The 56985-nt window shown below is 64.4% G+C and carries 43 protein-coding genes and 2 rRNA genes; 27 read left to right on the forward strand and 18 right to left on the reverse strand.

Annotated elements, in window-relative coordinates; all coding sequences use genetic code 11:
• Positions 1-293: 293 nt before the first annotated feature.
• The 3 genes from QMX78_RS02200 to QMX78_RS02210 form a co-directional block, all read right to left on the reverse strand.
• A complete protein-coding gene (locus QMX78_RS02200; protein WP_282266122.1) occupies positions 294-917 on the reverse strand; it encodes a hypothetical protein in 624 nt (207 codons plus the stop codon).
• A gap of 194 nt (positions 918-1111) precedes the next feature.
• Positions 1112-1378, reverse strand: coding sequence for a hypothetical protein (locus QMX78_RS02205; protein ID WP_282266124.1), 267 nt, complete (start codon positions 1376-1378; stop codon positions 1112-1114).
• Between the two features lie 558 nt (positions 1379-1936).
• Positions 1937-2890, reverse strand: a complete 954-nt coding sequence (locus QMX78_RS02210; protein ID WP_282266126.1) for an AraC family transcriptional regulator — start codon at positions 2888-2890, stop codon at positions 1937-1939.
• A 136-nt stretch (positions 2891-3026) separates the two neighbouring features.
• Here QMX78_RS02210 and QMX78_RS02215 point away from each other — a divergent pair, with 136 nt between their 5' ends.
• The 3 genes from QMX78_RS02215 to QMX78_RS02225 are packed head-to-tail and all read left to right on the forward strand — an operon-like array spanning position 3027 to position 6893.
• Positions 3027-3413, forward strand: a complete 387-nt coding sequence (locus QMX78_RS02215) for a hypothetical protein (RefSeq protein WP_282266128.1) — start codon at positions 3027-3029, stop codon at positions 3411-3413.
• Positions 3403-4623 (forward strand): MFS transporter, encoded by a 1221-nt coding sequence (locus tag QMX78_RS02220; protein WP_282266130.1) that lies wholly within the window; start codon positions 3403-3405, stop codon positions 4621-4623. Before QMX78_RS02215 ends, QMX78_RS02220 begins: the two co-directional genes overlap by 11 nt.
• 17 nt (positions 4624-4640) lie before the next feature.
• Entirely contained in the window at positions 4641-6893 is a 2253-nt protein-coding gene (locus QMX78_RS02225; protein ID WP_282266133.1) for a TonB-dependent receptor, read from the forward strand.
• Between the two features lie 177 nt (positions 6894-7070).
• Here QMX78_RS02225 and QMX78_RS02230 read toward each other — a convergent pair whose 3' ends face one another.
• Positions 7071-8972 (reverse strand): peptidase M61, encoded by a 1902-nt coding sequence (locus QMX78_RS02230; protein ID WP_282266135.1) that lies wholly within the window; start codon positions 8970-8972, stop codon positions 7071-7073.
• Between the two features lie 48 nt (positions 8973-9020).
• Positions 9021-9656: a DUF938 domain-containing protein gene (locus QMX78_RS02235; protein ID WP_282266137.1), complete on the reverse strand. Its 636-nt coding sequence runs from the start codon at positions 9654-9656 to the stop codon at positions 9021-9023.
• Positions 9657-9811: 155 nt separating this feature from the next.
• On the opposite strand from QMX78_RS02235, the gene QMX78_RS02240 reads away from it, so the two are divergent.
• The gene (locus tag QMX78_RS02240; RefSeq protein ID WP_282266139.1) at positions 9812-11440 is read left to right on the forward strand and encodes a TldD/PmbA family protein; all 1629 of its coding nucleotides are present in this window, start codon (positions 9812-9814) and stop codon (positions 11438-11440) included.
• A gap of 161 nt (positions 11441-11601) precedes the next feature.
• Here QMX78_RS02240 and QMX78_RS02245 read toward each other — a convergent pair whose 3' ends face one another.
• Positions 11602-12375 (reverse strand): SDR family oxidoreductase, encoded by a 774-nt coding sequence (locus QMX78_RS02245; RefSeq protein ID WP_282266141.1) that lies wholly within the window; start codon positions 12373-12375, stop codon positions 11602-11604.
• Between the two features lie 107 nt (positions 12376-12482).
• Between QMX78_RS02245 and QMX78_RS02250 the strand changes: the two genes are divergently transcribed.
• The 3 genes from QMX78_RS02250 (at position 12483) to QMX78_RS02260 (ending at position 16655) form a co-directional block, all read left to right on the forward strand.
• Positions 12483-13382, forward strand: coding sequence for a LysR family transcriptional regulator (locus QMX78_RS02250; RefSeq protein WP_282266143.1), 900 nt, complete (start codon positions 12483-12485; stop codon positions 13380-13382).
• Positions 13383-13664: 282 nt separating this feature from the next.
• Positions 13665-15299 (forward strand): TldD/PmbA family protein, encoded by a 1635-nt coding sequence (locus QMX78_RS02255; protein WP_282266145.1) that lies wholly within the window; start codon positions 13665-13667, stop codon positions 15297-15299.
• A gap of 21 nt (positions 15300-15320) precedes the next feature.
• Entirely contained in the window at positions 15321-16655 is a 1335-nt protein-coding gene (locus QMX78_RS02260; protein ID WP_282266147.1) for a TldD/PmbA family protein, read from the forward strand.
• Between the two features lie 45 nt (positions 16656-16700).
• On the opposite strand, the gene QMX78_RS02265 is transcribed toward QMX78_RS02260, so the two are convergent.
• On the reverse strand, positions 16701-16826 hold the full coding sequence (locus QMX78_RS02265; protein ID WP_282266150.1) for a hypothetical protein: 126 nt from the start codon (positions 16824-16826) through the stop codon (positions 16701-16703).
• 164 nt (positions 16827-16990) lie between these two features.
• On the opposite strand from QMX78_RS02265, the gene QMX78_RS02270 reads away from it, so the two are divergent.
• The 8 genes from QMX78_RS02270 to QMX78_RS02305 all read left to right on the forward strand — a co-directional run bounded on the left by QMX78_RS02270 (position 16991) and on the right by QMX78_RS02305 (position 26975).
• A complete protein-coding gene (locus tag QMX78_RS02270; protein WP_282266203.1) occupies positions 16991-17692 on the forward strand; it encodes a DUF4159 domain-containing protein in 702 nt (233 codons plus the stop codon).
• A 16-nt stretch (positions 17693-17708) separates the two neighbouring features.
• A complete protein-coding gene (locus tag QMX78_RS02275) occupies positions 17709-18704 on the forward strand; it encodes a MoxR family ATPase (RefSeq protein ID WP_282266152.1) in 996 nt (331 codons plus the stop codon).
• A 19-nt stretch (positions 18705-18723) separates the two neighbouring features.
• Entirely contained in the window at positions 18724-19626 is a 903-nt protein-coding gene (locus QMX78_RS02280) for a DUF58 domain-containing protein (protein WP_282266154.1), read from the forward strand.
• A complete protein-coding gene (locus tag QMX78_RS02285; RefSeq protein ID WP_282266156.1) occupies positions 19623-20771 on the forward strand; it encodes a BatA domain-containing protein in 1149 nt (382 codons plus the stop codon). Before QMX78_RS02280 ends, QMX78_RS02285 begins: the two co-directional genes overlap by 4 nt.
• Positions 20768-22918 carry a hypothetical protein gene (locus tag QMX78_RS02290; protein WP_282266158.1) on the forward strand — a complete coding sequence of 717 codons (2151 nt, stop codon included), beginning with the start codon at positions 20768-20770 and terminating at the stop codon, positions 22916-22918. The genes QMX78_RS02285 and QMX78_RS02290 overlap by 4 nt, the downstream gene beginning before the upstream one ends.
• Positions 22915-24645 carry a carboxypeptidase regulatory-like domain-containing protein gene (locus QMX78_RS02295; RefSeq protein ID WP_282266160.1) on the forward strand — a complete coding sequence of 577 codons (1731 nt, stop codon included), beginning with the start codon at positions 22915-22917 and terminating at the stop codon, positions 24643-24645. The genes QMX78_RS02290 and QMX78_RS02295 overlap by 4 nt, the downstream gene beginning before the upstream one ends.
• Positions 24646-25032: 387 nt before the next feature.
• On the forward strand, positions 25033-25986 hold the full coding sequence (locus QMX78_RS02300; protein WP_282266162.1) for a hypothetical protein: 954 nt from the start codon (positions 25033-25035) through the stop codon (positions 25984-25986).
• Positions 25983-26975 carry a peptidoglycan recognition family protein gene (locus QMX78_RS02305; RefSeq protein WP_282266164.1) on the forward strand — a complete coding sequence of 331 codons (993 nt, stop codon included), beginning with the start codon at positions 25983-25985 and terminating at the stop codon, positions 26973-26975. Before QMX78_RS02300 ends, QMX78_RS02305 begins: the two co-directional genes overlap by 4 nt.
• Positions 26976-27467: 492 nt before the next feature.
• Here QMX78_RS02305 and QMX78_RS02310 read toward each other — a convergent pair whose 3' ends face one another.
• The 3 genes from QMX78_RS02310 to QMX78_RS02320 form a co-directional block, all read right to left on the reverse strand.
• Entirely contained in the window at positions 27468-29387 is a 1920-nt protein-coding gene (locus QMX78_RS02310; protein WP_282266166.1) for a peptidase M61, read from the reverse strand.
• Positions 29388-29684: 297 nt separating this feature from the next.
• Positions 29685-30869, reverse strand: coding sequence for an OmpA family protein (locus QMX78_RS02315; RefSeq protein ID WP_282266168.1), 1185 nt, complete (start codon positions 30867-30869; stop codon positions 29685-29687).
• Between the two features lie 86 nt (positions 30870-30955).
• The gene (locus QMX78_RS02320) at positions 30956-31861 is read right to left on the reverse strand and encodes a LysR family transcriptional regulator (protein ID WP_282266170.1); all 906 of its coding nucleotides are present in this window, start codon (positions 31859-31861) and stop codon (positions 30956-30958) included.
• A gap of 124 nt (positions 31862-31985) precedes the next feature.
• Between QMX78_RS02320 and QMX78_RS02325 the strand changes: the two genes are divergently transcribed.
• The 5 genes from QMX78_RS02325 to QMX78_RS02345 all read left to right on the forward strand — a co-directional run bounded on the left by QMX78_RS02325 (position 31986) and on the right by QMX78_RS02345 (position 37354).
• Positions 31986-32852: a pirin family protein gene (locus QMX78_RS02325; protein WP_282266171.1), complete on the forward strand. Its 867-nt coding sequence runs from the start codon at positions 31986-31988 to the stop codon at positions 32850-32852.
• 196 nt (positions 32853-33048) lie between these two features.
• Positions 33049-33675 (forward strand): isochorismate family cysteine hydrolase YcaC, encoded by a 627-nt coding sequence (ycaC, locus tag QMX78_RS02330; protein ID WP_282266172.1) that lies wholly within the window; start codon positions 33049-33051, stop codon positions 33673-33675.
• Between the two features lie 142 nt (positions 33676-33817).
• Complete coding sequence (locus tag QMX78_RS02335; RefSeq protein WP_282266173.1) at positions 33818-35239, forward strand: TIGR00366 family protein; 1422 nt, start codon at positions 33818-33820, stop codon at positions 35237-35239.
• A gap of 306 nt (positions 35240-35545) precedes the next feature.
• On the forward strand, positions 35546-35995 hold the full coding sequence (locus tag QMX78_RS02340) for a nuclear transport factor 2 family protein (RefSeq protein WP_282266175.1): 450 nt from the start codon (positions 35546-35548) through the stop codon (positions 35993-35995).
• Positions 35996-36172: 177 nt separating this feature from the next.
• A complete protein-coding gene (locus QMX78_RS02345) occupies positions 36173-37354 on the forward strand; it encodes a DUF3667 domain-containing protein (RefSeq protein ID WP_282266176.1) in 1182 nt (393 codons plus the stop codon).
• Between the two features lie 164 nt (positions 37355-37518).
• Here QMX78_RS02345 and rlmF read toward each other — a convergent pair whose 3' ends face one another.
• The 3 genes from rlmF to QMX78_RS02360 form a co-directional block, all read right to left on the reverse strand.
• On the reverse strand, positions 37519-38505 hold the full coding sequence (gene rlmF / locus QMX78_RS02350; protein WP_282266177.1) for a 23S rRNA (adenine(1618)-N(6))-methyltransferase RlmF: 987 nt from the start codon (positions 38503-38505) through the stop codon (positions 37519-37521).
• A gap of 181 nt (positions 38506-38686) precedes the next feature.
• Complete coding sequence (gene tmk, locus QMX78_RS02355) at positions 38687-39349, reverse strand: dTMP kinase (protein WP_282266178.1); 663 nt, start codon at positions 39347-39349, stop codon at positions 38687-38689.
• A 76-nt stretch (positions 39350-39425) separates the two neighbouring features.
• Positions 39426-39914 carry a hypothetical protein gene (locus QMX78_RS02360; protein ID WP_282266205.1) on the reverse strand — a complete coding sequence of 163 codons (489 nt, stop codon included), beginning with the start codon at positions 39912-39914 and terminating at the stop codon, positions 39426-39428.
• 202 nt (positions 39915-40116) lie between these two features.
• Between QMX78_RS02360 and QMX78_RS02365 the strand changes: the two genes are divergently transcribed.
• A complete protein-coding gene (locus tag QMX78_RS02365) occupies positions 40117-42600 on the forward strand; it encodes a DEAD/DEAH box helicase (protein WP_282266179.1) in 2484 nt (827 codons plus the stop codon).
• Positions 42597-43676: a ribonuclease H-like domain-containing protein gene (locus tag QMX78_RS02370; RefSeq protein ID WP_282266181.1), complete on the forward strand. Its 1080-nt coding sequence runs from the start codon at positions 42597-42599 to the stop codon at positions 43674-43676. Before QMX78_RS02365 ends, QMX78_RS02370 begins: the two co-directional genes overlap by 4 nt.
• Before the next feature lie 182 nt (positions 43677-43858).
• On the opposite strand, the gene QMX78_RS02375 is transcribed toward QMX78_RS02370, so the two are convergent.
• The 3 genes from QMX78_RS02375 to QMX78_RS02385 all read right to left on the reverse strand — a co-directional run bounded on the left by QMX78_RS02375 (position 43859) and on the right by QMX78_RS02385 (position 47282).
• Complete coding sequence (locus QMX78_RS02375) at positions 43859-45679, reverse strand: M56 family metallopeptidase (RefSeq protein WP_282266183.1); 1821 nt, start codon at positions 45677-45679, stop codon at positions 43859-43861.
• A gap of 3 nt (positions 45680-45682) precedes the next feature.
• Positions 45683-46069, reverse strand: a complete 387-nt coding sequence (locus QMX78_RS02380; RefSeq protein WP_282266187.1) for a BlaI/MecI/CopY family transcriptional regulator — start codon at positions 46067-46069, stop codon at positions 45683-45685.
• A 97-nt stretch (positions 46070-46166) separates the two neighbouring features.
• Entirely contained in the window at positions 46167-47282 is a 1116-nt protein-coding gene (locus QMX78_RS02385; protein WP_282266190.1) for a saccharopine dehydrogenase NADP-binding domain-containing protein, read from the reverse strand.
• Between the two features lie 526 nt (positions 47283-47808).
• Here QMX78_RS02385 and QMX78_RS02390 point away from each other — a divergent pair.
• The 5 genes from QMX78_RS02390 (at position 47809) to QMX78_RS02410 (ending at position 56270) form a co-directional block, all read left to right on the forward strand.
• Positions 47809-48138: a hypothetical protein gene (locus tag QMX78_RS02390; RefSeq protein WP_282266193.1), complete on the forward strand. Its 330-nt coding sequence runs from the start codon at positions 47809-47811 to the stop codon at positions 48136-48138.
• A gap of 202 nt (positions 48139-48340) precedes the next feature.
• Positions 48341-48727 (forward strand): I78 family peptidase inhibitor, encoded by a 387-nt coding sequence (locus QMX78_RS02395; protein WP_282266196.1) that lies wholly within the window; start codon positions 48341-48343, stop codon positions 48725-48727.
• A gap of 307 nt (positions 48728-49034) precedes the next feature.
• Positions 49035-53489: a glutamate synthase large subunit gene (gene gltB, locus QMX78_RS02400; protein WP_282266197.1), complete on the forward strand. Its 4455-nt coding sequence runs from the start codon at positions 49035-49037 to the stop codon at positions 53487-53489.
• A gap of 134 nt (positions 53490-53623) precedes the next feature.
• Entirely contained in the window at positions 53624-55069 is a 1446-nt protein-coding gene (locus QMX78_RS02405; protein ID WP_282266199.1) for an FAD-dependent oxidoreductase, read from the forward strand.
• Between the two features lie 328 nt (positions 55070-55397).
• A complete protein-coding gene (locus QMX78_RS02410) occupies positions 55398-56270 on the forward strand; it encodes a methylglyoxal synthase (RefSeq protein ID WP_282266201.1) in 873 nt (290 codons plus the stop codon).
• A 367-nt stretch (positions 56271-56637) separates the two neighbouring features.
• Here the strand turns inward: QMX78_RS02410 and rrf (QMX78_RS02415) are convergent.
• A 5S ribosomal RNA gene (gene rrf / locus QMX78_RS02415) occupies positions 56638-56752 on the reverse strand.
• A 131-nt stretch (positions 56753-56883) separates the two neighbouring features.
• Positions 56884-56985 (reverse strand): 5S ribosomal RNA (gene rrf / locus QMX78_RS02420); the annotation flags it as partial.

The following is a 56985-nucleotide window of genomic DNA, read 5'->3' on the forward strand; positions in this document are numbered from 1 at the left end:
AGGAACGACCGAAGAAGATCTTGGGCGGCCTGACACCGGCCGCCTATGCCCAACAGTTGGCGGCCAAAGCCGCTACGATTAAATCTGGACTCTAAAGGGCCCCGCTACTGAAAGCGGGGGGACGTCGGTGTTGCCTTATACGCGTGGGTTCGTTGACAGGACTGTGGATTGATTCGGTTGCATTGGAAGCTCTGCAGGGGGTGCTTGCTTCGCGGCTTACGCCGCTCCTTCCTACAAAAGAAGGAGCCTCTCGCTGCTGATGCGGATGCGGATGCGCAGGCAGGGCACCTTCTTCAGCGCCCTGCGTGTTTGCCTTCGCGGTCTGTCCCGGCGGCGCGACTCTTTGCGAACTCCGGGAAGGTCGCTTCCAGGCTGTCCTTGTCCGGCAGGATGTAGAACAGGCCGCCGCGCTCGAATGTCGGGCTGACGATCTGTTCGTAGAAGTCCGGCGCGATGTTGATGCAGCCGTGGGTGACACGGTTGTCGTCCGGTGTTGGCGATGCGAGGCGCTCTGCACGCCGCTCGGCGGGCACGCCGGTAGCGGTGGGATGGATGGAGACTGCGGAATCGTAGTCCACCCACAGCACGCGGCCCGCATCAAGCGAGGGGCCGAAGCCGCCGATGAAACGACCCGCGGGTGTGGTGCGGTCGCGGCCCGGAATCTCGCGCAGCGCGAGTCCGGCTACGCCAGGAGCTACGTGATCGCCGGTTGCCGAGCCAAACAGTCCGGGCGTGGCGCCGCGCAGTCGGCCGTCGCCACTGAACACAAGGATCTGTGCCGCGGCCTTGTCCATGATCGCGAACGGATAGCCCTGGTTGTCCTTGCTTGCGACAACCCAACCGGCAAGTTCAATCACCGTGTCGGACACCTTTTGATCTGGCGGGAGCTGATCGACGGCGCCTGCCGTTTGTTGCACGGTGGCGTCTCGGGCGCTGGCTACGTTGACGCTTGCGAACGCCAGCACGCCAAAAGCGGCGAGGATTGCAGGGTATGTGTGCGTACGGATGGGACGGTTCCTTGCAATGAAGACTGATCGGGGGAGGAAGCCAGTGGCCGGTCAAGGCCACCGGATCCTGAATTCAGATATTCATCATGAATCGGATGGAGCGATCAGCCGCGCGGTGTACGGCGTGGTGCATTTTCGAGTTGCTGGACGCGACCTTCAATTTGATCCAGCCGTTGGTTGGCCTGCTGTGCGGACTGGTTGGCTGACTCGGCGCTCTGTGCCGCGCCCTGCACCCTCGTGTCGAGTTGGTCGAGGCGTGAGTTGATCCCTGCGAACTCTTCTTTATAGGTTGCACAGGACGCCAGGCTCATGACGACGACTGCCACGCCGAGCGTACGCGCCATCACCATTTTCTGCTTGGTCATGAACATTCCACTTCCTCCTACGTTTGGGGGATCTCGAATATAGCTACGTTTCTGCAGAGCAGCGTGATGCGCTTTCAGCTGACGTTTGCACAGATAAATGAACTGTGAAGGTGTTTGAATGAGCAGCGTTGTTGCTTGAATTCAGCAAGCTCAAGGAATGCCGTTGAATTTGATGGACCAACGCGTGGTGGGCGCAGTCATCTATGCAGATACGAGGTGAAAATTTTCGGGTGAACAGGCGTTCGCTTCTGCGCTTATGACCATGCAACGAGGTCTTCGATTTGCCAATTCATCGGTATGAATTGGCATCGTGGTCGGCTGCAAGAAGTGCACGAAGTCGGTGTGAGCTCTGTATGCAACATGCAGCTGCTGCGTCGCGCGGTGTGGTGGCTCTATGCCACGAGCTGTCTATCGGAACATTCGGCACGATGATCAATTTCTGCGCGTTTGTTGATCAGCTGGTTCGCTGCCAGCTGGCACCATTGGATGCACGGACCGTGCAGGCGTTTCAGTTTGGTGGCTTCGCGGCTTACGCCGCTCCTACAAACAGCCAATCAGCGGACGCTACTTCAGCTGCGAGGGTGATGTGCCGTACTGGCGCTTGAACGCGGCGCTGAAGCTGCTGGTGTGTGCGTAGCCAGCTATGGTGGCGGCCACATCCACGGGAACGCGCTGGCGCAGCAATGCCTGGCGGGCGCGTTCCAGCCGTAGCTCGCGCTGGTAGTTGGCGATGCTTTGGCCATGGCAATGCTGGAAGCCACGTTGCAGGTCAACTGCATTGGTGCCGAGCTGGCGCGCCATCTGCACGATGCTCAGTGTGTCGGCCTCTCCACTTTGCAACCACTGCTGCAGGCGGGTGACGCAGCGCTGCAGGTGCGCACCCAAAGGCTTCTCGCTGCCCTCGCTGGCCAGTGTCTGCAGCACGTCCGCCGCCAGTTCCAGGGCAAAGCTTTCCTGCTGCAGGCGGCGCAGCAATGGCAGCGAACCGGTCTTGTTCTCCAGCAGTTGCGTCGCCCGCTGCAACAACGGCGCCGGCGGCCGCCATGCATGGTTGTCGGCATGGCCATTACAAATGCGTGCCAATCGGGCACTGCCACGGGAATCGGCCTGCAACTGCCGCTGCAACCAGTCATCGCTGAGGTGCAGGCTGACCTTGCCTTCCTGTCGTCCAGCCTGCCAATGGCGCTGGAAGCTGTCTTCCTCACGCAGGTGGACCAGCATGGTCGGCATGCGTCGATGGTTGCCCTCCAGCCGCAAGCGGTGCTTGCCGATGGCAACGTCGGCCTCGCCATCCACCAGGAAACCGGCGGTGATGCCCGGTGCCAGGCGGTTGTGGCTGCAGCCGCCCACCATGTCGCGGCTACGGCTCAGGTAGAGCGACACGCCATCGTCCAGCGCGTGCACCTGCTGCCAGCCGGCCAGCACCGGGGTGGCGTCGGCCATGCCGGCATCGAAATCAACCTGCCCGCCCAGCGCGTTTGCTGCGGTCATTAGTTCGGCGCAGGTGAAAACCTGCATGCAGGGCATCCCGGAATGTGGTCCTGCCTAAATTTTCCTTCGCTGCGCCTAAACTTTCAATGGTATTGATAACTATTCTTATTTGAGGGGCCGCGTATGGACGGCCCTGCCCCGTATTCAGTGAAGGTCAGTGGCAATGGGTTTGACGATCAAGCAGGCGGCCGTGGTCCGCGCCGTCTTCCACGATGCGGTCAGCGCGGACGAGATCCGCCACTGGCTGCAGCGCGTGGAAGCCTTGATCGTGGCCGCCACGCCGTTCTACTTCATCGCCAGCACCGTGCCCGGCGCCAGCTTCAGTGACGATTACCGCGCCATCCAGGCGCTCTGGTACAAGCAGCACAAACCCGCCTTCCGTGTTTACTGCAAGGGCCTGGTGCGCATCGCCAGCAGCGCCGCCGAGCTGCAGCGGCTGGATACGCCGGCCCTGCATGCGGCCTGGGGCGTGCCCTACTACGTCACCACTGACGACGCCGACGGCATGCGCTGGGTCGGCCAACAGCTGGAGCAGGCCGATGCGCACTGAACACGGCGCGGCCTCCCGTTTCGGCCTTGGCGTCATCGTGGCGCTGTACATGGCGCATGCGCTGCCGCTGTATTTCTACAACGTGGCGGTACCCGCCATCCTGCGCAGCCAGAGCGTGGACCTGCGCTGGATCGGCATGTTGTCGCTGCTGTACCTGCCTTGGGCATTCAAATTCCTGTGGGCGCCGCTGGTGGACCGCTGGCACCTGCCTGCCCTGGGCCGTCGCCGCAGCTGGTTGTGGCTGACCCAGTTGTTGTTGCTGGTTGGCATCCTGGTATTGGCCTTCACCGGACTGGACCATGGCCTGACCGTGTTCGTGCTGGTCGGCATGTGGATCTCCACCATCGCCGCCACCCAGGACATCGCCATCGATGGCTATACGGTGGAAGCATTGGCACCGGCAGAGCACCGCCTGGGCAGCATGGCGCAGAGCGTGGGCGTGGCGCTGGGCAGCATGGTCGGCGGCGCAGGCGTGCTGTGGCTGTACGAAACCCGCGGCTGGAACGTGGCCCTGCTGAGTCTGGCGGCGATGAGTGCCTTGACCCTGTTCGCCGTACAGCAGATCAACGAGGTGCCACGGCCGGCGGCCAGCCAGCGGCCGAGCGTGCTGCGTGCGCTGCGCCGGCCCGAGCTGCGCTGGGCGCTGCTGCTGATCGTCCTGTATCGCATGGTGGAAGCACCGGCGATGGCGATGGTCAATCCGCTGCTGGTCGACCAGAAGTGGAGCCTGACCGAGATCGGCCTGCTGATCTCGGTGGGCGGTGCCGGCATTGGCATGTTGGCTGCGTTGGGCGCGGCCTGGCTGCTCAAGCAGCGCAGCGCCGAACAGCTGCTGATGCACGCCGGTTGGTGGCGCACGCTGCTGTATGTGCTGCTGGCCGCCTTGCTTTACAGCGGTGTGCTTGCCTCCTCGCAGTTTGGGCTGGGCGCGCTGGTGATTGCCCTGCTGGCCCTGCGCTATGTCGCCATGACCAGCCTGTATGCCTTGTTCATGCGGCTCAGCTCGCGCGAGCAGGCCGGTACCGATTTCACCCTGCTGGTGTGCTTCGAACTGCTGATCTTCTTCATCGGCGGTGCCTTGTCCGGCTTCCTCGCCAAGGGCCTGGGTTACCCCGCTTATTACGTGGCGCTGGCGATCGTCTCCGCGCTTGGGTTGCTGTTGTGCCGGCCGCTGCTGCGCCTCTTCGCGCCCTCTCCTTCTTCTCCCTGATACGTTTCGAGGACACCATGCGGCATACCGCAGCAACGCTTCCGCTCGCCCTGCTGAGCCTGGCCATCAGTGGCCAGCTTGCAGCACAGGCCAACACCACCACCGGCACCCGCCAGCTGGATGCCGTCAGCGTCACCGCCGTGCGCGGCGCACGCAGCGTGGCCGAGATCGCCGGCACCGTGTACGCCATCGAGCGCGAGCAGATCGCCCAGCAGACCGCTGCCGGCCGCAGCACCGCCGACATCCTCGGCCAGCTGGTGCCGTCACTGGCACCGGCCAGTGGCACCACCAGCAACTACGGCATGACCATGCGTGGCCGCAGCGTGCAGCTGATGATCGATGGCGTGCCGCTGACCGGCGCACGTGATGGCTCGCGCCAGCTCAACAGCATCTCACCGACGATGATCGAGCGCATCGAGGTGATCTCCGGTGCCACCGCGTTGTACGGCGCCGGTGCCAGCGGCGGCATCATCAACATCATCACCCTGCAGCCGGGCGACGCGCCGGTGCAGCTGGCCAGCCAGCTCGGCCTGCGCACGCCCTCGGATGTATCCAGCGACAACCTGGCCTGGAACGCCGCGCAGACCATGACCGTGCGTGGTGACAGCTTCAGCGGTGCCTTCGGTATCGCCTATGGCCGCCAGGGCGCATCGCTGGATGCGCATGGCCGCCGCATCGGCCCGGAGATCGCCCAGACCGACCGTCAGGACACCGAGACCAAGGAACTCAACGCGCGCCTTGAATGGGCGCTTAGCCCGGCCCAGCAGCTCAGCGTGGGCGTGCGTTGGTATGACGACCAGCAGGACAGCGACCACGGCCCGGATTACGGCCCGGGCCTGGCGGTGCTGTTCAACCCCGCTTTCCAGCCCAGCCACAACGCCGTCGATGGTCTGCAGTTGAACGCACAGCCGCGCACCCGCCACCAGGGCGTCAATGCGCAGTACCGCAACCGCGATGTGTTCGGCGGCCAGGAGCTGAGCGTGGAAGCCTATTACCGCAACGAACAGGGCCGCTGGTTCCCGTCGGTATCGACGTTGGTGCATCCGGCGCTGCCCGGTGGCTATGCCTATGTGGCCATGCAGTCCAATACCGACATCGACGTCTGGGGCCTGCGCAGCGCCCTGCACAAGGGTTTCGATATCGGCGGGCGCAGCCTGCAGCTGTCCTATGGCGTGGACCATGAGCGCGAAGAGGACAGCCAGCGCGGGCAGATGTACGACATCAACCGCTTCATCGCCAGCAATGGCTTGAACTATGTGCCGACCGCGCAATACGCGATGGGCCCGGATGTGCGCGTGGATACCACCGGCCTGTTCCTGCAGGCCGACCATGCGCTGAGCGAACGTTTCAGCGTGCAGGCAGGCATGCGCCACCAGATCCTGCGCAACAACGTGGACGATTCGCTGCCCTACACCGAGGCGATCACCGCCGACGCAGTGGCCGGCTATCAGCCGCAGCTGCTGGCCGGTGGCCGCGTGCGCCATTCGCAGACGCTGTTCAATGCCGGCGTGGTCTACAAGTTCAGCGACGCGCAGCAGTTGTTCGCCAACTTCTCGCAGGGCTTCAGCCTGCCCGATACGCAGCGCATGCTGCGTGACGTTCCAGCCAACTTCGTCATCGACAGCCGCAACATCGGCCCGATCAAGGTCGACAACTACGAGCTGGGCTGGCGCTTGAACAACACGCAGCTGCAGAGTGCGGTGACCGCGTTCTACAACCGCTCGGACAAGACCGTGCAGTTCAACCGCAACTACAGTGTGTCGGTGGCCGATACCGACGAGCGCGTTTACGGCGTGGAAGCCAACCTGCGCTATACGCCTAACGCACAACTGGAACTGGGTGCCAGCGTCGCCAGCACCCGCGGTCAGTACAGTGATGCGGCTGGCCAGTGGCGTGAGCTCAATGCGTTCCGCGTATCGCCGTTGAAGGCTGGCGTGCATGGTCAGTGGCGCTTTGCCAACGATAGTCTGCTGCGTCTGCAGGGCCAGGCCGTCGGTGGCACCGATGATGCGTGGCGTGATGCGCAGCTGGCCTCGGTCAGTCCAACCATCCGCGCGACGCCGGCGGCAAAGATCCGTGGCTATGCGGTGTTCGATCTGATCGGTGAGCTGCCGCTGGCCGGTGGGCGGTTCAGCGTGGGCGTCTACAACCTGGCTGATCGCGACTACAAGACCGTGTATGGCCAGCAGGCGGAAGCGACCTACGGCAAGATTTCCAGCGTGCCGGCGCAGGGGCGGACGTTTGGGGTTGGGTATCGGGTGGAGTACTGAGGCCTACGAGCACCAGGGGCGCTGGTAGCCCCTCTCCCGTTTACGGGAGAGGGGTTGGGGTGAGGGGAAGCTTCTAGCGAGCAGACCCATTGCTTTAAAAGCTTCCCCTCATCCGACCCTTCGGGCCACCTTCTCCCGCAAGCGGGAGAAGCAATAGCCAGCAGCGCGAGCAGTTCATTACCTCCGCGCCGCCAGAATCCGCGTCAACAGATCCGCCGTCCCTGCAATCCTCCGCAGATGCGGATAGCGCAGCCCCTCGCGGTAATCGATACGCACGGTGCGGAAGCTGTCCGCCTGTCGCACGATCAACTCGATCGGCGTGCCGTTCTGCTTGCCATCAATCAGCGCCTGCTTGATACGCCCACCGCTATAGGCCAAGCCGTTCACCGCAATAACCGTCACATCCTTGGCCAAGCCCGCCTTGAAGGCAGGGCTATCCCAACCCACGGCCTGCAGCACGCCGTCACTGCCAATCTTCAAACCCAAGGAATACTGCAGGTCGGTAGCGCCATCAGCCTCACCATCTGCAACCACCAGATTCGGCTGGTCGTCGAAGTACAACTCCCAGCCCGCTGCCGCCAGACCATCCGGCGCCTTGCCATCACGCGCATCCAATCGGTTGCCGATGAAGGCATCCCAGTTGCCGGGCTGCACCGCTTCCAGACCCTGCATCACGTCGGCGCGGTCATACAGGCGGATCTCGCCCTGCTTGCCACCTTGATGGAAGCGCTTGGCGAAATCGTCCAGCGTGACCTTGCCTTTGGAAAGGCTGCGCAGGCGTGCATCCACGCCCAGCCATAGCAGCGTGCTCTCGTTGTAGAACTCGAACGCACGCTGCCAGTCGGCCCAGGCCTGCGGCTTGGAATTGAAGTCGAGGATGCCCTGGTGCACGGTGTCGTGCAGGTCGCGCCATTGCCGGCCCGGCTGTGTTGCGTAGTTGGCCTGCAGCTGTGCCAGCATCGCCATCGCATAGTCCGGCTTCCATAGCCCGGAACGTGCGGCCAACACCACCGCCCAGTACTGGGTCTGGCCTTCGTACATCCACAACTCGTCGTTGTGCATCGGCGCGTTGTAATGCGGCACCCAGGTTGGGCGTGGACGCCATGCCTTGCCTACCCAGGCGTGTGCGTACTCATGCGGCAGCAGGTCGTTGTCGAGGAAGGGCCGCTCGCCACGCAGGTAGCCGTCGTGCATGCCGTTCTCGCTACTCTGCGCATGCTCAAGGCCGATGCCACTGAACACGTCCGATACCGCCAGCAGGAAGTTGTAACGCGTGTACGGGCGCGAACCGAATACTGCATCGGCCTCGCGCACCAGCGCACGGTGTGCATCCAGCACCTTGGCATCGGCCTGCAGGCCCTGCGGGTTTTCGCCGACCACGTCCAGCCACACCGGCTGTTTGGATGTCTCGTCCAGCGCGAAGCGCTTGAAGTACTGGCCGGCGAATACCGGTGAATCAATCAGGGTCATCAGCGACACCGGTGCGTACTGCTCATTGCCGCCGCTGCGCTGTGCAACATCCAATGCCGTGCCGCTCTGCCAGCCGTCAGGCAGGCGCAGGCTGGGTTTGACCTGGATGCCGCGTGCGTCATACCCGGCCGGGTACAACAGCACGCGATGCCACTGCAGATCGAGCATGTTGGGCGTCATCGCCACCCGGCCCTGGTCGCTGGCGGTCGGTGACAGGTACTGGAACTCGATATCCAGCACGCCGACGCCCTCCGGCACCTGCAGCTTGAACGCATACATGTCGCCGGAATCGCGCGCCCATTGCAGTACCTGGCCGTTGCCGCGGATGACCAGCCCGGCCATCTGGTTGATCGGGCCAGTTGGCGCGTGATTGCCCGGTATCCACTGCGGGTACCACAGGGTCAGCGCACCGGCCGATACCGGAATGCGCTGGTGCACTCGCTGGATGCGGCGCTGGATGTCGCTGGCATCCACCTCCAGCTCGATCACGCCCGGATAGCTCGCCTGCACCTGCATCGCCGCTGCCCGTGCATCCAGCGGCTGCGCCTGCAGGCCCGCCAGCGGAACAAGGCCCAGCATCATCGCCACCAACCACTTACGTCCCTGCATCACGCCCCGCCCCTTGCCTGAAGTCTTCGCATCCTAGCCCGCCCGGCTTCAAACGGGCATACGTCGCCATACCAGGCAGCGGTTGTTGGCCGGCATCGCCACGTCCTCGCGCAGCTCCAGCTGCTGCGCGCGTGCCAAGGCATCAACCGCCTCGAAATCGCGGATGCCAGAGCGCGGGTCCCGCGCCTTCAGCCAGCCGTCGAAGTGCTGGTTGCTGTCGCTGGTGAAGGCACCGTTGTAGTTGAACGGGCCATAGGCGACCAACAACCCTTCTGGCGCCATAAGCGACGGCAGCCCGGCAAACAGCGCCTGTACTTCCTCCCAGCCCATGATGTGCAGGGTGTTGGCGCTGAACACGGCGTCGAAGCCGGCCACGCTGTCATGCACCGGCAGCGGCGGCAAGGGCTGCAGGCCTTCGCCAATCACTGCCTGCAGTTCCAGCGGCGCAGGCGTGTTCGGCAGCGCCGCCTCGTCCAGCCATTGGCGTATCCCGGGCAGGTAGTCGCAGTGATCGCTGGCCTGCCAGCGCAGCCACGGCATCGCAGCGGCGAAATGCACGGCATGCTGGCCGGTGCCACTGCCGATCTCCAGGACGGTGCGGGCCTGGCCCAGGTGCTGCTGCAGCACCTGCAGGATGGGCGCGCGGTTGCGCTCGCAGGATTCGGAGTACGGCTTGCTGGTCATCGCGGGAGGCCTGGGGGAATGCAGCGCAGATTGTGCCGCAGTGCCTGTTTACCGCCATGCATGACCATGGTCACTTGTGCCTGAACCCCCGCGCCGCCGAGATTCAAGGGTCTTGTGCGATGCAGTGCATCGCTGGCTCTGGAGTTCCGCCCGTCATGCAACGCCGCCAGTTTCTTTCGCTCTCCGGCCTCGGCCTCGCCGGCTTCATGCTGCCCAATGCACAGCTGATCGCTGCCGAGGAGTTGTTGGCCCCGGCCGATGTGGCCAAGAAGAAGCTGCTTGCCGACACCGTGCTGGCGCTGGCCAAGCAGGGCGGCGCCAGTTACTGCGACGTGCGCATCGGCCGCTACCTCAACCAGGCCATCGTCACCCGCGAAGACAAGGTGCAGAACGTCACCAACAGCGAGTCGGCCGGCGTCGGCATCCGCGTGATCGTCAATGGCGCCTGGGGCTTTGCCGCCAGCAACCAGTCCACCACGCAGGGCGTAGCCGCCGCCGTGGCGCAGGCAATTGCAATTGCCAGGGCCAACGCGAAGATCCAGACCAAGCCGGTGCAGCTGGCACCCACGCCGGGCGTGGGCGAGGTGCAGTGGAAGACGCCGATCCGCCAGAACGCGATGGCGGTACCAGTCAAGGACAAGGTCGATCTGTTGCTGTCGATCAATGCAGCGGCGATCAATGCCGGTGCCAACTTCATCAACTCGCAGCTGTTCCTGGTCAACGAGCAGAAGTACTTCGCCTCCAGCGACGGCTCCTGGATCGACCAGGACGTACACCGCATCTGGCTGCCGTTCACCGCCACCGCCATCGACAAGGCCAGCGGCAAGTTCCGCACCCGCGCCGGGCTGTCGGCGCCTGCCGGCATGGGTTGGGAGTTCCTCGACGGCAACGCCGCCGACAAGCATCAGCTGCCCGGTGGCGTGGTGGCCTACGGCCATTCCTATGATCCGGTGGAAGATGCCATCGCCGCCGCCAAACAGGCGCGTGCCAAGCTCACCGCGCCGTCGGTGAAACCGGGCAAGTACGACCTGGTGCTGGACCCGTCCAACCTGTTCCTGACCATCCACGAGAACGTCGGCCATCCGCTGGAGCTGGACCGTGTGCTGGGCTATGAAGCCAACTACGCCGGCACCAGCTTCGCCACGCTGGACAAGCGCGAAGCTGGCTTCCGCTGGGGCAGCGACATCGTCAACTTCACCGCCGACAAGACCGCGCCCTACAGCCTGGGTGCGGTGGGCTATGACGATGAGGGCGTGAAGACCAAGCAGTGGGATCTGGTCAAGGACGGCATCCTGGTCAACTACCAGGCGACCCGCGATGAGGTGCATATCCTTGGCGAGAACGCCTCACACGGTTGCAGCTACGCCGACTCGTGGAAGAGCGTGCAGTTCCAGCGCATGGCCAATGTGTCGCTGGCACCGGGCAAGACGCCGCTGACCCCGGCACAGATGGTCAAGAACGTGGAGAACGGCATCTACATCCACGGCCGTGGTTCGTATTCGATCGACCAGCAGCGCTACAACGCGCAGTTTGGTGGACAGCTCTGCTACCAGATCAAGAACGGTGAGATCGCCGGCATGGTCGAGGATGCGGCCTACCAGATCCGCACGCCGGAGTTCTGGAATGCCTGCAGCGCGATCTGCGATGAGCGCGATTTCCGCATGGGCGGTTCGTTCTTTGACGGCAAGGGCCAGCCGGGGCAGGTATCAGCGGTGTCACATGGTTCGGCGACCACGCGCTTTGATGGGGTGAACATCATCAATACGGCGCGGTCGTTGGGGTAAGGCGTAGAGCTGCCCTCACCCCAACCCCTCTCCCGCAAGCGGGAGAGGGGCTATCAGATCGCAGGCTTGGCCGTGGACTCGCAGATCGCAGGCTTAGCCGTAGACACCCTTCTCCCGTCTACGGGAGAAGGTGCCCCGAAGGGGCGGATGAGGGGAAGCTTTCAGCGCGTCGTATACCCACCATTGACCAGGATCGTCTGCCCGGTCATCCACCAGCCCTCGGATACCAGGAAGCGCACCCACGGCACGATGTCCTCGATGTCGGTCAGCCCGGTCTTGGAGAACGGCGACAGCGCCGCTGCAGTCTTGTGATAGGCCACCGCATCCGCACCCTCGGCCGGATAGAAGAACGGGGTGTCCATCGGTCCCGGGCCAATCGCGGTCACTGAAATCCCACGTTCGCCAAATTCCTTGGCCGCAGCACGCGTGTAGTGCTCCACCGGTGCCTTGGTACCGGCATAGCTGGAATAGAACGGAGTGAATGCGCCCAACAAGGACGTCACCAGCGTGCACACCTTGCCGTTGTCGGCGAGGTTGCGGCCGGCCTCTTTCAGGAAGAAGAACGCGGTCTTGTTGTTCACCGCATCCATGGCATCGAACTCGGCCTCGCTGATCTGCGTCATCGGCTTCTTCAGCACCTTGCCGACCGTGTTGATGGCGATATCGATGCGGCCCATGGCCTGCTTCGCGTCATCGAACAGCTGCTCCATCGCCGCAGCCGAGCTCAGGTCGGCCTGGAACAGATGTGCATTGGCGCCGGCTGCACGCACCGCTTCGGCGGTCGCTTCGGCCTCGGCACGCGCAGCCTCACTGTTGTAGTGGATGGCGACGCCGCTGGCGCCTTGACTGGCGAAATCACGGGCCAACAAGCCGCCCAGGTTCTTGCCGCCGCCGGCGATGAGGATGGTCTTGCCGTGGATGCGATGGTCGGTCATTGCGAACTCCTGTGGCTTGGGGGAATGCCAACAGAGCCTATCGACTTGGTTTTCCGGATAAAGCCGGTCATTCTGACTTCACTTGTCGGCCTATCCGGACAATTGCCATGGATCGTATCGAGCTGTACCGCGTCTTCGTGCGGGTTGTGGACTGCGCCGGCTTCACCCGCGCTGCCGACCAGCTCAAGCTGCCGCGCTCCACGGTGTCCGAGGCGGTACGCACGCTGGAGCAGCGGCTGGGCACGCGCCTGCTCCACCGCACCACCCGGCGGGTCACGCCAACCCAGGATGGGTTGCTGTTCCATGCCCGCTGCCAGCAGTTGATCGTCGATGCGGACGAGGCCGAGCAGCTGTTCCGGCAATCACCGCAGGCCCTGAGTGGGCGGATCAAGGTGGATGTGCCCGGCCGCATCGGTCGCCTGGTCATCGCCCCGGCATTGCCCGGCTTCCTGCAGGCGTTTCCGCAGATCGACGTCGAACTGGGTATGACCGATCGCAGCATCGATCTGGTTGAGGACGGCGTGGATTGCGCGTTGCGGGTAGGTCCGTTGCAGGACTCACGGCTGGTGGCACGCAGCATGGGTCAGTTGCCGCTGATCAACGTGGCCAGCCCTGCGTACGTGGAGCGCCATGGCATGCCCATGCATCCTTCGCAGCTCGGCATGCATTGGGGCGTGCTGTATGCCTCGCCCGGCAATGGTCGGGTCGAGTCCTGGGAATGGCGCGAGAACGGCGTCCTGCGCAGCCAGCCCTTGGCGGGGCGGGTCACCGTCAACAGTGCCGAGGCCTACATCGCCTGCTGCATCGCCGGCTTGGGGATGATCCAGATTCCCGCCTACGACGTGCGTGCCGAGCTGGCGGCTGGCAGCCTGCTGGAAGTGATGCCCGGGCATCGCGCCGATCCCATGCCGATGCACCTGCTGTTTCCGCATCGTCGCCATCCCTCGCAGCGGTTGCGGGTGTTCGTGGACTGGTTGCAGCAGGTGTTGCTGGAAGTGGTTGGGTGATTGGATTGCGACTAGCGCAAGAGCTCCCCCTCCCCCACCCTCCCCTTCGCTACGCGAAAGGGAGGGACTACGCCCCCTCCCTTTGGCCATAGGCCAAGGGGAGGGTTGGGGAGGGGTGAGCTGTTCGCAGAAATCCCAAATAAATCGCCAGTCCATGCCTAAAGTCACTACCGCTGCAAACACCTGCCCGCAAGAATCGAACAGTTCGCAGAACACCGCGAAGCCACCGTCATTTGTTGCCGTAGCGCCCGCCTCGCGGGCCTTGCCCCGTGGAGAGCAGCCTTGCAGAGACGTGACTTCCTAGCCCTGACCGGGCTTACCGCTGGCGGCCTGATGGTGCCGTCCTTCTTCGGCAAGGCCATCGCCGCCGAGCACCTGTTGACCGCACTCGATCCGGCCTTGAAGAAGCGTCTGGCCGATGACGCGCTCAATGCCGCGCGTGCTGCCGGCGCTACTTACTGCGATGTGCGCATCGGCCGCTACCTGCGCCAGTTCGTGATCACCCGTGAGGACAAGGTCCAGAACGTGGTGAACACCGAATCCACCGGCACCGGCATCCGCGTCATCGTCAACGGTGCCTGGGGTTTTGCCGCCACCAATGACCTGAGCCCGGCCGGCGTGGTCAAGGCCGCGCAGCAGGCCGCCGCCATCGCCAAGGCCAATGCCAAGGTGCAGACCGCGCCGGTGCAGTTCGCCAAGGCACCCGGTTACGGCGAGGTCAGCTGGCGTACGCCCATCAAGAAGAACGCGATGGAAGTGCCGATCAAGGACAAGGCCGATCTGCTGCTGGGCGTGAATGCCGCAGCCATCGGCGCCGGCGCCAGCTTCGTCAACTCCATGCTGTTCCTGGTCAACGAACAAAAGTACTTCGCTTCCACCGACGGCTCCTACATCGACCAGGACGTGCACCGCATCTGGGCACCGATGACGGTCACCGCCATCGACAAGACCAGCGGCAAGTTCCGCACCCGCGCCGGCCTGTCCTCGCCGATGGGCCTGGGCTACGAATACCTGGATGGCGACGCCTCCGGCAAGACCGTGCTGCCCAATGGCGTCACCGTCTACGGCCAGTCGTACGACATGCGCGAAGACGCCATCGCCGCCGCCAAGCAGACCCAGGAAAAGCTCAAGGCACCGTCGGTCAAGCCGGGCAAGTACGACCTGGTCCTGGACCCGTCGCACACCTGGCTGACCATCCACGAAGCCGTCGGCCATCCGCTGGAACTGGACCGCGTGCTCGGCTACGAAGCCAACTACGCCGGCACCAGCTTCGCCACCCTGGACAAGCGCGAGGCGCGCTTCCAGTACGGTAGCGACAAGGTCAACATCTTCGCCGACAAGGTGCAGCCGGGCTCACTGGGCGCCGTTGCCTACGACGATGAAGGCGTGAAGACCAAGCGCTGGCCGCTGATCAGCGACGGCAAGCTGGTCGACTACCAGACCATCCGTGACCAGGCGCATATCCTCGGCAAGACCGAGTCTGATGGCTGCTGCTATGCCGACTCCTGGTCCAGCGTGCAGTTCCAGCGCATGGCCAATGTGTCGCTGGCGCCGGGCAAGACCCCGCTGTCGGTGGCTGACATGATCAAGAACGTCGAGAACGGCATCTACATCATCGGTGACGGTTCGTTCTCCATCGACCAGCAGCGTTACAACGCGCAGTTCGGTGGCCAGCTGTTCTATGAAATCAAGAACGGCCAGATCACCCGCATGCTCGAGGACGTGGCCTACCAGATCCGCACCCCGGAATTCTGGAACGCCTGCAGCGCCATCGCCGACGAAAGCGACTACCGCCTGGGCGGTTCGTTCTTCGACGGCAAGGGCCAGCCAGGCCAGGTCTCGGCCGTGTCGCACGGCTCGTCCACCGCCCGTTTCGACGGCATCAACGTCATCAATACCGCGCGCAGCCTCGGCTGATCGTCAAGGAGCTTCTGAACCATGAGCATCTTCACCGAACAGGAAGCCAAGGCCATCCTGGACAAGGTCATCGCGCTGTCCAAGGCCGATGAGTGCACCGCCACGCTGGCCGGCTCGGTCGACGGCAACATCCGTTTCGCGCTGAACAACGTCTCCACCAGCGGCATCGTCAGCAACGCCGAACTGGCCGTACAGGTCGCCTTCGGCAAGCGCGTTGGCACCGCCTCGATCAACGAGTTCGACGACGCTTCGCTGGAGCGCGTGGTACGCCGTGCCGAGGACCTGGCCAAGCTGGCGCCGGAAAATCCGGAATTCATGCCGGCCATCGGCAAGCAGCAATACCGCTCAAGCCCGACCTTCAGCGAATCGACCGCGGCGATCACCCCGGAATTCCGCGCCCAGGTGGCTGCTGACTCCATTACCCCCTGCCGCGGCAACGGCCTGATCGCTGCCGGCTTCCTGGAAGACGGCAACGGTTTCGTCGCCATTGCCAACAGCAATGGCAACTTCGGCTACCAGAAGACCACCAACTTCAACTACACCTGCACCGTGCGCACCGAAGACGGCCGCGGCTCGGGCTGGGTTGGCCGCAACCTCGCCAATGCTGCCGACTTCAAGGCCGACCAGGACATCGAGATCGCCAAGCGCAAGGCCACCGAATCGGCCGAAGCCAAGGCACTGGAGCCGGGCAAGTACACGGTGATCCTGGAGCCGGCGGCCGCTGCTGGCCTGATCAGCTTCATGATGAACTTCTTCAGCGCACGCTCGGCCGACGAAGGCCGCAGCTTCCTGTCCAAGAAGGGCGGCGGCAACAAGCTGGGCGAGCAGGTCTACGACAGCAAGGTCAACCTGTTCGCCGATCCGTGGCATCCGGATGCAGCGGTGTTGCCGTGGGACGGCGAGGGCATGCCGCGCGAACGCATCGCCATCATCGAGGACGGCAAGGTCGCCAACCTGGATTACTCGCGCTACTGGGCACAGAAGCAGGGCAAGACGGCCAAGGCCAGCGCCGGCAACCTGCTGATGAGCGGCGGCACCAAGTCGATCGCCGAACTGGTGCGTGGCACCGAGAAGGGCATCCTGGTCACCCGCACCTGGTACATCCGCATGGTCGACCCGCAGACCGTGCTGCTGACCGGCCTGACCCGCGACGGCACCTTCTACATCGAGAACGGCCAGATCAAGCACCCGGTGAAGAATTTCCGCTTCAACGAATCGCCGGTGATCATGCTCAACAACATCGACGAGCTTGGCAAGCCGGTGCGCGTGGCCGGTGACGAGTCCAGCTTCGTGATGATGATTCCGCCGATGAAGCTGCGTGACTTTACGTTTACGTCGTTGTCGGATGCGGTGTAACGGCTTTTGGCTTTGGCTTTTAGCTTTGGCTTTTAGCTTTGGCTTTTAGCTTTGGCTTTTAGCTTTAGCTTTAGCTTTGGCTTTGGCTTTGGCTTTGGCTTTGGCTTTAGCTTTGGCTTTAGCTTTGGCTTCGGCTTCGGCTTTTAGCAGTTGCAGTTGCAGTTGCTCCATCCCTTCTCCCGCCTGCGGGAGAAGGTGCCCCGAAGGGGCGGATGAGGGGAGCTTTCAAGCTCTTGCTCTACGTGCTTCAAGAGCGCCCTCACCCCAACCCCTCTCCCGCACGCGGGAGAGGGGCTTTCAGCATCCTGAGATTTTCGCCCTTGTCCCCACCCCGTCTGACGCGAGCGCAATTCCTTCACCTGCTGCTGGGCGGCGCGGTGAGTGCCGCCTTGCCGGGCATCGCAAGCGCGCAGGCCAGCCGCTACGACTTCTGGTTCACCCGCCTGCGCTATGACTCCGGTGACTGGGACGTGGACGCGCGCATGCCGTCCAACCTGATCACCTCGCTGGTCGACTACACCACCTTGCGCGTAGACCCCAAGGAACACGTCATCGCGCTGTCCGACCCGAAGATGCTGGCCGCACCGTTCTGCTACCTGGCCGGCCACAAGCTGGTCGAGTTCAACCCGGAAGAGCGCCGCAACTTCGAACGCTACGTGCGCAACGGCGGCTTCGTCTTCGTCGATGACTGCAACCACGACATCGACGGCCTGTTCGCCACCTCCTTCGAAGCACAGATGCGCAGCATCTTCGGCGCCAGCGCAATGAAGAAACTGCCCAACACCCACGCCATCTACAACAGCTTCTTCAAGTTCCCCGAGGGCCCACCGGCCACCGGTTTCGAACTCAACGGCTGGGGTGATGACCTGGTCCACGACTACCTCAAGGGCATCGAGATCGATGGCCGGCTGGGCGTGCTCTACAGCAACAAGGACTACGGTTGCGAATGGGACTACGACTGGCGCAACAAACGCTTCCTGGCCGAAGACAACACCAAGTTCGGCGTGAACATCGTGATGTACGCACTGACGCATTGACCCCACAGGTGACCGCATGACCGCCCCCGATCCCAGCCACGACGTCGATTCCTTGCTGCCGCGCTTGAACGAGCTGCGCAGCGCGCTCGCACAGGCCGTCGTCGGCCAGCACGAGGTCGTCGAACAACTGCTGATCGGCCTGCTGGCCGGCGGCCATTGCCTGCTGGAAGGTGCGCCCGGCCTCGGCAAGACGCTGCTGGTGCGCTCGCTCGGGCAAGCGCTTGAGCTGCAATTCCGGCGCGTGCAGTTCACCCCCGACCTGATGCCCAGCGACATCCTCGGCACCGAACTGTTGGAAGAAGACCATGGCACCGGCAAGCGCGCGTTCCGCTTCCAGCAAGGGCCGATCTTCACCAACCTGCTGCTGGCCGACGAACTCAACCGCACACCACCCAAGACCCAGGCAGCCCTGCTGGAAGCGATGCAGGAACGCACCGTCAGCTACGCTGGCACCACCTACGCCCTGCCCTCGCCGTTCTTCGTGCTGGCCACGCAGAACCCGATCGAGCAGGCCGGTACCTATCCGCTGCCGGAAGCCCAGCTCGATCGCTTCCTGTTGCACGTACGCGTCGACTACCCCAGCGAAACCGAAGAACGCGACATCCTTGCCCAGACCACCGGCAGCCACAGCGGCGCCGTGCCCAAGGTGATGGACGCCGATGCGGTGAAGGCCCTGCAGCTGGCAGTGCGCGATGTGCACATCAGCTCCGATCTGCTCAGCTGGATCACCCGCCTGGTCCGCGCCAGTCGCCCCGGGGATGGCGCACCTGCTGAAGTAAACAACTGGATCAAATGGGGCGCCGGCCCGCGCGCCGGCCAGTCACTGGTGCTCGCCGCAAAGGCCCGGGCCCTGCTGCAGGGCCGCTTCGCCGCCACCCGCGAGGATGTGCAGGCATTGGCCGCGCCGGTGATGCGTCATCGCCTGCTGCTGTCGTTCGCTGCCGAGGCCGAGCACAAGAGTGCCGATGATGTGATTGCCGCGCTGTTGCGCGCGGTGCCGTTCCCGGCCTGATTCGTAACGTTCGAACTCCATGAGCGCCCCCACGTCACCACTGATCCCCGCCGATGTGCGCAGTCGCCTGCGCAGCCTGCGGCTGTGGCCGCAGCGGGCCAGCGGCAGCCGTGGCATCGGCGCGCATGCCAGCCGCAGCCGCGGTGCCGGCTTGGAGTTCGCGCAGTACCGCGCCTACGAACCGGGCGACGAGCTGCGCCAGATCGACTGGAAGCTTTATGCGCGCTCGGACCGCTTCTTCGTGCGCGAGTCCGAACGCGAAAGCCTGATCACCGTCTGGCTGCTGCTTGATGCCAGCGCCTCGATGGCACAGGCCGATCAGGCGCGGCCCGACTGGCAGCGTCTGGACGCGGCCAAGGCACTGGTCGCCTGCCTTGCCGAGCTGGCGATGCAGCAAGGCGATGCCTTCGGCCTGATCGCACTTGGCGGTGATGGCGTGCAGCTGCTGCCAGCCGGAAACGGCCTGCGCCAACGCGATCGGCTGCACCTGCAACTGCATGCGTTGAAGGCTGCAGGGCAATGGCCGCCAGAGCAGAAGCTGTCGCCCTTGTGGGAACGCAGCGCCAGCAATGATCTGGTGGTGATGGTCGGCGATTGCTTTGATGCCGCAGGTGTTGAACTGGCCGAGCGCCTGGCCAAAGCCGGCCGCGACGTCGTACACCTGCAGCTGCTGACCGTTGAAGAACGTGATTTCCCGTTCCGCGATGGCCACCGTTTCCGCGATCCGGAAACCGGCGACGAGCTGCTCAGCGATGGCGCAACGGTGCGCGCCGATTACCTCGCCCGTTTCAAGGAAGCACAGCGCGTGCTGGACGCACGGCTGCAGGCCGCCGGCATTCGCCATGACACCGCCTATCTCGATGAAGCCATCGACGCGCCCCTGCAGCGGCTGTTCGGGCGTCGTTCCGGGAGCGGCGCATGAGCCTGCTGTGGCTGTTCCCGGCCGGCTTCCTGGCATTGACAGCACTGTTGCTGCCGCTGCTGATCCACCTCGCCCGCCGCAGCGAACAGCGCATCATCGACTTCGCCGCGCTGCGCTGGCTGTCGGCCAAGCCACGTCCGCGTCGCCGCATCCGCTTCGACGAATGGCCACTGCTGGTGCTGCGCTTGCTGCTGCTCGCCTTGCTGGCGGTGCTACTGGCACGGCCGGCACTGACAGGTATGCCTGATACACAGCCGCGCATCGCCGTAGTACCCGGGGTTGACCTTGCCGCCGCCCAACGCAGCGCTGGCAATGCCGACGCGCAGTGGCTATGGCTGGCGGCTGGCTTCCCGTCCATCGACAACACAGCAATACCGCGGGGCCCACAGCCACTGTCCAGCCTGCTGCGCGAGCTGGACGCCAGCCTGCCGGCCGATGCGCCGCTTACCGTGGTTGTTCCCTCGGTGCTTGATGGACTGGACGCACAACGGCCACAGCTCTCGCGTGCGGTGCGCTGGCAGGTGCTTGAGCAGGATGCTGCCGCCACCAAGCCAATCGCCGTTGCCGCACCTGAACTGCAGATCCGTCATGACGAAGCTGGCAAGCAAGGCATGCGCTATCTCAATGCAGTTGCCAGCGCATGGCGAGGAACCAAACCAGAGACGGCAGACGACACCGTCGCCTTCAGCAATGACAACAAATTGCACGTCTGGCTGACGGCCAAGCCGCTGCCCGCCGATACAAGCGCATGGCTGCAACGCGGCGGCCGCCTGCTTGTGGATGCACGCACGCCGATACCCGCCGATGCCCAACGCGCGCCGCTATGGCGCGATGCCAACGGCGTACTGGTCATTGAACAGATCAGCACGCCACAAGGCCAGTGGCTGCGCTGGGCAGCGCCGTTACAGCCGGCAAGCCTGCCGGTGTTGCTTGATGCGGATTTCCCGAACGACCTGCGCGCCGTGCTGCAGGCTGTACCCACGCCGCGACGTGCCCTGGCAGCAACGATGCAGCCGAACACCGGTGCTACGCCGTACGCACAGCCTGCAACCGAGCTGGGCCACTGGCTGCTGTTAGCAATCGCCTTGTTGTTCCTGTTTGAGCGCTGGTGGGCCAGCGCGCCGCGTCGCCGAGGCCAGGTATGAACGCGTCTGCGCTGCTGCGCGCTGCACGGCGACGCACGCTGCTGATTGGCTTGCTCGCCGGACTGCCGCTGGCCTTGGCTGTCGGCGTGCTGGCAACGCGCATGTTCGGCCTCGAAGCCGCTTACATGATCACCACGGCGGGCTTGCTGGTTGCCGCAGGCGTCGCGGTATGGCGTGCGCGACGGCTGGATGCGCGCTGGCTGGTCGCACGTCTGAACGACCATCCGCGTTTCGAGGACAGTGCTGACCTGCTGTTCGCCGCAGCGTCCACGCTCAACCCGTTGCAGCAACGCCAGCGCCGCCATATCGAGCAGCGCCTGCAAGGCAATCCGCCGGACCTGCGTCCTCGCTGGCCCGGGCAACGACTGCTGTTGTGCCTGTTGGCTGCCGCGCTGATAGCGGGTACCGCACTTCTTTGGCCAAGCGCTACAGCCAACCCTCCGGTTGCCGCCGGTGGAGGCGCCAACGAAACTGCTGCGGCGGACAGCACACCTGCATTGCGCGGCAGCTGGCTGCAGGTCACGCCTCCGGCGTACAGCGGCCAGGCGGCAGTAGCTGGCGACAAGCTCGACGCACGCGCCCTGCAAGGCAGCCGTCTGCAGTGGCGTCTGCAGTTCGCACCGCAGCCACAGCACGCGTGGCTGCAGTTCCACGACGGCCGCCGGCTGGCATTGCAGCGCGATGGCGATTACTGGCGCGCTAGCGAGGTGTTGCAGCGTGCAGGCCTGTACCGCATCCAGACCGAACCGGCGATGGCGGCCGCCGGACGCGCCTATCGTCTTGATGTGGTGATCGATCGTCCGCCGCAGGTCAAAGTCATCGAGCCCGCACAGACCCTCAATCAAGCCGCACCGCGTCAGCGCACATGGCAACTGCGTTTCGAGGCCACCGATGATTTCGGCGTGAACAACGCTGCGACGTTGGATATCACCACCGCAAAAGGCAGCGGTGAGAACATCACTTTCCAGCAGCGCCAGCTGACACTGAGCGGCAGCGGCCCGACGACGGCGCGACGCTTCGCCTACAGCGCCGACCTGGCCGCGCTCGGCCTGGAACCCGGCGATGAAGTTGTCGCGCGCCTGAGCGTCCGCGACAACCGCAGCCCGCAGCCACAGGAGGCGCGCAGCGCCAGCCTGATCCTGCGCCTGCCCAGCGAGCAGCAGGTACAGGCCAGCGATCTGGAAGGCGCGATCAAGAAGGTGATGCCGGCCTACTTCCGCAGCCAGCGGCAGATCATCATCGACGCCGAAGCTTTGCTCAAGCAGCGCGGCAGCCTCGATGCGGACACTTTCATAAAGCGCTCCGATGCGATCGGCGTCGACCAGCGCATCCTGCGCCTGCGCTACGGCCAGTTCCTCGGCGAAGAAGCCGAAGGTGGTGCGAAGGCACCGCCGACCGGCGACCTGCCGACCAGCGATGCCACAAGCGCCGAAGGACATGCGGATCACGCCGATCATGCTGACGATGACGGCCATGACCACGGCAATGCAGCAGAGGGCACACCGGTATTCGGCAGCGCCACCGATGTGCTGTCCGAATACGGCCATACCCACGACCACGCCGAAGCCGCCACCCTGCTCGATCCGCAGACCCGCGCCATCCTCAAGTCCGCGCTCGACCAGATGTGGCAGTCCGAGGGTCATCTGCGCCAGGGCCACCCGGACCAGGCACTGCCATACGCCTATAAAGCCCTGGCCTTCATCAAGCAGGTGCAGCAGGCCGAGCGTATCTATCTGGCGCGCGTGGGCAGTGAACTACCGTCCATCGACATGGCCCGGCGCATGACCGGCAAGCGCGATGGGCTTGGCAATCGCGCTGCGCAGCTGACGGCGCGACCTGCAGGTGATGCCGTCGTCGCCAACGCATGGCATGCATTGGCTTCCAGCGACGGCAGCGTTGATCTGGATGCCTTGTCGCATTGGCTGGACGCACACCCCAACGCCGTGCCCGATCCGCTGGACGTCGTCGCAGCGATAGACGCGCTGCGTCAGCAGCCCGATTGCCGCACATGCCGCAACGAACTGCGTGCGCAACTGTGGCCGGCCCTGCGTCGCGCCGACGGGCCGCCCGCGCGCCGCAATGCAGCGGATGCCGTCGGTCGCCGCTACCTTGAAGCACTCTCGGCGCCGCAGGAGCCAGCACGATGACGCCCTGGCTCCCGCTCGTCCTGATCACACTGGCCGTCGTGCTGGGCAGCCTGCGCTTCGCGCTGTCGCCACGGCCGCGCACACCGCGTCTCGCCGCCTTGTTGTTGCTGCAGCTTGCTGCCGCTGTGTTGCTGTACTTCACCCTGTATCCACCATCACGCTCCGGTCGCGCGGGGACGCTGGTGGTTGCCACGGCAGGCGCAAGCACGGCGGAGGTTGCGGCCGTACCGGCAGCAACCTATGTGCGCCTGCCGGAAGCGGCGGCACTGACATCTGCGACGGCAGTGCCGGATCTCGCAACCGCACTGCGCCAGCACCCAGGTACACGCGAGCTGGTGATCGTCGGCCAGGGCCTGCCAGCACGTGATCGTGAAATCGCGCTGCCGCCGCTGCGTTTCCTGCCCGGCCCTGCACCACGGGGGCTGGTGGAGTTGCAGCCGCCGCCGTTGCTCGCGCCGGGTGCGGCCTTCACCGTGCACAGCCGCGTGCAGGGCATGCCCGATGTGCGCGTGGAACTGCTGGACCCTGCCGCTCATCGTGTCGATATCAGCGCCATTGACGCAGCAGGCCGAGCGAGCTCGCGTGCCAGCGCGCGCGAACCCGGCGATGTGGTCTTCACGCTGCGCGTGTTGGATGCCGGCGGCAAGGTGCTGGACCAACTTCCGGTGCCTGTGCGTGTACGCGCAGGCACAGCTCCCAGCATCCGCGTTCTCGCCGGTGCCCCTGGCCCTGAACTGAAGTATCTGCAACGTTGGGGCAGCGATATCGGTGCAACGCTGCAGACCAGCATGTTGATCGGTGGCGGCCTGCAGATGGGTGATGCGCCGGCCTCACTCGATGCAGCCAGTCTCGCCCGCCTGGACCTGCTGCTGCTTGATGAGCGCCGTCTTGCGGCCTTGTCATCCGCACAGCGTGCGGCAATCACCGAGGCGATACGCGGCGGACTGGGTGTACTGGTCCGTACCAGCGGTGCCTTGGACGGCAGCGCGCGCCGCGCGTTGCGCGAATGGGGCCTGGAGACACGCGGCGGTGACCAGACCAAACCGGTCGCACTACGCAGCATCACCGATGCCGAACAGAACAGAACCACGCTCACGGTCGAGCGCTTCAATCTGGAATTCAGCAGCGCTGATGTCGTGCCCTTGCTGCGCGCCGCGGACGGCAGCGCGATAGGTGGCTGGCGCGCACTTGGCCTGGGCAGGGTTGGCGTGCTGCCGATCACTGACAGCTATGCGCTGGTGCTCTCGGGTCATGCCGACGCACACGCCGAGCTGTGGAACGCCGCCTTGGCGAGCACAGCCCGATCGCTTGCGGATTCGCCCACGCTGCCATTGCCCGCCTGGGCCTGGAGTGGCGAACGCATCAGCCTCTGCGGACTGACCGCTCCGGCGCAGATGGTCGCCGAGGACGGGAGCCGTACCGAACTACTGCCCGACCCTTCCGCTGGCAACTGTGTTGCGGCGTGGCCACAGATGGCCGGATGGCACCGCGTTGAAGCAGGCGAACAGCAGCAGAGCATGCTGCTGCTGGATCCGGAGAAAGCAGTCGCATTGCATGCGCAACAGATGCGCGATGCGACGTTTGCATTGAGCGGCAGTGCTGTGCGTACAACCCCACTGCCAATCCCGGGGCCACGCTGGCCCTGGTTGCTGGGGTTCGTGCTGATCGCCTCCCTGCTTTGGTGGCTGGAGCGCAGGCGAACAGGTGGAGCGGCAGCGCAAGACTGAAGTGAGTGATGGCTTGGAAAGAGCAACATCAACAACGCCCCCTTCCGCCCTTCGGGCACCTTCCCCCGCATGCGTGGAAAGGCAAGTCAGCACATAACGTGTCGGAGCCCATGATCAGCCCCCTCCCTTTGCCGCAGGCAAGGGGGTGAAGAAGGCCTGCTTGCGCGCCATTGGCGCGCGGCCTGATGAACGACCGAAGGCTGCGCCTTCGGGCCGGACGGGTTGGGGAGGGGTGCCTTTCGCTTTGGATTGCGGTGGCACCCACATGCAACCCATCCAACAACTCCTTGAACCCCATCACTGATTGACCCCGGCCTTCACCCACACGCAAAACCGCTGCGGTAGAACCACACACGCAGGGGGTTCCAAGCTTTGGGGGTTCTACCGATGATGCACCGTCATACCGCCGTGCTGCTGTCTGCCGTCATCACCAGTGCCGCAATTGTTCCCGCACTTGCCCAAACCACGATCAAGGCGCCCGTTGCCAACAACGAACAGGTGCTGGACATGCAATTGAAAATGGAAGAAGCACGCATGCTGCCCTTGCGGGCGATGTACGCGCGCTACTTCCAGCAAGCGTATCGCCGCTACCCCGGCATCCCGCGCGGCACGCTTGAGTCGCTGGCGTTCGTGCAGAGCCGCTGGTCGCCACTGCAACCCGATGCACCTGAACAGGATCAGGCGCATCTGCGCATGCCGCCCGCCTGGGGCGTGATGGGTTTGTATGCCGGTGGCGGCTTCGAGGACCAGGTTGGCGAAGCCGCCAAGCTGCTTGGCGTGTCCACAACTGCCGTGCGCAACGACGCGGCAACCAATATCCTCGCAGCCGCTGCGTTGTTGGATGCGCAGATCCGCCTGGACCATCCCGAAGCCGGCGCTGGCAGCGCGCCGGCACCTGAAGCAATCCGTCCCGCGCTGATGCGCTACGCAGGCTATGCGCCTCGCGGCAGCGGCCTGGCTGCACGCAGCGCCGTCGACGACTATGCACGCACCAGCTTTGCCTACGATGTGCTGCTGGCGCAGGACCGCGGCGTCAATGATCGCGGCATCGTCGTACCCGAGCGTGCCATCGCCTGGGAGCTGGCCTTCGACGCGCCGCAACTGGTTACCTTGCGCGCACCGATGGTGCGCGTGGATGTGAGCAGGGATCGCATCGAGACCGACGCGTTCCGTATCGACCCGATCAGCGAAACCCTGCAGGCAGCACTGCGGCCGGAGACACCGCCGTCAGCCCTGCGCTGGATGCCAGCATCCAGAGCGCCGACTATGGCCCCGCGATCTGGAGCGCCGCCTCGACCTCCAACTACGCGGCATCGCGTTCGGCAGCGATCAGTGCAGTGACCATCCACACCACGCAGGGCAGCTACGCCGGCACCATCTCCTGGTTCAAGAACGCCTCCGCGCAGGTCAGCGCGCACTATGTCATCCGTTCCTCCGACGGACAGGTGACGCAGATGGTGCGCAACGCCGACACGGCCTGGCATGTGCGCAACCAGAACAGCTACACCTTGGGCGTCGAGCACGAGGGCTACGTCGACAACAGTTCCTGGTATACCAACGCCATGTATGACGCCTCGGCGGCGCTGGTACGCAGTTTCTGCGCCAACTACAGCGCGATAAGTTGCGCCAGCGCCTACAGCGGTGCATCCAGCAGCGGCATCAACGTGTTGGCCACCAGCGTCAAGATCAAGGGCCACCAGCATTACAGCGGGCAGACGCATACCGACCCGGGCATCAACTGGAACTGGTCGAAGTACTACGCGCTGCTGAATCCGGGCAGCGGCGGTGGCGCCGGCACGGTCACGTACCTGGATCGCTTCGAGAGCAGCGTCGGCCATTTCGATACCAGCCCCAGCTATTCGGGTAGCACTACCGGTATCAGCACGGCCTCGACAGCCACACGGGATTGCACCACGCAGAAGAACGGGAGCTGTTCGTTGCGGGTGCTGCTGAAGGACAACACCGCGAGCGCCGCAGATTGGGCAGTGCGCTTGTTATCGGGCAGCGGTGCACCTGCCAGCAACACCGCATTGACACGTGCCAATGGGGTTGTTGGCTTCTGGGTGTGGAGTGGCGGCACCGGAACCACGGTTGGCATCGGCATCGACGACAGTGATGGCACCGAGCGTTCAAGCAGCAAGGCCATCGCTGCCAATACCTGGACCTATGTGTCGTGGTCATTGAACGACGCAGCGCAGTGGAATGCGTGGGTGAATGGCAATGGGGCGATCACCGGCAGCAATGTCACGCTGGATGCGATCTGGCTATACCACGCCAACACCGCGTATGACCTCAATGTGTATATCGATGATGTGCAGATAGCGAATTGATCTGCCTGGGGCCGACGGCCCTACCTGTAGAGCGCAGCCGTGCTGTGCTGTGGCTTTCCTTGCAAGGCCCTGCCGAGCATGGCTCGGCACTACAGGTGCCGGCTGCCTTTGCCTTTGCCTTTGGCTTCGGCTTCGGCTTCGGCTTCGGCTTCGGCTTTAGCTTTAGCTTTAGCCCTTCTCCCGCTTGCGGGAGAAAGGTTGGGATGAGGGGAGGCTGTTGATCTTGCTGGTAAAGCCCCCTGCCGAGCATGGCTCGGCACTACAGGAACTGCTTCGGCTGTAGCCCTTCTCCCGCTTGCGGGAGAAGGGTTGGGATGAGGGGGAGGCTGTTGATCTTGCTGGTAAAGCCCCTGCCGAGCATGGCTCGGCACTACAGGAACTGCGTCGGCTGTAGCCCTTCTCCCGCTTGCGGGAGAAGGGTTGGGATGAGGGGAAGCTTTGATCTTGCTGGCAAGACCCCTGCCGAGCATGGCTCGGCACTACAGTCCCCGTTTATTTGCGGGCGGTGAAGATGGGCGTGAGGTAATCGGTGCGGCCCTCGATCCGCTCCAGCGTCGGGTAACGCAGGCCACCGTGGTAGTCGATGCTCAGCGTGCGGTAAACATCCACTTCCTTCACCAGCAGGCGCACCGGTTGCTTGCTGTCCTTGGCCGCACGCACGGCTTCCTCCAGCTCGTCGGCGCTGTACTGCAGGTCGTTCACTGCCAACACCTGCATGCCGGTGCCGACGCCGGCATTGAACGCAGCGCTGTCCCAACGCACTTCATTGACGTAACCGGCTGGGCTCAAGGACACGCCCAATGAATAGATGAAGTTGGCACCACGGCCCTTCATCGTCGCCTTGAAGTAGGCGCTGGGCTTGTCCTTGTAGACCAGCTTCCAGCCAGCCGCTTCGATGCCGCCGACCAGGCCGGTCCTACGTTCGAGACGATCACGCAGGAACTGCGACCAGTCACCGGTCGGCTGCACCTGCTCCAGGGTCGCGGCGACGTCGTCGTAGGTATAGGTATCCGGGCGCTCCCACTGACCGTCGTTCTGGCCAAAGAAGGCCTTGGCGAAATCATCAAGGCTGCGCTTGCCGCCACTGAGCGTGCGCAGGCGCACATCGGCTTCCAGCCACAGCATCTGCCCGCCCTGGTAGTAGTCCTCGCTCATCTGGTAGCCGCGGTACGGCTTGGGTTTGCGGCGGGCGATCACCGGGTCGTTGGTGGTGTCGCCCAGCGAACGCCACTCCAGGCCGGGGCGGTTGTCTGCATACGTTGCAGCAACCATCGCCAGCGCATCACGCGAGGCGTCCAAAGGTCGGATACCAGCGCGCGCGGTCAGCACATTGCCCCAGTACTGGGTCTGCCCTTCGTAGACCCACAGCAGGCTGCCCTGCATCGGCACGTTGTAGTTCAGCGTGGCCAAGTCGGCCGGACGACGGTACTTGCCGTCCCAGGAGTGGGTGTACTCATGGCCGAGCAGATCACTGCTACCGACCTTGGCATCCCAACCGCTGAAGTAATCGCGGTCTTCGCTGTTCTCGCTGGAACGCTGGTGTTCCAGGCCGATACCGCCGAGCTGGTTGGTCACCGCGAACAGGAAATCGTAGTGGTCGTAGTGCTCGGCACCGAACAGCTTGCGTGCCTGGGTTACCAGCGCGCGGTGCTGCTCGATGTGCTCGGGCTTGGCTTCCAGATCCTTTGCCCGGTCGGCAAACACGTTCAAGCGCACCGGGCGCGTACCGGCCGGGGCCAGATCGAACATGCGGTGGTAACGCCCAGCGAACACCGGTGAATCCACCAGGATTTCCAGATTGGTCGGTGCGTAGTTGACGGTGTCCCCGTTGCGGCTGGCCACGGTCAGGGCGCTGGCTGCATCCCAGCCCTGCGGGTAACGCGCACTGGCTTGGTAAGTGATGGCATGTGCGGCGTGACCGGCCGGGTACAGCAGCATCGCGTTCCACTGCAGGTTGAGCATGTTGGGCGTCATCACCGTGCGTCCCTGGGCCGAGTCGGTGGGACTGAGGAACTGGAAGTCCATGCGCAGCTCATTGACGCCTTCGGGCACCTGCACGTTGAAGGTGTAGACATCGAGCGGGTCGCGTACCCATTCCAGACGCTGGCCGTTGGCGTTGATCACCAGCCCGGCCAGCTTTTCGATCTGGCCGCTGGGCGAATGGCTGCCCGGCAACCAGGCCGGGTAATGGAAGCGCTGCAGGCCCGGCTGCACCGGTACGGTCTGCCGCACCTTGAACACGCGCTGGCCCAGGTCGGTGGCGTCCACTTCGAGGCGGATGGTGCCCGGATACGCGGCCTCGCTGATCTTCACCCCGCGTGCGTCCACGTCAGCCACCGCCGGCGCCGCATTGGCCAAACCCATGGCGGCCATCAGGGCCAACCCCAGTACTGCAGGACGGAACACATGCATCACCAACCTCTCGCTTGTCTGAGAAGGCCATGATGCGGCAAGCCTGCACTGCGTGACACGGGCCGATGGTCATCAGCACATCACCGTAGTGCCGAGCCATGCTCGGCAAGGGCCTTATGCACCAACCAATGATCACCAGATTGCCCGGTTTTGTAGGAGCGGCGTCAGCCGCGAAGCCACGAATGCCTACAAGCTGGACATTCGTGGCGTTTGCTATCTGGCCGGGTTGGATCTGGCTGTCTGCTGCTCCGGTGGGAGCAGTGGCTTCGCGGCTCACGCCGCTCCTACAAACAGCTGTCAGGTTCTTACAAATATCTCCACTCGCCGATTCAGCTGCCTGCCGCTGGGGTTGTCCCTGCCATTGGCCTCATTCGGTGCAACCGGCTGCGATTCACCGTAGCCGTGTGCCGCCGCGTCGGTGGCACTGCCACGCTGGCGCAATGCCGCAAGCACGGCCTGGGCACGGCGCTCGGACAGATCCTGGTTGTAGTCGTCGCTGCCCTTGGCATCGGTGTGACCACGGATCTCCATCGCGCTGGATGGCACTTTACCCAGCGCCGTCGCCAGCACATCCAACACCTTGCCGGCATCAGGACGGATGATGTCCTTGTCGAAATCGAACAGCACCTTGTCGTTGAGGGTGATCACGTAGCCGCACGGCGCACCGGACGGTTTGAACTTGTCCAGCAGCGGGAACTTCCCGGCGGGCGGCAACGGCGGCAGCGGTGCCATCTTCACTTCGCGCGGCAGCGCACCGATCGTGCCGGTGCCGTCGCCGCGGTTTTCGACGATGCCTTCAGGACCACCGATCCACTTGCCCGAGCCGTCGGCGTTGATCTCGATGTTGCCATCGCTGCCAACCCAACTGCCCGAACCATCGCCATGGTTCTCGATGCTGCCGAAGCCACCGACCCAGCTGCCGGCGCCCTTGCCGTCCAGCTCGATGTTGCCGTGCGCGCCCACATAGGTACCAGAGCCATCGGCATTCACTTCGAAGGTGCCTGCCTCGTTGACCACGCTACCGCTGCCATCCGGCTTTACTTCCACCACGCCGTCACCGGTCACCGCCTGGCCACTGCCATCGGCACCGATATTGAACACGCCATGGCCACCGACGCGCTCCAGGTTGCCTTGCGCGTCGACATTGGTGAAGCCGCTTTCGTTGACCAGTCCACCATCGGTGGCGCAGTTGGCCGGGCGCACGCTGATGCCGGCGACCGGATCGATCAATGATTGCATCGACAGCTCCAGCCGCTTCTGTGCCGGGCCGCTGCCGATGATGCTGGGCACCATGATGGTCGGTATCACCGGGAATTCGATGCTGCCTGCGGTCAGCACTTCCGCGTTGGAGGCCGTTGGTGCAGCGGTCGCCGCAGGCGCAGCTTCCGGCGTTGCAGCAACAGGTTGATCGGCAGGCGCATCGCGCCCGCAGGCGGCGACAAGAACACTGAGACACGCCAGTGACACGGCAGCAACACGCATGCAGCAACTCCGTTTGTGCGAAGCGCTCATTCTTGCCAAAGCGCCGTTCAATTTCCGTGACCACCGCTTGGCGGTCGGTGCCTCGATCAGGATTCATCCAGCGCAGCGAAGGACGCCGCCAGGTGATCAATGAACAAACGCACCGACGGCAACAAGCCGCGACGAGAGGGAAACACCGCGTGGATGATTTCCTTCGGCGGCGCCCAGTCCGGGGCCACGTTGACCAATTGCCCTGCATCCAGCGCATCGCGCACGATCATCGTTGGCAACTGTGCAACGCCGACACCCGCCAGTGCCGCGGCGCGCAACGCCATCATGCCGCGGGTGATCAAACGCGGATGATGCGGCACTTCGGCAGTCGCACCATCCGGGCCGATCAAGCGCCAGACATGCTCAGCCTGCGGCACCCCCAAGGCAACGCTGGGCAGTAGATGAAGATCGGCCGGGCCATGCGAATGCCCGTGCGTTTCGAGCAACGACGGCGCGGCCACCAGGCACTGGGTACGTTCGCCCAAGACCTTCAGCACCAGTTCGCTGTCCTCCAACGGCGGCGGGCGCACGCGGATGGCCACATCCACGCCTTCGGCGATGACATCGACGCGGCGATTGGTCGCGTCCAGGTGCACTTCCACATCCGGGCAGTGCGCCATGAAGTCAGCCACCATCGCCGCCACCCGGAAATCCAGCAGCATGGTCGGGCAGCTCACCCGCACCACGCCACGCGGCTGCGAGCGGGTCAGCTCGATGGATTCGGCCGCGGCTTCGGCCTCCACCAGCATCGCCCGGCAATGTGCATGGAAGGTCTGACCGACCTCGGTCACCGAGAAGTGGCGGGTGGAACGCTGGATCAGGCGCACGCCCAGCCGTTCCTCCAGCAGGGCGATACGCCGGCTCAGCTTGGATTTGGGCTCGCCCAGCGCGCGGCCGGCCGGGGCAAAGCCGCCGTGCTCGACCACCTTGGCAAAGTAGTACAGGTCGTTCAGGTCGAGCATTTCGGCTCCAGCGTTCACCAAATAGGACTATCAGACCATTTTTTTCCACCTACCGGCATGATCGTCCCAAATCTAATCTTTTCTCCATCGTCGGCGCCCCCCGCGCCGCCAAAGGAGCAGACAGATGAAGAAGATCAGTGGCCTGTACAGCGCGCCCCGCCCGCATTGGGTCGGTGATGGCTTCCCGGTCCGTTCGTTGTTCTCGTACAACACCCACGGCCGCCAGCTCAGCCCCTTCCTGCTGCTGGACCATGCAGGCCCGGCCGAGTTCGAGCCGGCGCAGACCCCGCGCGGCGTCGGCCAGCATCCACACCGTGGTTTCGAGACCGTCACCATCGTCTATGACGGTGAAGTGGCGCACCGCGACTCCACCGGCGCCGGTGGCGAGATCGGCCCCGGTGACGTGCAGTGGATGACCGCTGCCTCGGGCATCCTGCATGAGGAATTCCACTCCGAAGCCTTCACCCAGCGTGGCGGCAAGCTGGAAATGGTGCAGCTGTGGGTCAACCTGCCGGCCAAGGACAAGATGGCCGCGCCGGGCTACCAGAACATCAGCAACGCCGACATCCCGGTGGTGCCGCTGGCCGATGGCGCCGGCACGGTGCGGGTGATCGCCGGCGAGTTCGGCGGCCAGCGCGGCCCGGCCCGCACGCATACGCCGATGGACGTGTGGGACATGCGCCTGTCGCGTGACCAGCACACCACCCTGCAGTTCGCGCAGGGCCACACCGTGGCGATGGTGATCCTGCACGGCACCGTGCTGCTCAACGGCAGCCAGGTCGCCCGCGAAGGCCAGCTGGTGCTGCTCGACCGGCAGGCCGGCGAAGTGCAGCTGGAAGCCAATGCCGACGCCACCGTGCTGGTACTGGCCGGTGAGCCGATCGATGAACCCATCGCCGGCTACGGCCCGTTCGTGATGAACACCCAGGAAGAAATCCGCCAGGCGATGGATGACTTCAACTCCGGCCGCTTCGGCCAGATGGCAGCGTAATGCTCAAGCCCCTCTCCCGTCTGCGGGAGAGGGGTTGGGGTGAGGGCGAACGAAGCCTGCACCCGTCAGAACCTCCTCCGCCTGAACCGCATCACAAAAGCAACGCGCTTCGCGCGCTCCCCTCTTCCGGCCCTTCGGGCCACCTTCTCCCACATGGGGAGAAGGGACATAGCACTTCAACCCATCGGAGCCTCCCATGAGCAAGCCTTACACCCGCCTCGACAAAGACAACGTCGCCGTCCTGCTGGTCGATCACCAGACCGGCCTGCTGTCGCTGGTCCGCGACATCGATCCGGACAAGTTCAAGAACAACGTGCTGGCACTGGCCGACATCGCCAAGTACTTCAAGCTGCCGACCATCCTCACCACCAGTTTCGAGAACGGCCCCAACGGCCCGCTGGTGCCGGAGCTGAAGGCCTTGTTCCCGGATGCGCCGTATATCGCCCGCCCCGGCCAGATCAATGCCTGGGACAACGAAGACTTCGTCAAGGCGGTCAAGGCCACCGGCAAGAAGCAGCTGCTGGTTGCCGGCGTGGTCACCGAGGTCTGCGTGGCCTTCCCGGCGTTGTCGGCGCTGGCCGAGGACTTCGAGGTGTTCGTCGTCGCCGATGCGTCCGGCACCTTCAACAGCATGACCCAACAAGCTGCCTGGAGCCGCATGGAGCAGGCCGGCGCACAGCTGATGACCTGGTTCGGCGTGGCCTGCGAACTGCACCGCGACTGGCGCAACGACGTGGAAGGCCTGGGTGCATTGTTCTCCAACCACATCCCCGACTACCGCAACCTGATCACCAGCTACACCACACTGACTACCGGCAAGTAAACCGCTGGGTAAGCACGAAGACGCCGCTTCGCCGCAAGCGGCGTCTTCGCATGAATACGCGGGCACTATCCGAAGGTCCAGTTCCGCGCATCATCGCTGCCGCGTTACCGTCCCCGGGTTGCTTCCCCACGGTATCCGCCCCATGCAGCCCACCACCCAAGACACCGCCTCGGCGCGCTTTGCGATCCGCTGTGCGAATTTCGCCGAACGCTGGTTCCCCGACTCCTGGGTGTTCGCCGCCCTCGCCCTGGCCGCAGTCTCGCTGGCCGCGCTGTCCATTGGCGCCGCCCCCACCGACACCGCCAAGGCCTTCGGTGACGGCTTCTGGAGCCTGATCCCCTTCACCATGCAGATGGCCTTCGTGGTGATCGGCGGCTATGTCGTGGCATCTTCCGGCCCGGCCTCGCACTTGATCAATCGGCTGGCCCGCGTGCCGAAGAACGGCCGCAGTGCGGTCGCACTGGTCGCCATCGTGTCGATGACCGCATCATTGTTGAACTGGGGCCTGAGCCTGGTGTTCGCCGGCCTGCTGGTGCGCGCACTGGCCCGCCGCAGCGAGCTGAAGATGGATTACCGCGCCGCTGGTGCGGCGGCGTATCTCGGCCTCGGTGCGGTGTGGGCCTTGGGCCTGTCCTCGTCGGCCGCGCAGCTGCAGGCCAACCCGGCCAGCCTGCCGCCGTCGATCCTGTCGATCACCGGCGTGATCCCGTTTACCGAAACCATCTTCCTGTGGCAGTCCGGCGTACTGCTGGCCGCGTTGGTAGTGGTATCGCTGATCATTTCCTACGTCACCGCACCGGCCGCCAACTCCGCGCGTGATGCCGCCGACTGCGGCGTGGATGTCATGAGCGATGCCGCACCGATCAAAACCAAGCCGACCCGTCCCGGCGAGTGGTTGGAGCACAGCCCGCTGCTGATCCTGCTGCTGGTCGCCCTGGCCGCTGGTTGGTTGATCCACGAATTCAGCACCAAACCGGCGATCCAGGCGATCTCCGGCTTGAACACCTACAACCTGCTGTTCCTGATGGCCGGTGCGTTGCTGCATTGGCGTCCCCGCAGCTTTCTCGATGCGGTCTCACGCGCCGTGCCCTCGACCACCGGCGTGCTGATCCAGTTCCCGCTGTACGGCTCCATCGCCGCCATCATGACTACGGTCAACGGCAGCGAAGGCCATAGCGTGGCCCACATCATCTCCACCTTCTTCACCCAGATCGCCAGCCACGACACCTACGCGCTGCTGATGGGCAGCTACTCGGCTGTGCTGGGCTTCTTCATCCCGTCCGGCGGTGGCAAGTGGATCATCGAAGCCCCGTACGTGATGCAGGTGGCCAATGAACTGCATTACCACCTCGGCTGGTCGGTGCAGATCTACAACGCCGCCGAAGCCCTGCCCAACCTGATCAACCCGTTCTACATGCTGCCGCTGCTCGGCGTACTCGGCCTGAAGGCGCGCGACCTGATCGGCTTCACCTTCGTGCAGTTGCTGGTGCATACCCCGCTGGTATTGCTGCTGTTGTGGGCACTGGGTGCGACGCTGGCGTATACGCCACCTGTAATGCCTTGATGGGTTATCGCAATTACTGAAAGCAGAACGCCACGCAATGCGTGGCGTTCTGCTTTCTTGCAACTGGATGGATGAAATCAAAATCAAGGGCATGCAAGCGCCCCCTCCCAACCTCCCCCTTGGCTTCGCCAAAGGGGAGGAGCAGAGCAGCGCAGCCTTCCGCCCCCTCCCTTTCGCCGGAGGCGAAGGGGAGGGTTGGGGAGGGGTAGCTCTTGATCTCCGCCAACATCCATATGACTTCCCACCCATTGCATCCCCACCAGTAACTGCCACGATTCCACAGCCACCACCCGTCAGGAACCGACCATGCTGTCAGCCGCACTACGCGTGTTTGTTGTGGGAGTGCTTTGTGTCGCCGGCAACGTCGCGGCGGCGCCACCGGATGCGACCGCCCTGCAGGCCATCGAGGCCACCGCATACGACTACATGGACGGCCAGCTGGAAGGCGATGTCGCACGGGTGACGCGTGCGCTGCATCCGGACCTGGCCAAGCGCAACCTCGTTGCCAATCCGAATGAAACCCTTGGCCTGGGCCGGATGAGTTCGGATGAGCTGATCCGCTTCACCCGCGAGGGCGCGCTGAAGACGCCGCGCGAGCAGTGGCAGCGCACGGTGACGGTGCTGCAGGTGGACGAGGATATCGCCACTGTGCGGCTGGAGAGCCCATGGTTCATCGATCACTTGCAGATGGGCCGGTTTGACGGGCGCTGGGTGATCGTCAATGCCTTGTCGCATCGGAAGGTGCGGGGTTCCTGAGTCGGGTGGTTTGGACTTTGGGTCTACGTGCCAGAAGCTTCCCCCCACCCCAACCCCTCCCCCGCAGGCGGGAGAGGGGCTTTACTTCGTTTTGAATTTTTCTTGAACTGATACTGAACGAAGCCGGAAAACCCCGTTATCGTATGCGGCTTCCAACCGTTGCCCGCCGCGCCAGCCATGAGCCAGACCGAAGTCGTGCATTCCAGTTCCGAACACGGTGCCTGCGAGAACTGCCGCACGCCGCTGCAGGGCCACTACTGCCATGGCTGCGGGCAGTCGGCGCATAACCCGCTGAAGAACTTCGGGCATGCGGTCGAGGAGGTGTTCGAATCGTTCTGGCATCTGGATGGGCGCATTTTCCGCACCCTGCGCGATCTGCTGGTGCCGGGCCGGATTGCCGTCAACTTCCTCAAGGGCCAGCGCGTCGGCTATGTGCAGCCGCTGCGGCTGTTCGTGATCCTCACCCTGTTCACCTTCTTCGTCGGCAAGCTGACCCTGCACAGCGATGACTTCGGCACCGGCAGCAATGCCGATCCGGCCTTCGCCAAGGCACAGACCGTGGCCGAGGTGGAAGCCGTGCGCGCCACCCAGGTGGCGCAGATCGAGCAACAGCAGAAGACGAACCCTGCGGCGGCGCCAGCGCTTGCCATTGCCATGGCAGCGATCAACACCTCAGCTGCGCAGCGCACGGCGGAACTCGAAGCAAACACGCAGCCATCCGCACGCAGCGCTACCGACTCGGCGCTGGCGCGCGCCAACGACGCAGCGGACCGCGTCAGCGCCGAGAAGAAGGCCGTCTTCATCAATGTCCCGGTCAACGGCAAACCCTGGGACGCCGAGACCAACCCCATCGTGCTGGAGGGCTGGCCGAAATTCGTCAGCAACTGGTTGAACCGTCGCCTGGCCAATGGCCAGGCCAACGTCGAGCGCATGGGCAACAAGACCGATCTGTATGTCCAGGCCATCCTGACCTCACTGCCCGGCGCGCTGTTCTTCCTGATGCCGATCTTCGCGCTGGTGTTGCGCGTTGCTTACATCCTGCGGCGGCCGATGGGCTATCTGGAGCATCTGGTGGTGGCGCTGTACAGCCACTGCTGGTTGATGCTGGTGCTGCTGACCACCTTCCTCATCGCCGGTATCAGCGGCGCGATCGGCAATGCGGTGGTCAGCGCGATCTGCGCCTGGCTGTACGTGCTGTTGTGGCTGGCGGTGCCGGTCTACCTGTTCTGGATGCAGCAGCGCGTATACGGCGGCAATCCGATCCTGACGCTGCTGCGCTACAGCTTCATCGGTTTCATCTATTTCTTCCTGGTCACCTTCGTGGTGATGTACGCGGTGCTGGCCGGCGTATCGGCTTGAAGCCGGTTTGAAACCACGCAGCATTGCAATTGAGCGAAGTGCGATTGGCTCGTGTAGCCCGGGTAAGCGCAGCGCACCCGGGGCTGTTGGCGCGTGGTCGGACTGACGTTGTGTTCCCCCACTTCCCGGGTGCGCTGCGCTTACCCGAGCTACGGCCTGACGGTTCAGGCCTGCGTTGCCTGCATCCAGCCTTTGCGCGCAGCAGCTGAGTGGAAACTCCAGGCAACAAAGCGGCTCTGCTTGTTGCCCTGCGCCATCGCCACTTCACGTACCTCGGCTGCGCCAACCTTGCCCAGCTGCTTGTGGATATCGGCCAGATGCTCGGTCTTGGCCACCAGTGAACTGAACCACAGCACCTGATGCTGGATATCCACGCTCTCGCGGATCATCCGCCGCAGGAATGAGGCCTCACCACCGGTGCACCACAGCTCTTTGGCCTGGCCACCGAAGTTGAGCGCAGGTGCCTTGCTGGTGCGTGCCTGCGCGCCGCCGAGATTGCGCAGCTTACGCTGACTGCCTTGCGCGGCCTCCTTGGCCGATGCGTGGAACGGCGGGTTGCACAGGGTCACGTGGAAACGCTCATCGGCCTGCAGCAGGCCGACGAACAGATTGCCGCGTGCATGCTGTTGGCGCACTTCAATGATCTGGCCGAGACCATTGGCCTGCACATTGGCATTCGCCGCCTTCAAGGCGTCCGCATCGATATCACTGCCAAGGAAACGCCAGCCGTATTCGGCCTGCCCCAGCAGTGGGTAGATGCAGTTGGCGCCGACGCCGACGTCCAGCACGCGCACGCCGGGGCCGCGTGGGATCGCGCCGTTGTTGTCTGCAGCCAGCAGATCCGCCAGGCCATGCAGGTAGTCGACCCGGCCTGGCACCGGTGGGCACAGGTAACCCTCCGGGATATCCCACTGCTGGATGCCGTAGTCGCTGGCGAGCAGCGCGCGGTTGAGTTCGCGCACGGCGGCCGGGTTGCTGAAATCGATGCTGTCGGTGCCGGCCGGGGTGCGGACCAGGTGCACGCGCAAGGCCGGATTTGCCGCGACCAGGCGCACCAGGTCATAACGGCCCTGGTGACGGTTGCGGGGATGCAGCGGCGCTGCCGATGCGGCATTGGGCTTGGCGCGTGTGCGTTGCGGCGAAGAAGTCATGTGCTTGTTGGATGCCAGTAGCGACAAGCCAGAGGCTTTCACTGTTTGTGGGAGCGGCGTGAGCCGCGAAGCACGTACATCATCAAATGGCACACGCTACCTGCGCTTCAACAGCCTCAGCTTCGCGGTTCACGCCGCTCCCACAACGTGGGATACGGGCGCTGCCAGCTACGACTGCTTTCTACAGCTCCAAACCCTGCACGTTCTGCAGCAGCTGTGCACCCGCTTCACCCACGCGCAACGCCAAGGCCGCGGCAATCGCCGCATGCGCATCGCGCAGCACTTCGGCTTCGTTGCGGCTGGCGTCGATAATCTGCTTGTTGGGCAGCTCCAGCTGCTGGAAGATCAGTCGGCAACGCTCCAGGTTCTGCGCGGTTTCGAAGTGGTTGGGCTTGTCGCCACGCGCGCGGATGCGCTCCAGGCCCTGCTCCGGCTGCAGGTCGAGCAACAGCAGCAAATTCGGGCGCGGCGCGAAGTCGTTGGCCTGCAGCATCTCGTCCAGCGGCAGGCCGGCGGCGCCCTGATAGGCAACCATCGACGGGAAGTAGCGGTCGAGGATGACGATCTCGCCACGGGACAGGGCCGGGGTGATCACCTCTTCCACGTGCTGGCGGCGGTCGTGCAGCAGGTATTCGACCTCCTGCTCCGGGCTCAGCCGGCCGGTAGCGGCGGTGGCGCGCAGGCGGGTGCCCCACGGGCCGTTGGTCGGTTCCTTGCCCAGCACGACCTGTGCCCCTGCAGCGCGCAGGTGCTGGGCCAGTGTGTGGGCAAGCGTGGTCTTGCCAGCGCCATCAATGCCTTCGATGGCAATGAGCAGGCCGCCGGGAATCTGTTGGTTATCCATGGGCGCTACTTTAATCGGATCCGGCCGATACCGCGCGGCTTGACGTCGCGGCCTCCATGCCAGGAACAGCCCCGTATCAGCGTTCCGGCACGGTGCAGCCGTTGATCGCGCAGTAGTCGGCCGCCCGCCGCTGCTCGTCCTCGGTCAGCTCCGGCGGTGGCCGGGCGATCGCGGACTGGATCTGGTCGGGGCCGCCGGTGAGCTTGTTCAGGCCCTGCGCGGCCTTCATCAGGCCATAGCCGATGCCCATCATCAGGTAGCCGCCACTCATGCCGACCTGCTCGGGCGTCGGCGGCTCGCTCCAGTTCTTGCTGAAGCGATTGGGCGCGGCCTGCACCGGGTTCTTGAAGCGATACAGGTCCAGCGGCTCGTCATCTTCGGGCTTGATGGCGCGTACTTCGCCCAGGGTGGTGACGTTGCCTTGCGCCGGCACCTCCACGACATCATTCGGATCGGTTTGCGCGTTGTCGGCATCTTCGGGTTGAACCACCACGGCCCCGGGGGGCGAGGCCGCTGTGCTTGCAGGCACGGCCTGCTGTGCCTGCGCCGTCCCCGCCAGCATCATGCCGGCCAACCATATGCTCCATTTTGCCGGTAATGCCACAGCCACCCACCCTGCCTGTTGCGCGTCGCCTGCAGCATACGCAGGCAGTCCTTCACATTTTGTTGGAACGCCGGCGTCCGTTCAGCATGTCGTAATCCCAATGGGTCTCACGGCGTGAGACACCAATATGCTTCCATATGTTCTTTGATCGGCAGTTGCGTGCATGGCGTTCTCCCTCGCTCCCCGCACCGAAGCCAGCGAACGGGCGCTGGCAACCACCGATGGCCTGCCCTCGCGTGACGGCTCGCTGCTCGGCCAGCGCCTGGCCCGGCGCTACAAGGACCGGGTCACCGGCAGCTTCACCCTTCCCGGCCGCGAAGGCAGCTATGCGCCGATTCCCGATGACGTGCCCGAGGCGCTGAAAGCCGCATTGAAGGCGCGCGGCATCGAACAGCTGTACTCGCACCAGGCCGAGGCCTGGGACGCCAGCCAGCGTGGCGAGCACGTCGCCATCGTCACACCTACCGCCTCCGGCAAATCGCTGTGCTACACCTTGCCGGTGGTCAGCGCGGCGATGCAGGGCAATGCCAAGGCCTTGTACCTGTTCCCGACCAAAGCGCTGGCGCAGGACCAGGTGGCCGAGCTGCTGGAGCTCAACCGCGCCGGTGACCTCGGCGTCAAGGCGTTCACCTTCGACGGCGATACGCCCGGCGATGCGCGGCAGGCGATCCGCCTGCATGGCGACATCGTGGTCAGCAACCCGGACATGCTGCACCAGGCCATCCTGCCGCATCACACCAAGTGGGCGCAGTTCTTCGAGAACCTGCGTTATGTGGTGATCGACGAGATCCATACCTATCGCGGCGTGTTCGGTAGCCACGTCACCAACGTGCTGCGGCGGCTCAAGCGCATCTGCGCGTTCTATGGCGTGCAACCGCAGTTCATCCTGTGCTCGGCGACCATCGGCAACCCGCATGCGCATGCCGAGGCGCTGGTGGAAGAGAAGGTGCATGCGATCACCGAGTCCGGCGCACCGACCGGGCCCAAGCACGTGCTGCTGTGGAACCCGCCGGTGATCAACCCGGATCTTGGCCTGCGCGCCTCGGCACGCTCACAGGCCAACCGCATCGCCCGCATCGCGATCAAGAGTGGCCTGAAGACCTTGGTGTTCGCACAGACGCGCTTGATGGTTGAAGTGCTGACCAAGTACCTGAAGGACATCTTCGACAACGACCCGCGCAAGCCGGCACGCATCCGCGCCTACCGCGGTGGTTACCTGCCGACCGAGCGCCGCGAGGTGGAACGGGCGATGCGCGCCGGCAACATCGACGGCATCGTCAGCACCTCGGCGCTGGAGCTGGGCGTGGATATCGGCGCGCTCGACGTGGTCATCCTCAACGGCTACCCCGGCAGCGTTGCGGCGACATGGCAGCGCTTCGGCCGCGCCGGTCGTCGTCAGCAGGCCGCGCTGGGTGTGATGGTGGCCAGCAGCCAGCCGCTGGACCAGTACGTGGTGCGGCATCCGGACTTCTTCGCCAACGCAACGCCCGAGCACGCACGCATTTCGCCGGACCAGCCGCTGATCCTGTTCGATCACATCCGCTGCGCTGCATTCGAGCTGCCGTTCCTGGCCGGCGAACCGTTCGGGCCGATCGATCCGCTGGTGTTCCTGCAGGCCTTGGCCGAGACCGAAGTGGTGCATCAGGAGGGCGACCGCTGGGAATGGATCGCCGACAGCTATCCCGCCAATGCGGTGAGCCTGCGCGCGGTTGCCGACGGCAACTTCGTGGTGGTGGACCGCAGCGACGGCAAGCAGCAGATCATCGCCGAGGTGGATTACTCCGCCGCCGCGTTGACCCTGTACGAAGGCGCCATCCACATGGTGCAGAGCACGCCGTACCAGGTGGAGCGGCTGGACTGGGACGGCCGCAAGGCCTACGTGACCCGCACGCACGTCGACTACTACACCGACAGCATCGACTACACCAAGCTCAAGGTACTGGACCGCTTTGACGGCAATGGCGCCGGGCGTGGTGATTCGCACCACGGCGAAGTGCACGTGGTGCGACGCGTGGCCGGCTACAAGAAGATCCGCTACTACACCCACGAGAACATCGGCTACGGCCCGGTCAACCTGCCCGACCAGGAACTGCATACCACCTCGGTCTGGTGGCAGCTGCCGCAGGCCACGCTGCTGCGCAGCTTCGCGCAGAAGCAGGACGCGCTGGATGGTTTCCTCGGTGCCGCTTATGCGCTGCACATCGTTGCGACCGTGGCAGTGATGGCCGATGCGCGCGATCTGCAGAAAGCCGTGGGCAATGGCGATGGTGCCTGGTTTGCGGTCGCCGACCAGACCGGCCGTGGCCAGCTGCGTGGCAATGAAGCCGGCGAAGCCACGGTGGAGCTGATGCAGAGTTTCGTCCCCACGGTCTACCTGTACGACAACTTCCCCGGTGGCGTGGGCCTGAGCGAACCGCTGTGGCAGCGCCAGGGCGAGCTGGTGCAGCGCGCGTTGGAGTTGGTGGAGCGTTGCGACTGCAATGCCGGCTGCCCGGCCTGCGTTGGTCCGGTGCTGGCTGCGCAGGAAGATGACAAGGGACCGACACCACGCTCATTGGCATTGACCGTGTTGTCGCTGCTGTCTGCCGAGCGTTGCGACCAGGTGCCGACCATCGTCATGGACGAGGCCATCGACCTGCTGCCATGAGCATCAGCCTGGACATATTGAAGGCCCTGCGTAAACAGGCGGGGCTGGCGACGGCGCCGCCTGCAGGGCCCGCAGCTGTTGTAGGAGCGGCGTCAGCCGCGAAGCCACCGATGGTGGAAGCCGCAGCAGAGCCGGTTGCTCCGGATGCATCTGGTTCTTCATCGGCTGCGGAAACTACACCGGCTTCGCGGCTTACGCCGCTCCTACAAGAGCCGAAGACGGAATCCTCGGTATTCGGCTGGGTCGATCAGATCCAGCACAAACCTGCAGTACCGCAGGATGGCGCTGCGCTGCGTCGCTTGTTGGCCACACGCAATCGCGCCATCGCGCCGGCGCAGCCAGTCGAACGTGGCCCGGTTGATCGCGATCTACCCGGCACCGAGATCGCCCCCGGACTGCATCTGATCGAAGCCTTCATCCCGCAGGCGATTCCAACGCAACCGCTGTCGTTGGCTTTCAGCAAGCGCCCTGAAGAAACTGTCGCGCCGCAGGACCTGCTGTTCTTCGATACCGAGACCACCGGCCTGGCCGGCGGCACCGGAACCCGCGCCTTCATGATCGGCGCCGCCGACTGGCATCACGATGCAGCGCGCGGCGAAGGCCTGCGCGTGCGCCAGCTGCTGATGTCGACGATGGGCGCGGAGAGCGCGATGCTGGAGTTGTTCGCCAGTTGGTTGTCACCGAGCACGGTGCTGTCCAGTTACAACGGCCGCTGTTACGACGCACCGCTGTTGAAGACGCGTTACCGTTTGGCGCGGCGTGGTGATCCGATTTCCGCGCTGGATCATGTTGATCTGCTGTTCCCTACTCGCCGTCGCTATCGCGGCACCTGGGAAAACTGTCGCTTGGCGACCATCGAGCGGCAACTGTTGCTGATAGCGCGCGAGGATGACTTGCCGGGTTCGGAAGCGCCTGCGGCGTGGTTGAGTTATCTGCGTGGCGGCAGCGCGCGTAATCTGCGTCGTGTTGGTGAACACAATCACCAGGACGTGGTGACTTTGGCGCTGCTGTTCCTGCGCCTGGTACAGGCGGAAGCGGATGAGCGGGCGGAATTGGCGCTGGAGGCTGAGGGCTGATTTTCGGTTGCTCGTCAGGCTCTGCTTGTAGAGCCTACCCCTCCCCAGCCCTCCCCTTGGCTATGCCAAAGGGAGGGGGCCAAGCTCTGCTCCCTCCCTTTCGCTGAAAGCGAAGGGGAGGGTTGGGGAGGGGTACTTCTGCTTGAGCTCCAAACCAAGCCACAGCAAACCCTCCCAGAACATCAACCACCAAGCGGCTGCGCGATTCCGCTGCTGATCGCTTCGCGGATCATCTGATCCGCATCACGATTGGCCTTGGCACTGGCCGCCGCCTGCTGCCGGCCCAGCTCGGCCTGCTGCTTGCCCAATTCCCTCTGCTGCGCAGCCAGGCTTTCCATCTCCGCACGCATCGCCGGGTTGTCCATTTCCTCGCGGGCCTGGTCAAGCTTGCGACGCGCTGCTTCGTATGCGCGGCGCTGTGCATCGCTGCGTTCACCCGAACTCAGTGCCAACTCCGCCTGCTCACTCGCCAGCTCACCAATCCGTGCGCCGATCTCGCCCATGCGCTCACCGATCTGCCCCTGGCGGTCGCCCAAGGCTCCCTGCCGGTCACCCAGGCGGCCCTGCGCATCACCCAGACGCACGCTTTCGGCATACAACCCCTGAAAGCGCGACAAGGTTGCCGCATCGCGCACCACATAGCGCTTGCCATCACGACGCACCAGCAGCACGCCCTTGCCGTCGTCCAGTTGCTTGGCTTCGCGCAGGTCGGCGACGCTGCCATTCATGACGTTGTGGTTGCCCTTGATCAATACATAACCATCGGCGTTCTGGTTGCTGGAAAGGTGGATCACACCTTGCGTACGCAATGGTTCAGCGGGTGCGGGCGGGGCGGCAGGCGGGGCGGGGGGCACGACCAGCGCCGGTGGAGCGGGCGGTGCAGGCGGGGCGGCGGGTACCGCAGCACCAGCAACCACCGTGCGCGACACCGAACGTGCAACCGGTGCAGTTGGCGCAACCGGGGCGACGGGCGCTGCCACAGGTGCGGGTGGTGCCGGCGGCGCGGGCGGTACCGGCATCGCCACCAGCCGCAACGGTGCCACGCCGACCAGGGCGACGGCGGCAATGATCAAGGCCGCACCGACGCGCGGGAAGGAAGAAGTGTCCTGCAACATGAGCAATCTCCGCTTGAGGCTGAGGAAGGTCGGCGACGCGCTGGCCAAACCAGCGCCCGGCCGGGGAGCAACGCCCAACTGCAACAGCAGGCGTCCGTAGTGTTGGCGGCAGTGCCGGTCACCAGCGACCACCGCGGCATCCACCGCGGCTTCGCGGGCAATGCCGTATTCGCGGGCAGCCAGGTGCACCACCGGGTTGAAGAAGAACAGGTGCTGGGCAACTGCAGGCACCAATCCCAACCACAGGTCATGGCGTTGCAGATGCACGAGTTCGTGAGTCAGCGCCATGTCCAGCTGGTCGTCACCCATGCGCTGCAGGCCACGCGCTGGCAGCAGCAGCACCGGACGCCATGGGCCAATCAGCTGCGGCGAGTCGATCGCAGAGCTGAGCATCAAGCGCGGTGCGCGGCGCAGGCCATGCGCATCGGCGGCAAGCGCAAGCGCCGCGTTGAGCTTGTGATCGTGGCAGGGCAGTGCGGCACGCAGCAGGGCACGACTGGCGCGATACGCCAGCGCAGTGCGCAATGCCATCACCAGTACGCCAGCAGCCCACATCGCCATCAGCACCAGGCTCCATGACCAACTGCTGTCCGCCGGCAAGGGCTGCATCACGATGAGCGGCGCGGTAGCCACCGGTGCAGCGGTCACTGCAGCCTGCGCCACCATCGGTGCAGCATCGACGGCAGGCAGCAGCGGCAACTCCAGCGGTGACGCCCAGAACAGGCCAACCACGGCCTGCACCGCCACCAGCCACCACAGCGCGCACTGGGTGCTGGCCGGCAGGCGTCGCACGTAGCGGCACAGCAGCCACACCAGCCCGGCCAACAGCGCAGTCTGCACGCTGGTCGCCAACAGGCGGCTGCCCAACAACTCGAGCGTCATCGACATGGCTCAGTCCTCCCGGCGCTGCGACTGCAGCTTGCTGACCAGCGCTTCCAGTTCGGCCAGTTCGTTGTCGCTGACCTCGGCTTTCTCCGACATCCACGCCACGAAGGGCGAGATCGAGCCCTGCAGGGTCTTCTCGACGAAGCTGCCGACCGCGCCGTTGACCACGTCCTGCTGTTCGGCGGTGGAGCTGTAGCGGTACACGCCTTCGTCCTGCTCGCGCTGCAGGTAACCCTTGGTGCGCAGGCGCTCCATCATCGTCAGCACGGTGGAGCGGGCCAGCCCGCGGGCCTCACCGAAGCGCGCGGCAACCTCGCCGACGCTGGTGGGTTCGTTCTCTCCGATGTACTGCAACAGGGCCAGTTCCTGGTCCCCGATGGTCTTGCGGCGCATGGCCGTCTCCGTGACTACATTTGTCGTCACGGTAGATCTGCCTACATTTGTAGTCAATAGCCCGGATGGCACCCTGTCCGCTGCCGGGCTGAATGATTCAGCTGACCGCGCTGTCGATCTGCCAGCGTGCGAACTCGCTTTCAAACTCGGCCAGGCTAAGTAGACCGAGACAGGCATGGGCACCGGTCGGCAGCGCCTCACCACGGGCAACGCGGCGCGCCAGCAGCACGGCCGCGAGGGTCGGAATCTCCGGGCCGTGCAGCATTGGCGCGGTCAAATCCCAATGCACGGTGTGCTGCAGGCCACCGCGCTGACCACGCAAAGTGATTCGCATGCCGCCAAGATCAGTGCCGAAGCGATCGAACCAGCGCCCTGCTCGGGCGAACACGCCGGCCAAGGCTTCCATCGGCAATGGCAGGCCAACGCGGCGAAGCCAGGCCATCGCAGCCAGGCAACGCGACAGGAAGGGCAACTCCAGCGCCGCACGGAAGCGCACGGTCGCCACGCCTGGATAGCGTTGCACCAGCAATGTGTGATCCGGCACATCGCAGGGCGAGGCCAGGCGCGGACCGATACGTGCGAAGCGCACCGGCTGCGGATCGGCCCAGCCGACCACGGTCTGCCAGCGACCATCCACCCAGCACTCGAACGGCTTGCCGCAATACGACAGCACCGCGCGCACCGTGGCCATGCCCAAGGGCGTGGCCTGCGCGGGTGCGATCACCATGTCGATGCTGTGCAGTTGATCGAACTGCGGGGCGAGTGCGTCCACGACTGCGCTGGACAGCGCCGGCAAGGTGCTGGCGCCGCTGATCGCGCTGCGTTGTGTCTGTTCGGCCAAGGCCTGCAGCTGCTGCGGGAAATCCGCGACGAAATCGCGACCGTCGGCCAGGTCGATGTAATGCATACCCGCGCGCAGGCAGGCCTGAGCCACGTCGTAGCCCTGGCCTTGGAAAGGACCGGCTGTGTGGATGACCAGTGCAGCTCGCGTGGCTGCAAGCTGCGCTGCGAAATCAGCTGCGGCGGTATCCAGCCTGCACATCTCGATGGCCGCCAGATCCACACCGGGTAGATGCGCCGCAGCCTGCGCTGGGTTGCGGCCCGCGGCTATGACTTTGATGCCTGGCGTGATCGCAAGCGCACGCACGATGCGCGCGCCGAAATGACCGTAACCGCCCAACACCAGAACACGACAGCTTTCCTGCTGCGACATCGGATCTTCCTGCGTTGATTGCTGGGTGGATTATCAGCGAGGAATGAACTGAGTTGGTCCCTCCCCTTTGACGTAGCCAAGCGGGAGGTTGGGAGGGGTGGCTTTTGCCGTTGCTTGTGCTCGTGGTTCGGCGTTCCAGCGAAGAGCACCCCTCCCCAACCCTCCCCTGCGCGTTGCGCAAGGGAGGGAGCAGGTCCGCTGCGCTTGATGCAAGGGAGGGAGGCTTTGCCCCTCCCCTTTGACGTAGCCCAGGGGGAGGTTGGGAGGGAGTGGCTTTGGCCGTTGCTTGTGCTCGTGGTTCGACGTTCCAGCGAAAAGCCCCCCTCCCCAACCCTCCCCTGCGCGTTGCGCAAGGGAGGGAGCAGGTCCGCTGCGCTTGATGCAAGGGAGGGAGGCTTTGCCCCTCCCCTTCGCTGCGCGAAAGGGAGGGAGTGGATGCGCAGCGCTCCGTCGGAACCAGGGCTCTTCATCCCGCTCTTACGCAAACAATCGCACCCTGCATGCATACCACCACCTGGAGTCCGCCATGTACCGGATGCTGGTCATCGCCAGTTTCAGCGCCATCGTCGCCACTGCCTGCAGCACCACCCGGGTCAGTCAGGTGCAACCCATCGATGGTGTCATCTCCGGCCAATGCCATACCGACATGGTGCGCGGTGCGGTCGGCCTTGCCGCCGGGCCTGATACCGTCGAGCGCGCGCGCGTGGACAGCGACAGCCTGCAGGTGCAGGTGGTGCGCGGCAACGACCAACCCGACAGCGCGGCCTCCATCCAGACCCAGGCATCGACGGGGGGTGAGCGCCTGACCATCGAAGTGGGCCGAACCAACAACATCACCGCGCTGCGTTGCGGTTGAAACGCCGGCTGTCGAAACGCAGGTTGACCTGTGCAACACAGCGTGGAACGGCCTGCGGCGGTTCTCCGCGGTAAAACTGTGCCGCTCGCGTCCTCAACAGAGACAGCTACGCAGCAGTGTCGCGCAATCTGGTGCGACGCAGTGTCAACACTTCCTCACTTGGCGATATGCTTGGGCTGACCCTCAATAGCTTGGAGTTCCGATGCAATTCCCGTCGACGCCGCGCGCCCTGCGCCGCCCCGCCGCCCTGATTGCCACCGCTGCACTGCTGCTGGCCCTGAGCGGCTGCACAAAGCCGGCCCCGGAAGAACAGGATGAGGCACTGAACCAATCCCAGCAGGCCGCTGAAGCCGCCGCAGCGCCCGCTGAAGCCACGCCGCCGCCGGGCGCCTGCGACGCCAGCCAGGTGCAGGGTCTGGTCGGACAGACCTATACCGATGCCATGCAGGCCCAGGCCAAGGAAGACGCCGGTGCCACCGACGTGCGCGTGCTCAAGCCCAACCAGCCGGTCACGATGGAGTTCATCGGCGAGCGCCTGAACATCGAACTGGATGAAAAGGGCGCGGTCAGCGGCGTCCGCTGCGGCTGAATTGGCAGCGCCAAAGCCTTGCTGGGCAAGGCTTTGGTTGCGCTCGCAACGATGTATTGCGGCGTTGCAACAACTGTGATTTAGTCGAACCATCCGGTGACCTCAAGGTGCGCTCCAGGTTGAGCACATCATGTGCATTGGATGGGCGCGAGGGCGCTTGGGTCAGGCGTAAGACGCCATCAGGGCGTGCGCCGGGTCTTATCCCAACAGCACGTGCGGCAGCACGGCGCGAACCATCTGATAGGCATGACGTGCTCTGCGAGCGGGCAAGAGTGTCGCCGCTCACCTGAATCGCACCGAGGCACAGATGGCAGTCCGCACCCCGCAAGGGCTTTACGACCCGCAAGACGAACGCGACGCCTGTGGTTTCGGCATGGTCGCCCAGCTCGACGACCAGCCATCGCGCCTGTTGGTGGATACCGCCATCGCCGCCCTGTCGCGCATGACCCACCGCGGTGGTGTTGCAGCCGACGGGCTCACCGGCGACGGCTGCGGCCTGCTGCTGCGCAAACCCACGGTGTTCCTGCGCCAGCTGGCCGAAGAAGCTGGCATCGCACTCGGCCCCAACTTTGCTGCTGGCGTGGTGTTCCTGCCACACGATGCTGACGCCGCGCAGCGATGTCGTGCCGAACTGGATGCGCAACTGCGCAGCGCCGGCTGCCATCCGCGTGGCTGGCGTGAGGTGCCAACCGATGACAGCGTCTGTGGCCAGTTGGCGCGCGACACGCTGCCGAAGATCGAACAGGTGTTCGTCGATGCCGACATCGAGCAGAGCGCCGAGCAATTCGCACTGGCCCTGTTCATGGCCCGCCGCCGCAGCGAACAGACACTGCGCGACGTTGCTGATTACTACATCACCACGCTCAGCGCCGAGGCCATCAGCTACAAGGGCATGGTGCTGCCGGACAAGCTGAGCACGTTCTACCCGGACCTGCAGCGCCACGAACTGGCATCGAGCGTGGTGGTGTTCCACCAGCGCTTCTCCACCAACACCATGCCGCGCTGGCCGCTTGCCCATCCGTTCCGCATGCTCGCCCACAACGGCGAGATCAACACCATCGAAGGCAACCGCCACTGGGCGCAGGCGCGCAGCAAGGTGTGGAAGACGCCGAAGTTCGACATCGCCGAGCTCGACCCGGTGATCTCGATGCACGGTTCCGATTCGCAGAGCATGGACAACATGCTGGAGCTGATGGTGGCCGGTGGCATGGAGTTGATCCAGGCGCTGCGCATCCTGGTGCCACCGGCAACGCAATCGTTGGAATTCAAGGACGCCGACCTCGCCGCGTTCTATGAGTTCTATGGCTTGAACAGCGAGCCGTGGGATGGCCCGGCCGGCATCGTCGCCTGCGACGGCCGCTACGCCGCCTGCACGCTGGACCGCAATGGCCTGCGCCCAGCGCGCTGGATGCTGACTTCCGACCGCCACTTCCTGGTCGCCTCCGAAGCCGGCGTATGGGAAGTGCCGACCGAGCGCGTGGTGCGCAAAGGCAAGCTCGGTCCGGGCCAGATGATGGCCATCGATCTCAAGCGTGGTGACCTGCTCGATTCCGAAGCCATCGACCGCATCAACCGTGCGCGTGCGCCCTACAAGCAATGGCTGCACCAGGGTGTGACCTACCTGCAGACCGAGTTGATCGATCCCTCGCTGGCCGAGGAGCCGTTCGACGAAGCGACGCTGCGCAGTTACCACAAGCTGTTCCAGCTCACGACCGAGGAACTGGAACAGGTGCTGCGGCCGCTGGCCGAAACCGGGCAGGAAGCCACCGGCTCGATGGGCGATGACACCCCCATCGCCGTGCTCAGCCGCCACACCCGCCCGCTGTACGACTACTTCCGCCAGGCCTTCGCGCAGGTCACCAACCCGCCGATCGATCCGCTGCGCGAAGAATGCGCGATGTCGCTGACCACCCAGCTCGGCAAGGAGACCAACATCTTCCACGCCGGCGCGGAGACGGTGAACCACGTCATCCTCAACTCGCCGGTGCTGAGCCAGCGCAAGCTGCGCCAGTTGCTGAAGATGGAGCAGTACGTCGAGCGCAACCGTTTGATCGACCTGTCCTATAGCGTCGAGGAAGGTTTGAAAGCCGGCATCGAGCGCATCTGCGCCGAGTGCGAGCAGGCCGCACGCGATGGCGTGGTGATGCTGCTGCTGTCCGACCGCTACCCGGTCGCCGACCGGCCGATGGTGCATGCACTGCTGGCTACCAGCGCCGTGCATCATCATCTGTCCAAGGTCGGGCTGCGCTGCGACGTCAACCTGATCCTGGAGACCGGCACCGCCCGCGATGCGCACCACATGGCTTGTCTGCTGGGCTTTGGTGCGACTGCGGTGTATCCGTACCTGGCCTACCAGACGCTGTTCGACCTGGGCCGGCGCGGCATCCTGCAGTTGAAGAAGGGTGGTGAGGTCTCGCAGATCGGCCGCAGCTACCGCAAGGGCATCTACAAGGGTCTGAGCAAGATCATCTCCAAGATGGGCATCTGCACCATTGCCAGTTATCGCGGCGCGCAGCTGTTCGAGATCGTCGGTCTCGACCCGGATGTGGTTGAACTGTGCTTCCCGGATACCGCCGCCCGCATCGGCGGCGTTGGCCTGGCGCGTCTGGATACCGAAGCACGCGAGCTCACCGTGCGCGCATGGAATGATCTGGCGCAGCCGGAAGTCGGCGGCCTGCTCAAGTACGTGCATGGCGGCGAATACCACATGTACAACCCGGATGTGGTGATGACGCTGCAGCGTGCCTCGCGTACTGGCCATGCCGAAGACTGGCGCAAGTACATGGATGCGGTGCATTCGCGCCCGACCTCGGCGCTGCGCGATCTGCTGCAGCTCAAGCCGGCGGCAACGCCGGTGCCGCTGGACGAGGTGGAACCGGCCGAAGCGCTGTTCAAGCGTTTCGATACCGCTGCGATCTCGTTGGGCGCACTGTCGCCGGAAGCGCATGAAGCGCTGGCGATCGCGATGAACCGCCTCGGCGGCCGCTCCAACTCCGGCGAAGGCGGCGAAGATCCTGCCCGCTATGGCACCGAGAAGCGTTCCAAGATCAAGCAGGTCGCCTCCGGCCGCTTTGGCGTCACCGCCGAATACCTGGTAAATGCCGAAGTGCTGCAGATCAAGGTCGCGCAGGGCGCCAAGCCCGGCGAAGGTGGCCAGCTGCCCGGCCACAAGGTCAACGAACTGATCGCGCGCCTGCGTTACGCCAAGCCGGGCATCGGCCTGATCTCGCCGCCGCCGCACCACGACATCTATTCGATCGAGGATCTGGCACAGCTCATCTACGACCTGAAGCAGGTCAATCCGGATGCACTGGTGTCGGTGAAACTGGTCTCGCATGCCGGCGTCGGCACCATTGCTGCCGGCGTGGTGAAAGCCGGCGCCGACCTGATCACCGTATCCGGCCACGACGGCGGCACCGGTGCCTCGCCGATCAGTTCGATCCGCTATGCCGGCGTGCCGTGGGAACTGGGCGTGGCCGAATCGCACCAGGCACTGGTCGGCAACGACCTGCGCAGCCGCACCATCCTGCAGACCGACGGTGGCCTGAAGACCGGCCTGGATGTGGTCAAGGCCGCACTGCTCGGCGCCGACAGCTTCGGCTTCGGCACCGGCCCGATGATCGTGCTCGGCTGCAAATACCTGCGCATCTGCCATCTCAACAACTGTGCCACCGGCGTCGCCACCCAGGACGAGCGCCTGCGTGCCGGCTACTTCACCGGCCTGCCGGAACGCGTGGAGAACTTCTTCCGCCTGTTGGCCGAGGAAGTGCGCGAGTGGCTGTCGTATCTGGGCGTGCGTTCGCTGGATGAGATCGTCGGCCGCACCGATCTGCTGCAGCAGCTGGAAGTGTCGCCGCGCGAAGGCGTCAAGGTCGACCTGTCGCGCCTGCTGGCGCCTGCGCATTACGACGGCGCGCATTGCGCCGCGCAGCGCCTGTACCAGTCGCCAGACAGCCTGGCCACGCAGATGGACAACCTGCTCGCCGATGCCATCGCCAACAAGCAGGGCGGCGAGCACCGCTTCCTGATCCACAATACCGACCGCTCGGTGGGCACGCGCCTGTCCGGCACCATCGCCCGCGCGCATGGCAACCACGGCATGAGCGAAACACCGTTGAACCTGCGCTTCCGCGGCACTGCCGGGCAGAGCTTCGGCGCATTCAACGTCGGCGGCCTGAACCTGGAAGTGGAAGGCGAAGCCAACGACTACGTCGGCAAGGGCATGGCTGGCGGCCGCCTGGTGGTACGTCCGCCGCGCGGCGCCCGCTTCGAGGCACGCAACACCGCCATCATCGGCAACACCTGCCTGTACGGCGCGACCGGCGGCGAGCTATTTGCCGCAGGCCGCGCAGGTGAGCGCTTCGGCGTGCGCAACTCCGGCGCACTGGCGGTGATTGAAGGTGCTGGCGACCACTGCTGCGAGTACATGACCGACGGTGTTGTCGCGGTGCTTGGCAAGGTCGGCCTGAACTTCGGTGCCGGCTTCACCGGTGGCCTGGCCTATGTGCTCGACGTCGACCGTGATTTCGTCGACCGCTACAACCATGAGCTGATCGACATCCACCGCATCTCGACCGAAGGCTTCGAGAATCATCGCCAGCACCTGCACACCTTGATCGGCCGCCACCGCGAGTTGACCGGCAGCATCTGGGCGCAGCAGATCCTCGACGAGTTCCGCGACTACGTCGGCAAGTTCTGGCTGGTCAAACCCAAGGCCGCCAGCATCGAGTCGCTGGCCGAATCCTTGCGTCGCGCCGCCTGACGGCTAGAGCCCCTCTCCCGCCAGCGGGAGAGGGGTTGGGGTGAGGGCAGCTTCAAAGCCCCTCATCCGCCCCTTCGGGGCACCTTCTCCCGCCTGCGGGAGAAGGGCTCCTCCCCAGACATCACGAGTCCGCCATGAGCCGCAAGCAAGCCTTCCAGTTCCTCGATCTGCCCCGCACCATGCCGCAGCGCATTCCGGTGGAATTGCGCACGTCCGGCGATTGGGGCGAGCTCTACGGAAAATTCGACAAGGGCGATGCGCAGTATCAGGCCGGCCGCTGCCTGGATTGCGGCAACCCGTATTGCAGCTGGAAGTGCCCGGTGCACAACGCCATTCCGCAGTGGCTGCAGCTGGTGCAGGAAGACCGCATCCACGAGGCGGCGACGCTCTGCCATTCCACCAACCCACTGCCGGAAGTCTGCGGCCGCGTCTGCCCGCAGGATCGCCTGTGCGAAGGCAGTTGCACATTGGAAGAGTTCGGCGCGGTCACCATCGGCGCGGTCGAGAAGTACATCGTCGATACCGCGCTGGCCACCGGCTGGAAACCCGACCTGCATGCCGTTGAGAGCACCGGCAAGCGCGTGGCCGTCGTTGGTGCAGGCCCCGCGGGTTTGGCCTGCGCCGATCGCCTGGCGCGTGCCGGTGTGCAGGCCGTGGTGTTCGATCGCTACGAACAGATTGGTGGCCTGCTGCAGTTCGGCATCCCCAGCTTCAAGCTGGACAAGAGCGTGATCGACCGCCGCCGTGAGATCCTCGAAGGCATGGGCGTGCAGTTCCGTCTGGGTGTGGAGATCGGCCGCGATATCAGCATCGAACAGTTGCAGGCCGACTACGACGCGGTGTTCCTCGGCACCGGTGCCTACCGTTACACCGACGGTGGCCTGATCGGGCAGGATCTGAAGAACGTGCTGCCGGCACTGCCCTTCTTGGTGCAGAACAGCCGCATCGTCAGTGGCAACGACCCGAAGGGGCGGCCGATTGCCGGCTGGGAAGACCAGATCGCCCTGCCTGACCTCAACGGCAAGCGCGTGGTGGTGCTCGGTGGCGGTGACACCGGCATGGACTGCGTACGCAGCGCGATCCGCCTGGGCGCGGCCAAGGTGACCTGCGCCTACCGTCGCGATGAAGCCAACATGCCGGGTTCGGCGCGCGAAGTTGCCAATGCCCGCGAAGAAGGCGTGCGCTTCCTGTTCAACCGTCAGCCGTTGGCGATTGAGGCTGGCGCGGACGATGAAGTGATCGGCGTGACCGTTGTCGAAACCGAGTTGAGCGCACCGGACGCCAATGGTCGCCGCAATGCGGTGGCCATTGATGGCAGCGAATCGCTGCTGGAAGCCGATGTGGTGATCATCGCGTTTGGCTTCTCACCGACATTGCCGGAATGGCTTTCGTCGCAGGGCGTGGAGGCCAGCAGTAATGGTCGCATCATTGCCGGTGGTGCTACGCGTCTGCCGTTCCAGACCCATAACGCCAAGCTGTTTGCCGGTGGTGATGCGGTTCGCGGCGCGGACCTGGTGGTGACGGCGGTAGCTGAAGGTCGTGATGCAGCTGAGAGCATTGTTGCTTTGTTGAAACAGTAAGGTCGGGGCCGCGCCAAGAGCGCCCTCACCCCTACCCCTCTCCCGTTGAAACGGGAGAGGGGATTACTTCGGCATTTTCTGCCTGACAGCTGCCGAGCTCGCTGCTTCGGCTGTTAGCTTTGGCTACTGGCCTTGGCACCTCGATTTGGCCCTCGGCTTTGGACTGTCCGTTCGCCAGGTAATGACGACCTCCCTTCTCCCGCTTGCGGGAGAAGGTGCCCGGAGGGCGGATGAGGGGAGCTTTGGCTTTGGCTTTGCCCCCAACGCCACCAACAAGCCGGCACCCAGCTGCCCTACACTCAGAAACTCCGCACAAAGAGAAGCAGCAATGCGCATCGGCCTGGCCGCAAACCGTCTCCATCACGAAAGCGCAGACGCTGCGTTGTTCCGTTGGCTGCGCGCCAGCGAAACCGGAATACGCGAACTGGGAGTGGAGTTGCATGCCGTTGGCCGCACCTACGACGCCATTGCCAGCACTCATCCTCTGCAGGATTACCCCGGACTTCAGCGCTACCCAAACGGCCGCGAAGGCGGATTGATGAAGCTGGTGGCCGAAGTCGTAGGCATGGGCACCCCGGAGCGCACACTCGATGGCGCGATCTACTTCATTGACCCGGTCGATCCCTCATCGGTGTTCCCGGAAGCCATCGCACTCAAGCGTCAGTGCGTCATCCACGGAAAACCCTTCATCTCCACGGTGGCCACCGCTCGTGACTGGATTGAAATGGAACGCATCCACGCCGGCTTCGCTCCGGATCCAGGCGCCGATGATCTGCACGACTTCAGCAAACAGACGCTGGCGCTGATCGCCCACGATGCGCGCAAGCCAGAGATGCTCGCCTTCGCATCAGAGCACTTCGACGTGTTGTCGCAGTTCGAACACCGCATCGGTACCGGTACCACCGGTCAACGCTTGAATGAGATGGCCTGGAGCCGCGGCTGGCCACGTGACCAGGAATGGATCCACCGCTTCCAGAGCGGCCCGCTCGGTGGCGATGCGCAGATTGCCGATCGTGTGCTTGAGCACCGCTGCCAACGCGCGATCTTTTTTGAAGATCCGCATGTGGCGCGCCAGCATGAAGCGGACATCCAGTTGTTGGAACGCGCGGTGACCACGGTTACCGACGACGCGGTATGCATCACCGCGCCCAATATTGCTGCCCGCTGGGCAACAGCCGCGCAGATCCGCCGGAACGCCTGACCGTAGTGCCGAGCCATGCTCGGCATCGGCGCACCAGGCGACGCCAGCAGAACCCCCTACGCTTTGGCTTTGGCTTTGGCTTTGGCTTTGGCTTTGGCTTTGGCCGTTGCTCCGGCTGTTGCTCCAGCAGTTGCTTAAGCCCTTCTCCCGCCCGCGGGAGAAGGGTTGGGATGAGGGGAGCTTTGGCTTTTAGCTTCTGGCTTCGCTCAAGCCTTTCCGCGCCGTTGTTCCTACGCGCTTCGCGACTGATGGCCCTAGGCCACCCAGCGCCGCTCCCACAAAAGCCTGCCATCGCTGCCAAAAGCCTGTCTTTGCTCCAGGCAAAGAAAAACCCCGCTGCTTCTGGCAGCGGGGTTTTGGGTTTAAATCCTGACGATGACCTACTCTCGCACAGCTTAGGCTGCACTACCATCGGCGCAGCTACGTTTCACTTCCGAGTTCGGGATGGGATCGGGTGGTTTCATAGCGCTAATTTCATCAGGAAGACGGTTTGAGCAGCGCGTTGCGCCGGCTCCAATGCGTTTCCTTGCGGAACTAAAGCCAGGCTCAAAAACGCCTGGCTTACATAAAAAGACAAACCCCGCTGCATGAGCAGCGGGGTTCTTAGATAAAACCCTGACGATGACCTACTCTCGCACAGCTTAGGCTGCACTACCATCGGCGCGGCTACGTTTCACTTCCGAGTTCGGGATGGGATCGGGTGGTTCCATAGCGC

The sequence above is a fragment of the Stenotrophomonas sp. PS02298 genome (genome assembly GCF_029959445.1).
Classification (GTDB): Bacteria; Pseudomonadota; Gammaproteobacteria; order Xanthomonadales; family Xanthomonadaceae; genus Stenotrophomonas.

Excerpts from the sequence above, each read along its gene's own strand:
- QMX78_RS02205 (WP_282266124.1), bottom strand. The coding sequence starts at position 1,378 with ATGTTCATGACCAAGCAGAAAATGGTGATGGCGCGTACGCTCGGCGTG.
- QMX78_RS02210 (WP_282266126.1), bottom strand. The coding sequence starts at position 2,890 with ATGCAGGTTTTCACCTGCGCCGAACTAATGACCGCAGCAAACGCGCTG.
- QMX78_RS02215 (WP_282266128.1), top strand. The coding sequence starts at position 3,027 with ATGGGTTTGACGATCAAGCAGGCGGCCGTGGTCCGCGCCGTCTTCCAC.
- QMX78_RS02220 (WP_282266130.1), top strand. The coding sequence starts at position 3,403 with ATGCGCACTGAACACGGCGCGGCCTCCCGTTTCGGCCTTGGCGTCATC.
- QMX78_RS02225 (WP_282266133.1), top strand. The coding sequence starts at position 4,641 with ATGCGGCATACCGCAGCAACGCTTCCGCTCGCCCTGCTGAGCCTGGCC.
- QMX78_RS02230 (WP_282266135.1), bottom strand. The coding sequence starts at position 8,972 with ATGCAGGGACGTAAGTGGTTGGTGGCGATGATGCTGGGCCTTGTTCCG.
- QMX78_RS02235 (WP_282266137.1), bottom strand. The coding sequence starts at position 9,656 with ATGACCAGCAAGCCGTACTCCGAATCCTGCGAGCGCAACCGCGCGCCC.
- QMX78_RS02240 (WP_282266139.1), top strand. The coding sequence starts at position 9,812 with ATGCAACGCCGCCAGTTTCTTTCGCTCTCCGGCCTCGGCCTCGCCGGC.
- QMX78_RS02245 (WP_282266141.1), bottom strand. The coding sequence starts at position 12,375 with ATGACCGACCATCGCATCCACGGCAAGACCATCCTCATCGCCGGCGGC.
- QMX78_RS02250 (WP_282266143.1), top strand. The coding sequence starts at position 12,483 with ATGGATCGTATCGAGCTGTACCGCGTCTTCGTGCGGGTTGTGGACTGC.
- QMX78_RS02260 (WP_282266147.1), top strand. The coding sequence starts at position 15,321 with ATGAGCATCTTCACCGAACAGGAAGCCAAGGCCATCCTGGACAAGGTC.
- QMX78_RS02265 (WP_282266150.1), bottom strand. The coding sequence starts at position 16,826 with ATGGAGCAACTGCAACTGCAACTGCTAAAAGCCGAAGCCGAAGCCAAA.
- QMX78_RS02275 (WP_282266152.1), top strand. The coding sequence starts at position 17,709 with ATGACCGCCCCCGATCCCAGCCACGACGTCGATTCCTTGCTGCCGCGC.
- QMX78_RS02280 (WP_282266154.1), top strand. The coding sequence starts at position 18,724 with ATGAGCGCCCCCACGTCACCACTGATCCCCGCCGATGTGCGCAGTCGC.
- QMX78_RS02285 (WP_282266156.1), top strand. The coding sequence starts at position 19,623 with ATGAGCCTGCTGTGGCTGTTCCCGGCCGGCTTCCTGGCATTGACAGCA.
- QMX78_RS02290 (WP_282266158.1), top strand. The coding sequence starts at position 20,768 with ATGAACGCGTCTGCGCTGCTGCGCGCTGCACGGCGACGCACGCTGCTG.
- QMX78_RS02295 (WP_282266160.1), top strand. The coding sequence starts at position 22,915 with ATGACGCCCTGGCTCCCGCTCGTCCTGATCACACTGGCCGTCGTGCTG.
- QMX78_RS02300 (WP_282266162.1), top strand. The coding sequence starts at position 25,033 with ATGATGCACCGTCATACCGCCGTGCTGCTGTCTGCCGTCATCACCAGT.
- QMX78_RS02310 (WP_282266166.1), bottom strand. The coding sequence starts at position 29,387 with ATGCATGTGTTCCGTCCTGCAGTACTGGGGTTGGCCCTGATGGCCGCC.
- QMX78_RS02315 (WP_282266168.1), bottom strand. The coding sequence starts at position 30,869 with ATGCGTGTTGCTGCCGTGTCACTGGCGTGTCTCAGTGTTCTTGTCGCC.
- QMX78_RS02320 (WP_282266170.1), bottom strand. The coding sequence starts at position 31,861 with ATGCTCGACCTGAACGACCTGTACTACTTTGCCAAGGTGGTCGAGCAC.
- QMX78_RS02325 (WP_282266171.1), top strand. The coding sequence starts at position 31,986 with ATGAAGAAGATCAGTGGCCTGTACAGCGCGCCCCGCCCGCATTGGGTC.
- ycaC (WP_282266172.1), top strand. The coding sequence starts at position 33,049 with ATGAGCAAGCCTTACACCCGCCTCGACAAAGACAACGTCGCCGTCCTG.
- QMX78_RS02335 (WP_282266173.1), top strand. The coding sequence starts at position 33,818 with ATGCAGCCCACCACCCAAGACACCGCCTCGGCGCGCTTTGCGATCCGC.
- QMX78_RS02340 (WP_282266175.1), top strand. The coding sequence starts at position 35,546 with ATGCTGTCAGCCGCACTACGCGTGTTTGTTGTGGGAGTGCTTTGTGTC.
- QMX78_RS02345 (WP_282266176.1), top strand. The coding sequence starts at position 36,173 with ATGAGCCAGACCGAAGTCGTGCATTCCAGTTCCGAACACGGTGCCTGC.
- rlmF (WP_282266177.1), bottom strand. The coding sequence starts at position 38,505 with ATGACTTCTTCGCCGCAACGCACACGCGCCAAGCCCAATGCCGCATCG.
- tmk (WP_282266178.1), bottom strand. The coding sequence starts at position 39,349 with ATGGATAACCAACAGATTCCCGGCGGCCTGCTCATTGCCATCGAAGGC.
- QMX78_RS02360 (WP_282266205.1), bottom strand. The coding sequence starts at position 39,914 with ATGATGCTGGCGGGGACGGCGCAGGCACAGCAGGCCGTGCCTGCAAGC.
- QMX78_RS02365 (WP_282266179.1), top strand. The coding sequence starts at position 40,117 with ATGGCGTTCTCCCTCGCTCCCCGCACCGAAGCCAGCGAACGGGCGCTG.
- QMX78_RS02370 (WP_282266181.1), top strand. The coding sequence starts at position 42,597 with ATGAGCATCAGCCTGGACATATTGAAGGCCCTGCGTAAACAGGCGGGG.
- QMX78_RS02375 (WP_282266183.1), bottom strand. The coding sequence starts at position 45,679 with ATGTCGATGACGCTCGAGTTGTTGGGCAGCCGCCTGTTGGCGACCAGC.
- QMX78_RS02380 (WP_282266187.1), bottom strand. The coding sequence starts at position 46,069 with ATGCGCCGCAAGACCATCGGGGACCAGGAACTGGCCCTGTTGCAGTAC.
- QMX78_RS02385 (WP_282266190.1), bottom strand. The coding sequence starts at position 47,282 with ATGTCGCAGCAGGAAAGCTGTCGTGTTCTGGTGTTGGGCGGTTACGGT.
- QMX78_RS02390 (WP_282266193.1), top strand. The coding sequence starts at position 47,809 with ATGTACCGGATGCTGGTCATCGCCAGTTTCAGCGCCATCGTCGCCACT.
- QMX78_RS02395 (WP_282266196.1), top strand. The coding sequence starts at position 48,341 with ATGCAATTCCCGTCGACGCCGCGCGCCCTGCGCCGCCCCGCCGCCCTG.
- gltB (WP_282266197.1), top strand. The coding sequence starts at position 49,035 with ATGGCAGTCCGCACCCCGCAAGGGCTTTACGACCCGCAAGACGAACGC.
- QMX78_RS02405 (WP_282266199.1), top strand. The coding sequence starts at position 53,624 with ATGAGCCGCAAGCAAGCCTTCCAGTTCCTCGATCTGCCCCGCACCATG.
- QMX78_RS02410 (WP_282266201.1), top strand. The coding sequence starts at position 55,398 with ATGCGCATCGGCCTGGCCGCAAACCGTCTCCATCACGAAAGCGCAGAC.